We start from the raw sequence: 57,501 nt of genomic DNA, 5'->3' as shown, positions 1-57,501 counted from the left end.
CTTCACGCGGAACGTAGATCAGGTCGGGGGAGACGCAGAGCTGACCGCCGTTGGTGGACTTCGCAATAGCCAGTCGGTGTGCAGCTTCGGCGAAGTCTGCGCTCTTGCCCAGGACGCTCGGCGACTTTCCGCCCAGTTCGAGGGTGACCGGCACGAGGTTCTTCGCGGCGTTTGCCATCACCAGCTTGCCGATGGACGTGCTTCCAGTGAAGACCAGGTGGTCGAAGGGCAGTGACGTGAGATTGTCGGCCACATCGGGTCCGCCTGTGACGACGGCGATTTCGAGTGGATCGAGGGTGCGCGCCGCAGCGTCGGCCAGGACGGCAGCGGTGTGCGGCACGATTTCGGAGGGCTTCAGAACGGCACGGTTACCGGCACCGAGTGCGCAGGCGAGGGGGCTCAAGAGTGTGAAGAGGGGTGCGTTCCAGGTGCCGATGATGCCGATGGAACCCTTGGGCTGGTACGCGACGTAAGCCTTGGCGCCCAGCTGATCCTGGACGGCGCCGGTGGAGCGCGGAGAGCGAACCATCCAGTCTTCAAGGGAATCTCGGACGTGCTTGAGTGAAACCATCGATCCGAGAACGTCATTCATGACCGAGTAGGCCGGGAGGCGTCCACCGAAGTCTTCGTTCATGGCTTCGGTCAAGTCTTTGTGGTTCGCCACGAGCAGGTCGATCACCTGTTGAATGCGCCGGCGACGCTCTTCTGCAGTCGGCGCTCCCGCGGCGCGGGTGGCGTCCTGTTGCGCCTGCAGGATCTGCGCAAGGTCGGTGGTGATGATGGCGTCGGTGCTCATGGGCACTCCTCGTAGTGGCGAAGTATTAACTGAAAAGGTATCGACGCTTCGGTGCGAGCTGCCCGTTTCGTCTCGTTGACCGGGACGGATTCGATTGGTAGAGAGGACGCATGTCGAAGACGCAGATAAACGAGAGTGCGGTAGCTACATCAGTCGAAGAGTCGACGGGCATCGGATTTCTGACGCTCGATCAGCCGCAGCGGCGCAATCCGCTCTCGGCGCAGACCATGAGCGAGGTGACTGCGGGCCTTCGGGAACTCTCCGCCGATCCGCGAGTCCGCATCGTTGTCGTGCGGGCCGAGGGGCCCGTGTTTTCGGCCGGCCACGATCTCACGGAGATGATCGGCCGCACCCTCGATGACGAGCGCGCGATATTCGACGGCTGCACCGAGATGATGGAAACGGTCCAGCAGATTGCCCAGCCGGTGATCGCTGCGGTGCAGGGAGCGGCAATCGCGGCGGGATGCCAGTTGGCGGCGTCGTGTGACCTTGTCGTGGCGGCGTCGAATGCTGTCTTCGGTACTCCCGGAGTGAAAATCGGCTTGTTCTGTTCCACTCCGATGGTTGCCCTGAGCAGGGCTGTTGGCCGCAAACGGTCGATGCAAATGCTGCTGACGGGCCAAACCATCGATGCTGAGACGGCGGCTGATTGGGGTCTGGTGAACTTCGTGGTCGACCCGGCTGACCTCGACCGGGAAGTGCGCGACTTGGCTGCGAAGATCACGACCGCCAGCCCCCTGACGGTTCGGATCGGTAAGCAGGCGTTCTATCAGCAGATCGATCTGCCCCAGGCGCAGGCGTACGAAGCGATGGCCGAAACCATGGCCACAAACGCCGTGACCTGCGACGCTCAGGAAGGTATGCAGGCGTTTGTGGAGAAGCGGGCGCCGCAGTGGCAGAACAAATGAACTACACCCTTTCGGATTAGTTGGACGTCCGATAATCTATCGTTCATGAGCCTGGACCCGCGTACCAACACCATCGACGGAGTGCTTCGGCGCTCGGCAGCCAAGTACCCCGATCGGGTGGCCATTGTTTTCGAGGATCGCTCGCGCACCTATCGCGAACTCGACGAGGCGGTAACGCGGGTCGCGGCGCACCTCGTCGACCTCGGCTTGCAGCACGGCGATCGTGTGGCCGCGTACGGAACCAACTCCGACGCGTATGTCATCGGGTTCCTCGCGTGTTGCCGGGCAGGATTGGTCCATGTTCCGGTGAATTACGCGCTCAAGGGTGATGAACTGCGCTACCTGGTTGCGCAGTCCGGCGCTCGGGCCGTTCTGGTGGATCCGGCATTGCTGCCGACGTTGGACTCCGTGCGCGGCGATCTCGATATCGACCACGTTGTGCCGCTGCGTGACGACGCGAATTCAGTGGTCGCCGTCAGCACTGCCGGAGAAGTTCCACACTTCCCACCACGGGCCTCGTCAACGGATCTTGCGCAGTTGCTCTACACATCGGGAACGACGTCGAAGCCCAAGGGCGCGATGATGACTCACGCCGCTCTGGTCCACGAGTACGTGTCGTCGGTGATCGCGCTCGGGCTCGACAAGGCAGATAACCCCTTGATCTGCATGCCCATGTACCACTCTGCGGGAATGCACGTGTTCATGCTTCCGTACCTGTCCGTCGGTGCGACGGTCAACGTGATGGCGGCACCGGACATCCCGGAGATTCTGCGCCGCATCGAAGCCGACAAGATCGGCTCACTTTTCCTCGCTCCCACCGTCTGGGTGCCGCTCGCCAATCATTCCGATCTCGACACCCGGGATCTGTCGTCGCTGAAGAAAGCGCAGTACGGTGCGTCGATCATGCCGGTCACCGTGCTGAACCGTCTGCGCGAGCGCTACCCCGACATCGGTTTCTACAACTGCTTCGGACAATCCGAAATCGGCCCGCTGGCAGCAGTTCTGCAGCCGGACGAGCACGCGGATCGGCCGTCGTCGTGCGGTCGGGCAGTGTTCTTCGTGGAAACCCGTGTTGTCGACGCCGAGGGTAACGATGTTGCGGACGGTGTCTCTGGTGAGGTTCTCTACCGTTCACCGCAACTCTGCAATGGCTACTGGGAAAACCCGGAAGCAACCGCAGAAGCCTTCCGCGACGGCTGGTTCCATTCCGGCGACCTCGTGGTGCGTGACAGTGAAGGGTTCATCACCGTCGTCGACCGCATCAAAGACGTCATCAACACGGGCGGGATTCTCGTCGCATCCCGTGAAGTCGAAGACGCCGTCTACACGCATCCCGGTGTTGCCGAAGTTGCCGTCATCGGAACACCTGACGAGAAGTGGATCGAAGCGATCACCGCAATCGTTGTTCTCAAGGACGGTCAGGACGCCATGACGCCGGAGGCGTTGATCGCCTACGTGAAGGAAAAGATCGCTCCGTTCAAGGTGCCCAAGCACATTCGATTTGTGGAGGAACTTCCCCGGAATCAAAGTGGGAAGCTGTTGAAGCGGGAACTGCGCACAGTCGTAAGTCCCTGACCGCCTCCGTCAAAGAAGGTGTGGCCGTCTCTATCTCGTCCAACTCGGGCGTGATGATGTTGGTATGTCCTGATAGGCTCATGCGCAGCCGAGCGGGCCCGAACCGATGCCCCAACCGGGCGTGAAGACCTCCGGTAATTGAACCGGTTGGGGGACATGGGAATAGTCGGGCCCTAAAAGGCAGGTCGGAATCATCCGGCCTGCCTTGTGGCGATTCTCCCAGCACCGCGCGACGGGCACAGCCCCGGTCGCCTCCGGCTGACGCATCCCGACGGATAGGAACATTCCCATGTGCAGCAATCACATCGAGCCCACTACGTCCGAAGAAGCCGACGCACTTGTCGAGCGTCGAGGTCACGTACTTCTCATCACTATCAACCGACCGGCCGCGCGTAACGCGATCAATGCGGCGGTCAGCGCAATTGTCGGCGGAGCCCTCGTGGAAGCGGAGAACGATCCCGAGATCCGGGTTGTCGTGCTCACCGGGTCTGGTGACAAATCATTCTGTGCCGGAGCGGATCTCAAGGCTATCGCGCGCGGTGAGAGCGTTCATGCTCCCGGCAACGAGCACTGGGGATTTGCGGGATTCGTCAAGAATTTCATCAGCAAGCCGGTTATCGCCGCTGTGAACGGCGCTGCGCTGGGCGGTGGAACGGAGTTGGCGCTCACCGCCGACTTGATTGTGGCAGCCGAGAGTTCGACATTCGGGTTGCCGGAAGTCAAGCGGGGCTTGATCGCTGGTGCAGGTGGCATGTTCCGGTTGCCCGCGCAGATTCCCCACCGCCTGGCAATGGAGATGATGTTCACCGGCGATCCGATTTCGTCGGCGAAGGCGCTCGAATGTGGCCTGATCAACCAGATAGCTGCTGACGGTTCTGTCGTGGAGACCGCGCTTGCCTTGGCGCAACGTATCGCCGTGAACGCGCCACTTTCCGTGCAAGCGAGCAAGCGTGTTGCCTACGGTGTGGTCGGTGGCGAACGTGTCGACGAGGCGCAGATGTGGGAAATGTCGAACGCTGAATGGCACTCCGTACTGAGCAGCGAAGATGCCAAGGAAGGGCCCATTGCCTTCGCGGAGAAACGTTCTCCGGTCTGGAAGGCCTGCTGAACCCAGCAAGAAACACGAATGCCTTCGGAAGAGGTACACCTCTTTCGAAGGCACTCGTGTTTCTGTGGCTGCCCCGTCAGGCGAGCTTGTTCCACTGAATCGGGGAGTCGAGCACGTCCTTGAACTTGAACTCGGTGTACTTGGCGTGTGCCTGGATGTGGGCGTTCATCAGTTCTTGGGCGGCTTCCGAGTTGCGGGCGGCGATGGCGTCGTAGATGTCTTCGTGGATTCTGCAGCTGGCAAGTCGATGCGTCTCCGGGTACTCGATTCCCATGGCTGTTCCATCGAGGATGCCGAGGAGTGCGTTGATCAGATGAGCAAAGAGTTGATTTCCGGAGCCCCTGGCGACGATGTCGTGAAACCGCTCGATCTCGTCGTGGAAGATCTGCAGATCGTTCACATTCAGCCGCGCATTGTCGACGTTGTTTTTCAGCTCGGCGATTTCCGCGTCACTCATCCGGTCTGCGGCCAGCCGGGCCATCATCGGTTCGAGTGCGGTGCGAGCTTCGACGATGGCACGAAACGGTGCGTTCTCGAACTGAAGGAGCAGTGTGAGGGCAGTGGCCAGGACGCTGCTGTCGGGATGCTGCACTACCGGACCGCCGCCCGGACCCGGTTTCAGTGAGATCACGCCCTGTAGTTCGAGGAATCTCAGGGATTCGCGTAGTACGCCCCTGCCGACGCCGTACTGCTCGAGCATGAGGTGCTCAGGGGGGAGCCGGTCGCCGATTCTGTTCCCACCACGGGCGATGTCGGAGACGATGCGCTGGGCGACGAGTAGTGCGGTTTTCTTCGGACGTAGCGACGTCTGTGCCATTGCAAAAGCCTCTTTTGTTGAGTGCGGCCGGGCTCGTGCAAACGTCGCGAACCCCTATTGATGTATACCATTGTCATGATCCGCTTCACAACGGGTAAATCTCTTGTTATGGTTCGTATGAAAACGCTGTGCAGGGTGGTCGTGGGACCGCTCGAAGCGTGACTGTCGATAAATCAGTGACTACCGAGTGGGTGCAATGGGTATCGAAATGGCTCTGGATATGGCGACATCGGTGTATCCGGACAGGCTGGCGGTCGGGCGACGCAGCGACGGCATGACCTACCGGCAGCTCAGTGACGCAGCTGCAGGCGGTGTCACAGTGCTCCGGGAGCTGGGCGCACGTGACCTGGTCTTTGTCGGCGTCAACAGTGCGGCGCTGCCGCTGCTGGTCTTCTCGGCCGCGAGGGCGGGGGTGCGCTTTGCTCCGTTGAATTATCGCCTCGCCACCGATCAGCTGATCGAACTCATTGCGCAACTGGATGATCCGATTGTCGTGGCAGATGCGGCGTTCCGAGACAATCTCGCCGGTGCCGCTCCTATTGTGCTGACCACCGACGAGTTCACGGCTCGGGCCAGAGCAGCTCCGGCAACCGAGACGGTACCGGCGGCGGACGACGAGACGGCGATCGTTCTGTTCACCAGTGGTACAACGTCCGCCCCCAAAGGTGTGCTGCTACGGCACCAACATCTGTTGTCCTACCTGCTCAATACTGTCGAGTTCGGTTCTGCCGGTGAGGAACAGGCGACGCTGGTCAGTACCCCGCCGTATCACATCGCCGGCATGGGAGCGGTGCTCAGCAACGTCTATTCCGCGCGACGGATGGTTCACCTACCTGATTTCACGCCGCGGTCCTGGCTAGATCTGGTGCGCGAGGAATCGATCACCAGCGCTATGGTCGTGCCGACAATGCTGGCCCGCGTCGTGCAGCACCTCGACGGCGCCCCGGCTGAAACTCCGGCACTCGAATCACTGGCCTACGGCGGTGCGCGGATGCCGCAGCCGGTCCTTGAGAACGCGCTTGCAGCCTTCCCACAGACCGGCTTTGTCAACGCCTACGGTCTGACCGAAACCAGTTCCACCATCGCGGTTCTCGGCCCGGAGGACCATCGTGAGGCGCTGGCTGATCCGGCTTTGCGCAGCAGATTGGGTTCTGTCGGACGCATCGTGCCCGGTATGGAGGTCGAGATTCGCGACGAAGCCGATAACGTGTTGGGTGACGGCGAGACCGGTCTGCTGTGGGTGCGCGGTGCCCAGGTCAGCGGCGAATACATGGGCAAGGGCTCTGCACTCGACGGACAGGGATGGTTCCCGACTCGGGACCAAGCCCGTGTGGAGGGTGAGTTCCTCTATATCGGAGGCCGTGCCGACGACACCATCATCCGCGGCGGTGAGAACATTGCACCGGCTGAGATCGAAGACGTGCTGGTTCACCATCCGTCGGTTCAGGAAACCGCTGTCATCGGTATGCCCGATGACGAATGGGGCGAGCGGATCTGTGCGGTGATTGTCTTGAAGGGCAACGACACTCCCGATCCCGAGGCAATCCGTGACTGGTGCCGCGCTCGCCTGCGTGGATCGCGCACTCCCGACGAAGTCGTCTTCGTCGACGAGCTGCCCAAGACCGCGACCGGCAAGCTTGTCCGTCGTGATCTGGCAGCCCAGATCACGACTCCTCATCTCTGACACCCCGCCATACTCTCTTTCCATTCTGGAGGCTCCATGCGTAACGCCGTGATCGTCGATATCGTCCGTACCCCTTCGGGTCGCGGCAAGCCCGGTGGAGCGCTGTCCGGATTGCATCCGGTGGATCTGCTGGCCAGCACGCTGCGTTCGCTCGTCGTACGCAACGACTTCGATCCCGCACTGATCGACGATGTGATCGGTGGTTGTGTCAGCCAGGCATCGGAGCAGGCGGGCAATCTCACCCGTAACGCTGTCTTCGGCGCCGGGCTTCCGGAATCGGTGCCGGCAACCACCGTCACGCGGGCTTGCGGTTCCAGCCAGCAGGCTGTGCACTTCGCCGCTCAGGGCGTCATGTCCGGGGCTTACGACGTCGCAGTGGCGTGTGGCGTCGAGTCGATGAGTCGAATCCCGATGGGCACAGCCTCGATGGGCAAGGATCTGCAGGGAGGCGCGGTCACCGCCCGATACCCGGAAGGTTTTGTCAATCAGGGTATTTCGGCTGAACTGGTGGCCCGCAAGTGGGGCTTGACCCGTGACGATGTCGACCAATACGCACTGCTGTCGCATCAGCGTGCCGCTGCTGCCGCTGCTGCCGGCGACTATGCCAACGAGATTGTTGCCGTCGCGGTCGACGGAGTCCACCGCGACACCGATGAGACAGTCCGCCCCACCACCACGATGGAAAGTCTCGGCAAGCTCAACCCGTCGTTCCGTACCGACGAGGCGAATACCCGCTTCGGAGAACTCGATTGGATGATCACTCCGGGTAACTCCTCGCCGCTCACCGACGCGGCTGCAGCGACCCTGATCATGTCCGAAGAAAAGGCCGTGGAACTCGGTTTGACGCCACGCGCGCGGTTCGTGGATTTTGCGGTGGCCGGCGATGACCCGCTGTTCATGCTGACAGCGCCGATTCCGGCCACCACCAAGGTGCTGGCGCGCGCCGGCCTGTCCGTTGCCGACATCGACGCATTCGAGGTCAACGAGGCCTTCGCGTCGGTTCCGCTGGCCTGGGCCCGCGAACTCGATGTGGATCTGGCCAAGGTCAACCCCGTCGGCGGTGCCATTTCCCTCGGTCACGCGATTGGCGCCTCGGGAGTTCGGTTGCTCGCCACGATGGTGAACCATCTCGAGCGCAGCGGTGGTCGCTACGGACTTCAGACCATGTGTGAACACGGCGGTATGGCAAACGCTCTCGTCATCGAGCGGATCTGATCTGCACCCCGCGTTCGACCAATCTCGTCTACACAATTTGCAACGGTGAGGAATTCACATCATGAAGGTCAATGACAAGGTCGCTCTCGTCACGGGCGGCGCCTCGGGTTTGGGGCTCGCCACAGCACGAGCACTGCTGGATCAGGGTGCCAAGGTTGTCCTGCTCGACCTGCCGACCTCGAATGGTGCGGCGGTCGCTGAGGAACTGGGTGAGCGCGCTCGATTCGCGGCTGCCGACGTCACCGACGAGGTTGCCGTCGCGGCCGCTCTCGATATCGCGGATTCCTTCGGTGAGCTTCGGGTGGCGGTCAACTGCGCAGGCACCGGTCGTTCGTTGCGAGTTGTCGGACGTCAGGGTGTTTTCCCGATGGACGTCTTCACCCGCGTCGTCTCGATCAACCTGTTCGGAACGTTCAATGTGACACGCCTGGCAGCAGAACGTATGGTGCGCAACGATGTCGAGGGCGAAGAGCGCGGGGTCATCATCAATACTGCATCGGTCGCCGCATTCGACGGTCAGATCGGTCAGGCAGCCTACTCGGCGTCCAAGGCCGCCGTCGCAGGCATGACTCTCCCATTGGCGCGCGATCTGGCGTCGCACGCAATTCGCGTCGTCTCCATCGCTCCTGGTCTGTTCGACACGCCGTTGCTCGCCGGTTTGAGCGACGAGGCAAAAGCATCGTTGGGCGCGCAGGTGCCACACCCGAGTCGGTTGGGCGCACCTGACGAGTTCGGTTCGCTCGCCGCGCATATCGTGTCGAATCCGATGCTCAACGGTGAAGTCATTCGGTTGGATGGAGGCATTCGGATGGCGCCGCGGTGACCGCGGCCGGACCTGTGCTCAGTCGGGAATGGCGACTGGTGCGATACCTGCACGGTCAGCCGAACGACACTGACGTCGAGCTGGTTTCAGCGGAGGTCGGCGAGCCGGGTCCTGGTTTCGTTCGAGTCGAGAACGACGTCATGTCGGTGGAGCCGTACATGCGAGGCCGAATGGCGCAGCGATCGACGTACGCGGAACCGTACGCTCTTGGTGAGGCAATGCGGGCTCCCACCGTTGGGCGGGTAACCGCGTCGTCCTCGGATGCGATTGCGGTCGGAGCGATGGTGGTTCACGACTACGGTTGGAGAGAACAGTCGCTGGTGCCGGAAGGCGAGTGCACTGTTGTCGATGCCGGCAGCGGGATTTCCTCCCACCATCTCGGGCCGCTCGGGATTCCGGGCATGACGGCTTGGGTGGGTGCACGGCGGATCGCTCAGTTGAAGTCCGGTGATGTCGTCTTCGTTTCCTCTGCGGCGGGAGCTGTCGGATCGACGGTCGTGCAGATCGCAAAAGCTTTGGGCTGCACAGTGATCGGTAGTGCCGGATCTGCAGACAAGGCAGCGCTGGTTCGCGAACTCGGCGCCGACGCCGTGTTCGACTACCGCAGCGGGTCCGTCAGTGGTCTCTTGCGCGGTGCACTGGCCGATCTGGGTGCGCCTGGATTGGACGTCTACTTCGACAACGTGGGTGGGGATCACCTCGAAGCAGCGATTCGGGTGCTCAACGATCATGCACGCGTGACATTGTGCGGGATGATCAGCATTTACAATTCGGCGACTCCGCAGCCCGGCCCCAGTAATCTGATCAAGCTTGTATGGCGTCGTGCGCGGATGGAAGGATTCTTGCTGCGAGATCATCTTGATGCGCGGCCTGAATTCGAGGAAGAGATGCGCGACTGGCTCAGATCCGGTGCCGTTCGGCCGGTGGAGACCGCAGTGCCGGGCGGTATCGCCGGTGCGTGGGCCGGCTTCATGGGAATGCTCGACGGCGCCGGAACCGGTAAGACCGTCGTTCCACTGCGCTGACGCCATAGCAATCCAACCAAAGACAACTGCAGTAATCACAGTGCAAGATGGATCTTGCCAAGGAGAGGACCCTGACATGTCGGACCTTCAGCTCGAGGGCAAAGTTGCCGTGGTGACCGGTGGAAGCCGTGGACTGGGACGCGAAATGGTCCTGGGTTTTGCCGCAGCCGGGGCAGACGTGATGATCGTCAGCCGAAAGCTCGACAGCTGTGAGGAATTGGCGACGCAGGTTCGTGAGACCACCGGTCGCCGTGCGGTCGCTTTTTCGTGCCATATGGGTGACTGGGCGGCGCAGGACGGATTGGTGGAGCGCGCGTACGAAGAATTCGGCAAGGTCGACATCCTCGTCAACAATGCCGGCATGTCGCCGCTGTACTCGAGCCTCGACGAGATCTCGGAAGATCTGTACGACAAGGTGATGGCCGTGAACCTCAAGGGGCCGTTCCGATTGACCGCGCTGGTCGGAAAGCGGATGGCCGAAGGTGATGGCGGCTCGATCATCAACATCAGCAGTATTGCCGCTGAGCGCCCCACTCCAGGTGACCTGCCCTACGCTGCAGCGAAGAGTGGGTTGAACATTCTCACCAAGGGATTTGCACAAGCCTACGGGCCGAAGGTTCGTGTCAACGCGATCATGGCGGGCCCGTTCCTGACGGACATCAGCAAGGCGTGGGACATGGACCAGGTGGCTGAGCGCATGCAGGCATACCCGTTGCGCCGCCCCGGAAATCCTGACGAAATTGTCGGTGCTGCGCTGTACCTGGCCGGCGACGCGTCGAGTTACACCACCGGCGCATTGCTGCCGGTGGACGGCGGGCGTATCGCCAAGGCTTAGTTCGAAGCACCAGGTTCACGGTGCGTCGGCGCCGAAACCACACACTTCCACGAAAGGAATAGCGATGTCTTGGGGTTTTGAAACCGACCCGGAATACCAGAAGGTTCTGGATTGGGCCGAAGAGTTCGTTCGCGAAGAAGTAGAGCCGGTCGACAGGGTCATCACGCACGCCTGGGACATGTCGGATCCGCTGCGTAACAAGCTGATCAAGCCGCTGCAGCAGAAGGTTCGCGAAAAGGGCTTGTGGGCGACGCATCTCGGTGCGGAGCTCGGTGGGCAGGGCTACGGGCAGCTCAAGCTCGGTTTGCTCAACGAGATCATCGGTCGCACGCACAGTGGTCCCGTGGTCTTCGGTTGTCAGGCACCGGATTCGGGTAACACCGAGATCCTGGCGCACTACGGCACTCCGGAAATCAAGAAGCGCTATCTCGAGCCGCTTGTCTCCAACGAGATCGTGTCCTGCTACGCGATGACGGAGCCGCAGGGCGGCTCGAACCCGGTGGAGTTCGAGACCACCGCAGTTCTTGACGGTGACGAGTGGGTCATCAACGGAGAGAAGTGGTTCGGATCCAACGCACGATTTGCATCGTTCTACATCGTCATGGCGGTGACGGACCCGGAAGCGGAACCCCACCGGCGACTGTCGCAGTTCATCGTTCCGGCTGAAACCCCCGGACTCTCGATCGTCCGCAACACCGGCGTCTGGGGTCACGACTACGAGGTCGGCACGCACGCGTACACCCGCTGGGAGAATGTGCGAATTCCCAAGGACCACATCCTCGGTGGGGTTGGCCAGGGCTTCGAGGTAGCGCAGACGCGACTCGGCGGTGGCCGCATCCACCACGCGATGCGCACCGTCGGACTGGTGAAGGCCTCACTCGACATGATGCTCGAACGCGCGGTCTCTCGGACCACGCGCGGTAGTCGTCTGGGTGACAAGCAGTTGGTCCAGGAAATGATTGCGGACTCCTGGATCCAGATCGAGCAGTTCCGTTTGTTCGTGCTGCGTACGGCGTGGAAGATCGATCAGGAGAACGACTACCGCAAGGTGATCAAGGACATCGCCGCGGTCAAGGCTGCGATGCCGAAGGTGCTTCTCGACGTCACCTCGCGTGCCGTCCAGCTGCACGGTTCGCTTGGCGTCTCCAAGGAACTTCCGTTGGGCAAGTGGCTGATCGAGAGCTACCACATGGGGCTGGCCGACGGCGCTACCGAGATTCACAAGATCGCCGTGGCGCGGCAGTTGCTGCGTGGGGTCGAGCCGGCGGAGGGTCTGTTCCCGAGCTATCACATCCCGGCGCTCGAGGAGAAGGCTCGCGCGAAGTTCGATCTGACGGACAGCGCGTACGACGCTTAGTCTGAATAGCCCCGGGAGGTGTTCTCCGACAGTTATTGCCGGAGAACACCTCCCGAGTTCTTTGTTCAGCTTTCTCGACTGATGACAAATGCGGTGGAGCCGGCAAGGCCGTTCGAGACCGTCACGATCGAGCGCGAGGCCCCCGGCACCTGTCGCTCGCCGCCGCGGTCGGTGACCTGATATGCCGCCTCTGTCAGCTGTGTCATGCCGTGCAGTCGCCCTTCGGCGAGGCAGCCGCCGCCGGTGTTCACCGGCAGAGTGCCGTCAAGGCGGGCGTTTCCGTCGTCGATGAAGCGAAGAGCCTCGCCGGAAGGAACCAGCCCCAGACCCTCGAGCCACGTATGGGTGAAGACGCTGAAACCGTCGTAGAGCTGTGCCACATCGATGTCGGTAGCTGTCAACCCTGTTGATGCCCAGAGCCGTTCACCGGTCTGTGCGCACCCGGCGAGGATATCTTCCAGGTTCATCGGCACGCCGGTAGCGCCAACGTGCGTGCCGGCAGCGTAGCCACTCACCAGGGCCGGTGGATTCTTCAGATCTCGGGCCCGGTCTGCGCGGGTGAGAACCATCGCGACCGCTCCGTCAACCGGAATGTCGCAGTCCAGCATCGTGATCGGATCGGCGATCATGCGAGAGGACAGGTACTGCTCGTGTGTCAGTGTCTTGTCGCGGAAGAACGCGTGGGGGTTCTTGTGCGCGTTGGCACGATTGTCCACCGCGAAGTTCGCCAGACTCTCCCGTGACCCGCCCCGCAGATCGAGGAAACGGCGAAATACGGTTGATGCCCAAGCCGCCGGCATCGAGAATCCGTATGGCGCAAAATACTGATCGCGCCCGGACGCGTATGCGCTGGTGAAATTCGAGTAGCGGCCGACCGGCATGTGGAGTGCTCGATAGAGAATGACGTGCGAGCACGCACCTGCTGCCAGGGCGTTGACAGCGTCGATAGCGGCATGCGTGACCATCGGGGTGGTATTGCCCATCCACGTCAACTGGTCCTGGATATGCAGTGCCTGGCCGAGGAATCCTGGCGTTACGACGTCAATGCCGTCGACAGTGCCCTTGTCGCCGCCGTAGACGGGCATCGTCGGCGTGGTTGCCAGTCCGTCGATGTCCTTACGAGTCAGTCCGGCGTCGGCGATGGCAGTGTCGACCGCTTCGAGAGTCAACGATGCCAGTGTGCGAGGGGACCGGCGGGTGAGCTCGGTGTATCCGATTCCGGCGATGGCGACCTTGTCGCGTAGCTCCCACATCGGTCAGACTCCGATCGCGTCGACGTGTGCCGGACGGAACTGTGGCAGTTCGCAATCCGGGGTGAGGTTCTCGAATGTCACTTCCATCGGCATCCCGATTTTCACGGAGTCGATTGGCGTATCGAGAATATTGGCGATCATGAACAGTCGGTCTTGTTCTTCGAGCTCGATCACGCCGACGATGTACGGCAGCATGTTCGCGAATGCCGGAGCCGGGGCGTCGTGAATGACGGCGAAGGAGTACAGCGTTCCGCGCCCGGAAACATTCTGATAGCGCAGGTCTGTGTTGTCGCATCCCGGGCAGGTTCCGACAGGCGTGTGAATCAGCAGTTCACATGCCGGGCAGTGCTGGATTGCGAGGCGATGTTCACGCGCAGCAGCCCAGTATCCGGCTGAGTTCTCATCGGCTCGGGGGATCGGCTTGCCGGCGACGTGGCCGGCAGCTTCGGATTCGGTCATTGGTTGCTTCTCATTCTTCGGTGGTCTTGTCTCGGTCAGCTCGGAGCCCTAGTATCGACTCTAATCCAAATAATGATAATCATGAATAGTGTCGAGAATGCGGATGTGCCCCCTGTATGCAGCGCGCATCTTCCGCTTGCGATATTTACGGTTGCCGAAAGTCTATGATCATGATTATAGTGAAATAGGTTACAGTGGGTTCGGGTTGAGTCCGCGGGTGTTACGACAAGGAGTGCGAGATGAGTTCTGATTCCGAGGGAACGAAGGCCGGTAACGGCAACCGACTGCGCTGCAATGTCTGCGGGTCCGAGGCGATCGTGACGAAGGCCGGCGGCTCGGCGCTGAGCTGCTGCGCTCAGCCGGTCGAAATCACTTTCGGCGCATAGCAAACCGCCAATCACAGCATTCCGGTCTGCCGTAATGCGTCAGCAAGAAGGGGCATGTACATGAACGAGGTTGGTAAGCGCTACACATGCGCAACGTGCGAGACGCAGATCATCTGCGTCAAGAAGGGTGACGGGCAGTTCACCTGCCACGGAGTTCCAATGGAGCTCGTGACGGCTAAGCCGCTTCCATCGTCCGACTGAACCGATAAGGCTCTCAATCGGTTTCGCTCGAAAATAACAACATTTGGCCGGTCGCCGGCCGGCAGGTAAATGCTGCGCGTATCGCGCATGAGATAAGGAGACGGTGCAATGGTCGGTCCACTTGACGGACTTGTTGTCGTTGATGCGAGCTGGGGTATGCCGTCTGCTATCTCCAGCATGATGCTCGCCGACTACGGAGCGCGGGTCATCAAACTGGAGCGTCCCGGCGGTGGCCACGACGCTCATTCTGCGATGCGTAAGTCACTCGATCGTGGAAAGTGGAGCGTTCAGGCCGATCTGCGTACTGATGAGGGACGCCGCATCGCCGAGCAGTTGCTCTCCACTGCAGATGTTTTCATCGAGTCGTTCGGTACGGGACGTGCGAAGGACTTCGGGCTCGACTACGAGGCAGTTCACGCTCGTCATCCCGAATTGGTCTACGCCTCGGTTACCGGTTACGGCAACGAAGGACCGCTCGCCGCACGCCCCGGCTACGAAGCGCTCCTCAATGCGCGTTTGGGTCAGATGGCAGAGCAGGGTGGCCACCGATCCGGTCCGATCTTCATGGGCCACCCGACGGTGTCGTACGGCACCGCTTTCATCACCACGATCGGTATTCTCTCGGCGCTGCGTGCCCGAAAGCTCAACGGCACCGGCCAGAAGGTCGACACCTCCCTGCTCGACGGAATGCTGGCTATCTCGTCGATGAATTGGTGGTGGAACGAGAAGGACATTTCGTACCTGGCGCGCAGTGGTACGCAGACCGGATTCGGTAACAAGCGCCTGATCACCGATCCCTTCCAATGCGCCGACGGTAAATGGCTGACCCCGCACACCGGCGGTCCCGGGTCGTACAAGCGCATGATGGACCTCCTCGGTTTCGGTGACCAGACGCAGACCATCGACGGTCCCGAGATGTCGGTGCCGCTCAACGACATCGAACTCGACATCGCGCGCAACAAGGTTCCCGAGGCATTCAAGTCGCGTAACCGCGACGAGTGGCTCGAGATGTTCCATGCCGCCGACATTGCAGCGCTGCCGCTCTTGCATCCGGAAGAGACCTTCGAAGACGACCAGGTGAAGTTCGCCGAAATCGCGATCGACCTGCCAGACGATGACCACGGAACGATCCGGCAGATCGGACCGGTCATTCGTTTCGAGAAGTCGAAGCCAGCTGTGCCGACTGCTGCGCCGCGTCCCGGTGCGCACGACACCCGCATCGACGAAATCGAGCGCTCGCCGATCTGGGCACCCGCGCCTACTGAAGGCTCCGCTGTGACGGCGCCGCTTCAGGGCGTCAAGATTCTCGACTTCAGCTCCTACTTTGCCACCGGCTTCGGGGCGCGTCTGCTCTCTGATCTGGGCGCAGATGTCATCAAGATCGAGCCGCTCGTCGGTGATCAGATGCGTCCGCTCGGCGACCTTTTCGAAGGTGCAAACCGTGGAAAGCGCAATATCGCCTTGGACATGCGCACCAAGGAGGGCCAGGAAATTGCCCACCGGTTGGTCGCCGAAGCCGACGTCGTGCTGCAGAACTACCGTCCGGGTAAAGCCGAGAAGATCGGTCTCGGATACGAACAGCTCAAGACAATCAATCCGAACCTTCTGTACGCATACCTGCCCGGATTCGGCTCGGCTGGTCCGAAGTCGTCGCTGAAGTCCTTCGCGCCGTTGGTCTCCGGACTGGTCGGACTCAACTTCGAGGGCTCCGGCAAAGGCAATCCGCCGATTCGTCGGGTCATCGGTAACGAGGATCTCTACAACGGTTTCCTCGGAGCCGTCACGGTTCTGCTCGGACTGCACCACCGCCTCAACACCGGTGAAGCACAGTACGTGGAGAGTCCGCAGTTGCATTCCAGTCTGTTTGTGATCAGCGAACACTCGGCCGATCTCGACGGCCATGCGATCCCGGCACACGAACTCGATTCCGAGCAGAACGGCTGGTCCCCGCTCTACCGCCTGTACAAGACGTCGGACGGGTGGATCTGCATCGCTGTCTTCGGCGACGCGGCATTCGGTCGTCTGGCGGTTGCACTCAATGCGGTAGACCTCGTGACAGACGAGCGTTTTGCCACCAAAGCGGCCCGCGTCGAGAATGCTGATGCGCTCGCGGACATCTTGGGCACCGCATTTGCTGCACTCGACAGCGCCGGCGCATTCAAGTTGCTCGACGACAACAAGGTGCCTGCGGAGATCCCACTCGACTACCCGATCATGCCTGAATTGCTGTGGGAGGAATGGGCGCTCGACTCCTCGCGTGTCGTCGAGCATCACCACCCCGAGTACGGCTGGTCGCGCGAAGTCGGCATGGTGATCCATCTGTCCGATACGCCTGGCCGGTTCAAGGGTGGAAGCCCGCAGCTCGGTCAGCACTCAGCGGAGATCCTTGCCGAGCTGGGCTACAGCGCCGGTGAGGTCGACTCATTCATGGCAACTGTGTGCAAGCTGCCCACGGTCGCGGTAAAGGAATCCTGACCTATGGACATCACATACCCGGCGGAGGCCGAGCAGTACCGCTCGGCGATCCGGGCTCTGCTCGAATCGAACCTTCCGGAAGACTGGCGTGGCATCGGCTCGCTACCGGACGGCGAGCAGGTCGAGTTCTTGAAGGTGTGGCGAAAAGTACTCTCGCAAAACAACTTGCTTGCCGTCTCGTGGCCGAAGGAATTCGGCGGCGGCGGCCTGTCCGATCTCGAGCAGGTTGTCCTCAACGAGGAATTGATGCGACTCGGAGTGCCGGAAGGCACCGAGAACGACTCCCTCGGCTTGAAGCTGCTCGGAAATACGATCACAGTGCTGGGCACGGACGAGCAGAAGGACTACTTCCTTCCGCGCATGCTCTCCGGTGAGCACGTCTGGTGCCAGGGTTATTCGGAGCCGGAAGCCGGCTCCGACCTGGCAGGCATGCGAACTCGGGCAGTGCTCGACGGCGACGAATGGGTCATCAACGGCCAGAAGACGTGGACGTCGGCCGGCAGCCACGCCAACTGGATTTTTGCGATCGTTCGGACAGACCCGACTGCCGTCAAGCATCGGGGTCTGTCCTTCCTGCTGGTGCCGATGGATCAGCCGGGAGTCGAGGTCCGGCCCATCGTCAATGCCGCCGGCTACGTTGCCTTCAACGAGGTGTTCTTCACCGACGCGCGGACCGCGAAGGCCAACGTGCTCGGCGAAGTCAACGGTGGGTGGACCACTGCCAACATGCTGCTTGGATTCGAGCGGGGAGTGCGGGCAACCACCGACGCCGTTCGATTCGGGCGCGAGGTCGAGCGAATGATCGAATTGGCCCGTGAGCGTGGACTTTCCGACGACCCGCACATTCGCAGCGAGCTGGCGTGGTGCTGGTCTCGCGTGCAGACGATGAGGTTCCGCGGATATCGGGCGTTGACGAAGCTGCTCAGCGGCGGTGTCCCCGGCGTCGACGGATCTTTCAGCAAGGTGATCTGGAGCGAGTTCTTCCAGCGGTACACCGAACTGGGGATGGAGATCCTCGGACTGGAAGCACTGGCGCCGACGGGTCAGGGCAACGGCGGCATTCTGGTCACCCCACAACCTGGCACCGAGAACTCGTCGAACTGCTGGACCGATATCGCTCTGTATGCAAGGGCCGCAACGATTTACGGCGGCAGTTCACAGGTGCAGCGCAACATCATCGGTGAACAGCTACTCGGACTACCCAAGGAGCCCCGCCTCGACGGTGGTCCATTCCAGGACATCGGGCGACGCAAGAGCGCCTGATCGCAAACGCTTTCGCCGCTCGTGCGGCAGAACGGAAGAGCAATCGTGTACTTCGCATTCGACGAGGATCAGGAAGAGTTCCGCGCTTCGCTGCGCCGACTCCTTTCCGAACGTGCACCTATGGACAAGGTCCGCGATATCGCCACCGACGGCGATTACGACGTCGAAACCTGGCAGTTGTTGGCCTCCAACATGGGTGTGCCTGGCCTGCATATCGCCGAGCAGTTCGGCGGTGGCGGCTTCAGTTTCCTTGAAACCGCGATCGTGGCACAGGAATTGGGGCGCGCTCTGACCCCGGTTCCGATGATTACGACGACCGGCGCGATCGAGGCGATCCTGCGACTGGGAAATGACGCCCAGAAACAGGAACTTCTGCCGAAGCTGTTGGACGGCAGCGTTATCGGTTCACTTGCCCTTGTCGGCGCCAAGGACACTGAAGTGGACGGGTCGCCGGTGCGTGCAACGGGAGACGAACCGAAGCTGACAGGGCGACTCGACTACGTCGCGTTCGGCCACGTCGCAGATCTCCTGGTGGTTCCGGCAGTGACCCCGGACGGTAGTGCGGTGGCGCTGTATGTGGTGGAGGCGAATTCAGCCGGTGTGACTGTGACGAAACGGGACTCGCTTGATCTCACTCGCCCGGTCGCAACCGTCGAACTGAGCGATGCCCCGGCGCAGCTGCTCGGATCGGACGTCACATCGCTCGGGCGGGTGGTCGGTATCGTGCGCACGCTCCTCGCCAACGAAGCGCTCGGTGCTGCGGAAGCAGCGCTGAACATGGCAGTCGAGTATGCAAAGCAGCGCGTCCAGTTCAATCGCGTCATCGGTTCGTTCCAGGCGATCAAGCACAAATGTGCGGACATGGCGATCTCGGTTGACGCGGCTCAGGCCACGGTCATGTACGCGTCGATGTGTGCTGAGCACGGCAGTGACGAGTTCGTCCAGGCGGCGATCATGGCAAAGGGACAGGCCTCCGAGTGCCTGACATTGTGTGCGAGTACGAATATCCAGGTTCATGGTGGTATCGGCTTTACCTGGGAAGCGGATCCGCACCTGTTCTTCCGGCGAGCCAAGGCAGTCGAACCGATCTTCGGCAACAGCAATCATCATCGTGCCGAATTGGCCGACTTGGTTGGAATCTGATCTGACACAGTATTTTTCGTGTTCGTCTAGCGGCTGTTGGACCCCGGTGGGGTGAACGGCCGCTAGACGTGTCGACGGCGTTTTTCGACACTGAGTGGGCTTCTTGGTCTTCAGTTTTCGGGTTGATCCCAAATGATGATTACCTTTTATGAAAATGATCCGCATAGTTCTTGACTCTGAGGCAATCTAGGCGAATGATTACTCATTGGTCGTGACTCGAATCACGAAGAGCTTATAAGTTGGCCGGTGTCATCACCGCCGACAGGCAGTTTGGAGTATGGATCATGAGCGCATCGAGCGCGGGGCGTGAAAGTCGCCTTCTCTTGCTGATCGAGGTGCCAGCCGTCATTGCCACGTTCGTGATGATGGTGCACATCGCCGCCAATGCGTTGTTGCGTTCGCTCGGTGGCAACCCGATCAATCACACACTGGAGTTGACCCAGTACTGGTACGTCCCGATTATCGCGTTGCTCGGGTTCGTGGCAGCGCAGGCTCGCAACGAACACATCGTCGCAGACTTGATCTTCGACAAGTTGCCGGACGTGACGCGGCGATGGGTTCTGGGATTCGGTTACGTCGTCACGGCTGTGGTGATGGCCGGATTTGCTTGGTACGGATGGGAAGAAGCGCTGCACTCGGCCAAGATCGGCGACACCGCAGGTGTCAGCACCTTGATCTCGTGGCCTGTCGCATTCCTGGTTCCGTTGGTCTTTGCCAGTCTCACAGTGCAATTCGGATACGTTGCCTACCGAGCGGTCATGCATCCGAACACAGTTGAGGAATTGATTGCGGCAAAGGTCGCGGACGACGAGCGATTGCGCGAAGCGAAGCCGCCCCACACCCCTGATTCCGAGGTAGAAGCGTAATGAGCACTGTTTCCGAGGTCGAGAACGTGAAGACGCCATCCGGGGAGCCGGGTCGTACGCCGGAATCGTTTGTCGGGCCGAACAAGAAACTCGCCTACCGGTCGTGGATCACGTTCAGTCTGTTCGTCGCCGCCACAATCATTTCGAGCGTCGCAATCTTCTTGCCACTCAAGACGGAAGCGATCGGCATTGCAGCCATCGTCTGCATGGTGATGCTGATCTTCTTGCGTCTGCCCGTTGCCGTCGCCATGATCGTGCCGTCCATGGCAGCCATGTATTCGATGCGCGGTCCGAAAGTGGTCGAGACGATCTTTGCCACGGTGCCCTATGACGAGGTCGCCAGCTGGACACTGAGCGTGCTGCCGATGTTCATCCTGATGGGCCTGTTCCTGTGGAAGTCGGGGTTGACGGAAAGTCTTTACGGGGCCGGACGTCAGTGGCTCGGTTGGCTTCCCGGCGGACTCGCTGCGGGAACCAACCTCGCCGGCGCCGGGTTGGGTGCAGTCAGCGGATCCACCACCGGCACGGTGTATGCACTGGCACGCATCGGCGTTCCGGAGATGTTGAAGGCCGGGTACAGCAAGCACTTGGCGGTCGGCGCGGTTCTAGTTGCCAGCCTGCCCGGACAGTTGATCCCCCCGAGCATTCTCATGGTTCTGTACGCGGGCATCGCCGAGGTGCCGGTTGGCAAGCAACTGATGGCAGGCATCGGACCGGGTCTACTGGTGATGGTCATGTTCACGATCATGATCGTGGTCTTTGCCAAGTTCGGTAAGGGCGTCGATCCCAGTGCTGCTGATCCTTCGTCGATCGTCAAGACAAGTTGGCGTGGACGCTTCGACAGTTTGGTGAAGATCTGGCCAGTGCCGCTGATCGTCGTCATCATTACGTACGGCATGTTCTCCGGTCTCTTCACTGCGACGGAAGCGGGTGCCGTTGCGGCACTTGCATCACTTGTTGTCTTGCTGATCTGGAAGCGCAAGGGCGGGGCCTGGGCCGCGGTGTCGGAGGCTTCCCTCGGCGCAGTGGCTACCGTTGGCGCGATCTTCATGCTGCTGGTGGGTGTTGCCATCCTCTCGCGCATGATGACCTTGACCGGCATCAGCAACGGATTTGCCGACCTCGTCGCCGATATGAACCTCGGCCGGGTGCAGTTCCTTCTGATGATGATGGTGGTGTACCTCTTCCTCGGCGCCTTCATGGACTCTTTGGCAATGATGGTTTTGACCGTGCCGATCCTGATTCCGACGTTGGCTGCCCTGGATATCTCCATGCTCTGGTACGGCGCGTTTGTCGTCTTCATGTGCGAACTGGCCGTTATCAGCCCGCCAGTGGGAATCCTGTCGATGATCGTTCACTCACTGGTCAAGGACCCCAAGGTCAACCTCGGCACGCCGATTTCCCTCAAAGACGTGTTCGTTGCCGCCGGTTGGTTCCTGCCCATGGCAGTGATCGTGATCCTGATCTTGATCTTCTTCCCGGAGATCGCGACCTTCCTTCCTGATCGTGGTGCAGGTTAAAACGCTGTCGTGGTGGTGAATTCGACGGATGTAGTCAGGCGACGCCCCAGGCGGGGTGGAGTCGAGAAGATTGACGAATGGGAGTTTTTTCAATGACGACGACGGTGCGCAGGCTCGACGGTGAGATTGCATTTGTAACGGGTGGAGGTTCAGGGATCGGGGCCGCCTCGGCGCTACGCCTCGCTGCGGAAGGTGCGCGAGTCGCCGTGATCGACGTCCATCAGGATGCGGCCGAGCGTACGGTTGCCGACATCGTTTCCCGGGGTGGCACTGCCATGGCTTTCGGGGCCGACGTGCGCGACAGTGATGCCTTGAAGTCGATCGCGGATCAGGTGGTTGGGAAGTTCGGTGCCATCAGCATCGTCTTCACCGCTGCCGGTGTCAGCGGTGCTCGCGTCGACAGTCACGAATATCCGATCGCGGAGTGGCAGAACGTCCTCGACATCAATCTCAACGGCACGTTCTTTGCGATTACGGCGTGCCTGCCGTCGATGGTGCAGGCCGGCCGTGGATCGATCGTCACGTGCGGATCGACGTCGTCCTTTGTGGCCACTCAGGGTGGTTTGGCGCCTTATCGTGCGTCGAAGGGCGGCGTGAAGATGCTGACGCAAACGCTGGCTGTGGAGTACGCGCCCAAGGGGATTCGCGTGAACAGTGTGTGCCCGGGCGCGGTCAAGACCAATCTGACGGCGAATACCGCGGCGCTCGTGCCCACCTCAGGTCAGGTGAAGAACCCGTCGAAGCCGCTGTCCGTACCGCTCGGACGCTACGGAGAGCCGGAGGAGATTGCCTCGGTAGTGGCCTTCCTGGCTTCCTCGGATGCTTCGTACGTGACGGGTCAGGCAATTCTGGTCGACGGCGGAGTCACGGCCGAATAGAGACAGCGCACCAACGTAATTCGCTGCGGAGACGGGTGTCGGGTCCTTCATGGATTCGGCACCCTTAGCCGTGCCGTGAGCCGATCAGCCAGACTCGGTAAGGAGAATAATTATTCGCATGAATTCTTGACTTCCTGGCAATCTAGACGCATGATTGTCATGTAAGTGAGGCGCATCACGTCACGCCTTGCTGTCCGTGTGCGCCTGCGGCCACGCTGTAGTTGTAAAGAACCTCGGTAGTACAGGTCCGATTCGGACCGCGAAGAAGGAGCCCTGTGAGGATGTTCTCTGACAAGCCGAAGGCGCTGTTGCGTTTTGGTGCGCTGGCAGCTGCGGGGGCTATTGCTCTCACCGGTTGTGCTGAGACCGGCGGTGGCAATTCCGGGAATGGCCAAGGCCTGGCATACGGGGCCTCCAAGGAGGAGTACCAGGCTGCTTTTGCGGACATCGATCGGATCACTCTCCACACCCAGTCACCCGGTGCCGCGGGTTCAACCGCCGGTGCTTTCCTGGAGAACTATCTGAAGTCGGTCGAGGAATGGTCCGGCGGCAAGATCGAGTTCGACATCGCGTACTCGGATGCCATTGCGAAGGCCGCTCAGATCGACGACGCAGTGCGGGACGGACGTCTCGACATCGGTCAGGTTGTTGCCATCTACGAGCCCAAGGAATACCCCGCTACGGCAGCGCTGCTCGACACAAGTGTCTTGTCGGATCAGTCGGTCGTGACCGGTGCCTTGCAGTCCAACGCATGGGCACCTGAACTTGCCTTCAAGACGCCGGAGATCGTGGCGGAATTCGCAGACAGGGACATGAAACTGATGTTTCCGGCCTACAACGCCGGTGTGAATGCCTTGTTCTGCACGGAGGCGCGAACTACGTCTTCCGAAATCAAGGGTGCCAACATCTCCGTTGGTAATACGGCCGGGACGCAACAGGTGAAAGCGATCGGCGGCAACGCCACTTCGGTGGCATACACCGAACTGTACGAAGCACTTCAGCGTGGCGTGGTCGACTGCAGTATGTCGAGCCCCGCCGTGGGAATTCTGGGTGGATTCATCGAGGCCGCACATGAAGTCGTCATCGACCCAGATGCAGGCTTGGCCGTACCGACCGGAAACATGGTCATCAACCAGGAAGTCTGGAACAAACTGCCGTTGGTGGCGCGGCAGTTGCTCTGGGATCGTATGAAGACCTTCATCTCGGGCAGCATCGAAGACAAGATCTGGCCGATCACTGTTGAGGCAGTCGACGCAATTCGGGCTGCAGGCGGATCCGTGCAGGCATTCGACCCGGAGCTTCGCGCGAAGTTGCAGGAAACCAACAAGTCCATCGTGAATGATCTGGCGAAGAACTCCACCTTCGAGGACGGTGCACAGTTCGCAGCGAATGCCGAGGAACTGGCTGCCAAGTGGTCCAAGATCGTTGCCGATCTCGGGTACACCAACGAGTCCGACTACAACGGATTTGCCGACTGGTACGCGCCGGGCAAGATCGACATCGGGCCGTTTGTCGACAGGCTCTTCGAAGAGGTCTTCCTCCCGAATCGTCCGTCCTGATCGATCGTCTGGCATTGATATGAGGCCGCGGCTTGTGTACAGGAGTCGACGCGCTAGAGAGCGGAGTAACAGCATATGACGCAACGTGATTCGGGGCAGTCTCCCATTCATCTCGAGGACGCGATCGACATGCATTGCCATTTCGGTCCGGAGCCCCTCGTGGAAAAGCTCGCCAAGGTGCCGCACAGTGTGGATCCGATCGAGGCTGCTGCTGAAGCGGAAACCCTGGGTATGAAGGCAATCGTGTTGAAAGCCCACGAATTTCCTTCGACGACGGCCGCTTACCTCGCCAACAAGGCGGTTCCCGGGGTCCGCACGATTGCCGGTATCTGCTGCGATCATCCCGTTGGTGGCCTGAATTCACACGCTGTCGAAGTGGCACTGCGTAACGGCGCTCAGGTGGTGTGGCTTCCCACGATATCGGCGCAGCAGGATGCACCCGTCACGGTGGAGAAATTCTTCGGTGTCACCGAAGGGTTGCGCGTGGTGGACAACGACGGCCAGATACTTCCCGAGGTTCGAACCATCATGGACCTTGTGATCGAACATGGTGGAGTCCTTGCTACCGGACACATCTCGAAGGCGGAGCATTTTGCCGTCGCGCGTGAGTTCGGTACGCGTGGAAACCTGTTGGTCACGCACGCCATGCACGAGACCACCGGACCGCGATTGAGTGTTCCGGAGACACTGGAGTTGGCCGAACTCGGCGCATTCATCGAGTTGACCGCCCACACCTGCATGGGTGCCCCGTCTTCCTTCGGCAACGTGATCGACGCGATCAAGTTGATCGGGCCGGACCGGGCGGTTGTTTCCACCGATTACGGCTGGAGTTGCAATCTTCCGAAGCCTGGCGCAGGGCTGCAGAGTTATATCAATGCGCTCTGGGATGAAGGTGTGTCGGAAGACGACCTGCGTACCATGGCGTGCGACAACCCGGCTCGGTTGTTGAATCTCGCCGGCTAGAAGATCGTGTGAAAGGTCATGGCCGGTAGGGTGATCCGATTTTCCTCGCGCTTCACCGACCGTCCTGGAGAAATTTCGATCAATAGAGAAGAAAAGGATCAGTAATGGGTCGAGTATCAGGCAAAGTTGCATTCATCACCGGAGCGGCACGCGGACAGGGGCGTTCGCACGCGCTTCGCCTCGCTGCTGAAGGTGCCGACATCGTCGCGACTGACGCATGTGAAGACATCGATTCGCTCGAATACGCGATGGCAACCGAAGACGATCTGCGTGAAACCGAGCGACTGGTCAAGGAACTCGGCCGTCGAATCCTCATCCGCAAGGTCGATGTCCGGGACCAGGACGGCATGAACGCGGTTGCGAACGACGCGGTCGAAGCATTCGGCGGTATCGATATCGTCAGCGCCAACGCCGGCGTCTGTGGTTGCATTCCGACACTCGACCTGTCCACGGACGAGTGGCAGGACATGATCGACATCAACCTGACCGGTGTCTGGCGTACCGTCAAGGCAACTGCGCCGCACATGATCAAGGCAGGCAAGGGTGGTTCGATCGTCCTGACCTCCTCAGCTGTGACGTTCAAGGGTTCGGCAAATGTCGCGCACTACAACGCATCCAAGAGTGGTGTCGAGGGTTTGATGAAGACCCTGGCCAACGAATTCGGGCCGCACAAGATCCGGGTCAACACCGTCCATCCCGGCAACGTGGGAACAGCGATGCTGTTCAGCGACTCCACTCTGCGAGTATTCAACCCGGACAAGGAAAACCCGACCATCGAGGACCTGCGCGAGCGGGCTCGGGGCCGCAACCCTCTCGACACCGCATGGGTCGAGCCCGAAGACATCAGCCATGCCGTCCTGTTCCTGGCCTCTGACGAATCTCGATTTGTCACCGGCGTATCCCTGCCCGTCGACTGTGGCCTCCGGGTCAGTTAAGAGATCTCTGATGCAGAAGTTTACGAAGGACCGTCATCTGGGGCGACGCATCGTTGTCAGTGGCGGCGTCGGTGGCATCGGTGCCGCGGCGATTGCGCGCTTGGTGGAAGAGGGCGCAGCAATCGGCATCCTCGACACCGATGAAGCTGGGGCACAGGCGCTTGCGACCAAGATTACTGCCGCCGGTGGCGTTGCGATCGGCGTGCTCTGCGACGTGGGCGACGAAGCATCGGTCTCCGCAGCCACGGAGCAGGTTGCGCAGCATCTCGGCGGTATCGACGGTGCTGTGACGTGTGCCGGCATTGCACGCTCGTCACTTGCCGGCGAAATGGCGTTCGACGACTGGGATTCGGTTATCCGGGTCAACCTCACCGGTTCGTTCCTGGTACTGAAGTTTGCTCTTCCGCACATAGAGCGCGCCGGTGGTGGCAGCATCGTCACCATCGGGTCGGTGGCGTCGTTGATCTCGGCGAACAAGAACACCCCGAGCTACGACGCATCCAAGAGTGGCGTCGTAGGACTGACACGTTCCGTCGCTATCGGTTACGCAGACAAGGGAATTCGAGCGAATTGCCTGTGCCCCGGCGTCGTCGATACCGAGTTGGCCCGCAAGGCCCGCGAGACCAACGGAGTGACCAGCACCGCGCTGGCGCAAACGCCGCTGGCTCGCCGTGCCGAAACGGGCGAGATGGCGTCGGTCATTTCCTTCCTGCTCTCGGATGAGGCGTCGTACATCACCGGTTCCACGCTGGCCGCTGACGGCGGACTCACCGCGCAGTAATCTGTCATACGCAAAAGAGGCGGTGCCCCAAGGGTTCCGCCTCTTTTGTCGACCTTCGCCTCTTTCGTCGACTGTTCTCAGATTGCGCTGCGACCGCCGTCGACGGCGTAGATTGCGCCGGTGACCCAGTTCGCCTCGTCGCTTGCGAGGAACAGCGCAAGATTTGCGACGTCGTCCGGAACTCCGAGTCGTTGCAGCGGAAAACGTTTCGCCACTTCGGCATCCTTGATGGAGTGGTTGTTGTCGGCGGGAGCGTCGCCGCGCTCTTCCCGTGAGCGGTAGACCAGGGGAGTGGGGATGGTCCCCGGGCAAATTGCGTTCACGCGTACACCATTCGGCCCATACGTGGCTGCCATCTGCTTGGTCATCGCGATGACGCCGCCCTTGGCTGCGGTGTACGGGAAGATACCGTTGATCCCTACCAGTCCGCCCATGCTGGCTTGGTTGATGATGACACCTTCGCCGCGTTCGATCATGTGTGGCAGAGCGTATTTCGCCGAGAGCCACACGCCTTTGAGGTTGATGTCGATGACTTTGTCCCACAGATCCTCGGTGATGTCTGCGGCGTTACCCGTACCGGCAATGCCGGCATTGGCGAACAGGATGTCGATCCGGCCGAGTTGATCGATTGTGTCCGCGATCATCTTCTCGGAATCGGCAGCGGAGGACACGTCGGCCGCGAGAGCGATTGCCCGTGTTCCCTGGTCGGCGATTTCGCGAGCAACTTCTTGTGCTGCAGACAGATTCAGGTCGACACACGCAACTTCTGCGCCCTCCTGTGCGAAGCGCAGCGCGGTGGCTCGGCCGAGCCCCGAGCCTGCCCCGGTGATCAAGGCAGTCTTTCCGGCCAAACGTCCAGTGGTACTCATCGACGGTTCCTTTCAGGCGTGTTATAGATTGATGATAATCAATCTATACAATCCGTTGACACGTGCGGGCACTGTGAGGAGTATTGCGAGTATGACATCAGGTACTGCAGTCAGTCCGGAAGATTTCGTAGACATCCTGAGACAGACACGTGAGTTCATCCGCAAGGGCGTTGTTCCGCGTGAGCAGGAGATCGCGGACACCGACAGTATTCCCGAGGACATCCGCAAAAATGCTGCTGCGATGGGCCTTTTCGGATATGCCATACCTCAGGAATGGGGTGGACTGGGACTGGATCTGACGCAGGATGTCGAACTGGCAATGGAATTCGGCTACACCTCGCTGTCCCTGCGATCCATGTTCGGCACCAACAACGGCATCGCAGGCCAGGTGCTGGTCAATTTCGGCACGGACGAGCAGAAGCAACAGTGGCTCGAGGGCATTGCCTCCGGAGATGTCGTGGCCTCCTTTGCGCTCACAGAACCCGGAGCGGGTTCCAATCCGGCAGGTCTCCGAACCAAAGCGGTACGTGAGGGTGAGGATTGGGTCATTTCGGGTGAGAAACGATTCATCACGAACGCGCCACTCGCCGACCTGTTCGTCGTGTTCGCCCGCACGCGTCCGGCGGACGAGAACGGCACCGGTATTGCGGTGTTCCTGGTTCCAGCCGACACCGAGGGTGTGCAGGTCGCCCCGAAGGACCGCAAGATGGGTCAGGAAGGCGCCTGGACGGCGGACGTCCACTTCACCGACGTGCGAGTCCCGAACTCTGCTCTGGTAGGCGGCTCCGAGGATGTGGGCTACCGCGCGGCGATGACCTCGCTCGCCCGCGGTCGCGTGCACATTGCTGCGCTGTCTGTCGGTTCCGCGCAGCGTGCCCTCGACGAAGCGGTGTCCTATGCCGCGACGGCAATGCAGGGTGGCACCGCGATCGGTGACTTCCAATTGGTGCAGGCAATGATTGCCGACATCGCTACGGGTGTGATGGCCGGTCGTGCGATGGTTCGCGAGGTGGCCGCTCGCTACGTCTCCGGCGAAGACCGTCGGATCGGACCGTCGGCCGTGAAGCTCTTCTGCACCGAAATGGTCGGAAAGGCAGCTGATCTCGCTGTGCAGATCCACGGTGGCACCGGGTACATGCGCGAAGTGCCCGTGGAACGTATTTACCGCGATGTGCGACTGCTGCGCCTGTACGAGGGCACCAGCGAGGTCCAGCGACTCATCATCGGCGGGGGTCTGGTCAACCAGGCCAAGAAGGCCGCAGCCGGCGGGACGGGGCGCTGATCATGTCGGATTCCGCAGCTTCCGCAGGTTTGCCGCTCGACGGAATCACCGTCGTAAGCCTCGAGCAGGCCGTCGCGGCTCCGATCGCCAGTCGTCACCTCGCCGATCTGGGCGCGCGTGTGATCAAGGTCGAACGGATCGGGGAAGGTGACTTCGCGCGCAACTACGACGCCGCTGTGCATGGCCTGGCCTCGCATTTCGTATGGCTGAACCGCAACAAGGAATCGATCTGTGTCGACCTCAAATCAGAGCAGGGGCGCGCGGCGATTATCGATCTGATCGCGACGGCAGACGTCTTCATCCAGAACTTCGCACCCGGCGCCGCGGAACGTCTCGGACTCGGTGCGCAAGCGCTGCGCAGCAATCATCCGGAACTGATTGTCGTGAACATGACCGGCTACGGTACGGCGGGCCCGCTCAAGGATCGCAAGGCCTACGACATGCTCGTGCAGGCGGAGACCGGATTGTGTTCGATTACCGGAACACCTGAAACTGCAACCAAGACAGGTGTTCCCGCATCCGACATTGCGGCAGGACTGTACGCGTTGACGTCCGTTCAGGCCGCACTGTTCCGCCGCGAGCGCACTGGCGCGGGTGCCACGATCGACGTCGCGATGTTCGACGCGACAGTCGAGTGGCTGGGGCATCCGATGTACATGCAGATGTATCAGGACACGCAGATCAAACGAATGGGTCTGAGTCACGCCTCGATCGCGCCGTACGACGCGTATCCGACGCTCGACGGGCAGATCCTGATCGGCGTGCAGAACGATCGAGGGTGGAGGCAATTGGTCACCGAGGTGTTCGGTCGGCCCGATCTCGCCGACCACCCGCGGTTCGCCACGAATATCCTTCGGGTCCAGCACCGCGGTGAAGTTGATGCGCTGGTGGCCGAGCTGACCCGGGAGTTCAAGACAGCGGACTTGGATGACAAGTTGGCGCAGGCAGGCGTTCCCGCGGCGCAGCTCAACGACATGAAAGCGCTTCTGGCGCACCCGCAGCTCGAGGCCCGGGATCGATGGCGAGAGGTTGGCACCGAGGCCGGTCCCATTCGCGGAGTGCTTCCTCCGATGACCTTCGAAGACGTGGAGATGCGGATGGATGCCGTGCCGGCTCTCGGCCAGCAGACGGACGCCATTCTCGGCTCGTTGGGACGCTCTGCCGAGCAGATCGAGTCGATGCGCACGTCGGGCATCGTGCAATAGCTACAGGACCCATCGTGATCGATTGCCCGAAAAACATTACAGACGAATGGAGTTGGCATGGGATTGTTGAGCGGAAAGGTCGCCGTGGTTACCGGTGGCGCGCAGGGGATCGGACTCGAGATTGCCCGCACCTTTGTCGCCGAGGGAGCCAAGGTTGTCATCGGGGACATCAACTGTGAAGTCGGAGCAGGAGCGGTGGCAGAACTCGGCGGCGAGACTGTCGCGCGGTTCGCGTCCTGCGACGTACGAGACAGTGCGCAGGTCGAATCGATGATCGATCTGGCCGAATCGGCCTTCGGCCCACTTGACGTGCTCGTGAACAATGCCGGCATGACCCGCGACGCGACGATGCGGAAGATGACCGAGCAGGATTTCGACGACGTGATTGCCGTGCATCTCAAGGGAGCGTGGAACGGCACCCGGGCTGCGGCTGCACGTATGCGTGAGCGTGAGAGCGGCGCAATCATCAACATCTCGTCGATATCCGGAAAAGTGGGTTTGCTCGGTCAGACGAACTACTCCGCGGCCAAAGCCGGGATTGTCGGTCTGACAAAAGCGGCGGCAAAGGAAGTGGCGTTCAAGAACGTTCGTGTCAACGCCGTGCAGCCAGGCTTGGTCCGGACCGCCATGACCGAGGCAATGCCCGAGCGGATCTGGCAGCAGAAGTTGGATGAGATCCCGATGGCCCGCGCCGCGGAACCGAACGAAGTTGCGTCGGTGGTGCTGTTCTTGGCGAGCGACATGTCCAGCTACATGACGGGGGCCGTGCTCGAAGTGACCGGCGGACGCCATATGTGAATTCACTGGGTAGCGCAAGTCGAACGTGCTGATTTCCGACGTTGATCATCAATTACCTGGATTGCATTGTGATGCGGCCACCGGATGAGGTAAACATAGTCAGGAATTGCCATTCTCGAACTCCTGCTCGGGAAATCATGGCTGGTGGAGGTGTGTGGAGTGGTACGGGCAACGTTGCGTCCGCAGAAGACTGCGATGCTTGTCGCACAGCGGATCGTTGAAGATATCAACCGGCGCGGTAACAAGGTCGGTGATCGGCTGCCGCCTGAGCGAGTGATGCTCGAGGAGTACGAGGTAGGGCGAGGCACACTCCGGGAATCGTTGAGATTCCTGGAGTTACAAGGCGTGCTTGCGCTCAAACCGGGGCCTGGTGGTGGCCCGATCGTTCAGCAGCCGGACAGTACTGCCCTCGCGACGGCGATCACGCTCCTGCTTCAATTCGAAAGCGCCCCGTTCCGGACTGTGGTCGAGGCCCGAACCGCGCTCGAGCCGATGATGGCCAAGCTTGCGGCAGAACGGATCAGCGAAGAACAATTGGCAGAGCTCAAACACTGTGTCGAACATCAGCGCGCAAATCTCGACGACGAGCAGATCTTCGTGGAGATGAGCCGGGTGTTCCACGACACAATTGCCCAAGGCTCGGGAAACGTTCTCTTTGCCTACCTCATTCATGCTTTGCTCGACATGCTCGACGGAACGGTCATGGGCATGGAGTACCCGATGCGTAGCCGAGTCGCGACCTGCGACATTCACGAGAAGATCTATCTCGCGGTTGCAGACGGCGACCCCGCTGCGGCGTTGACGGCTATGGAAGAGCACATTGCCGGTATCTGGCGTTACGAGCTCAAGCATTACCCGGAGTTGCTCGATACTCCGATCGCATGGGGTGGAACCGACTGATGCGCTAACACGCAAAGTTTTTCGTACGTCGATATCTACGCACCGAGTGCCGGTTCGCCTGTGATGGGCGAACCGGCACTCGGCTTCGGTTGCTGTCTCGAGCTCAGTTGCGTAAACCGCGCCATGCTGTGGTTCCACCGTCGACGGGAAGGATGACCCCGGTGAGGAAGGATGCCGCGTCGGAAGCCAAGAAGGCCACGACCTTTGCGACCTCGTCGGATGTGCCGAAGCGGGGAATCAAGTGTGCCCCGGTCATCCGTTGCAGTTGAGCGTCGTAGTCTGGCGCTGACGCGAGGAACGCATCGCTCATCGGGGTAGCGATGGAACCAGGGCAGAAGGCATTGCATCGAATCTCGGGTGACAAGGCGATTGCGGTGGTACGAGTCAACTGAATGACAGCGGCCTTGCTCGACGGGTATGCGGTCGACACGTATCCGACCATGCCTGCGACCGATGCGGCATTGATCACCGAGGGGCCGCGACCGGATGTGCGCAGGTGAGGTGCTGCGAACTTGGTTGCCAGCCAGATGGACTTGACGTTGATGGAAAACACCTTGTCCCACACGTCTTCCGGGAGATCCTCGAAGCTGGTGTCTGTCGTGAAGGCACCTTCCATGACGCCCGCGTTGTTGATCAAGGTGTCGAGACCGCCGCCACCGGCAACGGCCTGCTCGATCATCGCCCGGATCTCGTCGGAATTCGCGAGGTCTACAGCAATAGCTTGTGCGCCGATGCCGAGTTTTCGGATCTCGGCTGCAGCTTCCTGTGCCCCCTCGACATTGCGGTCGGCGACACTGACATATTCGGCGCCCTGCCGCGCTGCCTCCAGGGCGATCTCGCGGCCCATACCCTGTGCGGCCCCGGTGACCAGAATGCGCTTTCCGTCCAACATGGTTTTTCTCCTTCAGATTGCGTAGAGCGAGGATGCTGCAAGATTCGTGACAGGTGAAGCTAGGTTCTGCGGCCGGCTTCGAGCACGGTGACGGACTGGTCGTATTTGCCAGTGGCAAAGGGGGATTGGCCGATCGCGCCCGTCATTCCAGCGTCCACCGGCAGCGTGACGCCGGTGACGAATGCCGCGGCGTCGCTGGCCAGATACAACACGGCTGCTGCAACGTCTGCGGGGAGTAACGGCCGACTCATCAGAGCAGTGTCGTTCATCGTCTCGAGTGCCTGATCGAGGTGATCGGGTCCGCCAGCCACGAGGCTGGCCGTCATCGGTGAGACGACGGCACCCGGCACGACGGTATTGACCCGGATATTGAACGGCCGGAGCTCCGCGGCTACGGAATTGGAAATCCCGATGACAGCGGCCTTGGTGGCGCTGTACACGTGCGGTCCGACCCCGCCCAGCATTCCGGCCGGACTCGAGGTGGAGATGATGACCCCACGCCGTCGCGGCTTCATGACGCGCGCCGCGTGCTTCATGCCGGAAATGACACTTCGGAGATTGATCGCGATCGTCCGGTCGGCGTCGTCGATGCATGTGCTGTCGATCGGGCCGAGAGTTCCCATCACGCCGGCATTGTTGAACATGATGTCGAGCTGACCGAACCGCGATACAGCGGCATCTACAGCGGCAGCGACGTCGGACTCCGCGGAGACGTCCGTTTCGAGAAAGATTGCCTTGTTGCCGAGTTCGGCGGCCAGTAGTTGTCCAGGCGCTACCTGGATGTCGGCTATGACCACCGACGCACCCTCCGCATGCAGCTCGCGCACCGCGGCCTCGCCGATACCGCTCGCACCTCCGGTGACCACTGCTACTCGGCCGATAAAGCGGTCGCCCATCGTGTTCCTCTCGCCGCCGTGGCCGTCGCGCGTGTGATCGAGAAATTGCGTCGTAGTCGATGCGTCGACAGACCAGGATTTATTTGATAACTATTAACATAATCTAGGGCGCGGGTGCCACGCCGGACAAACCAAGAGATTGGATGACGTGATGACGGAAAACGACATGGTGGCCCGGTTGAACGATGTGGAGGCTCGGCTGCGCCGACTCGAAGACTGCGCTGCGGCAACAGGATTGATGCACCGATATGCGGCTGCATTGGACAATCCGGTGCCGGAACTCGTCGCCGGCCTGTTCACTGCGGATGGCGTCCTGCGTACCGGTCGCGGAGAACACAAGGGGCGCGGTGCGATTGCCGATTTCTATCGCAGCGTGCCCATGTTCGATCCCACGGAGAAGCGGCACTTCATCGCGCTACCGAAGGTGGCCTGGATCGGCGACGGCGTGGTCGAGATCGAGGCGTACTTCACGTACATCGGAAGAGGCGATGATGCGTCCACGCTTGGATGGGGGCTCTATCGCGACACGATTGTGGTGGACGCGGGAGCGGCGCTGTTCGGATCGAAGGAGATCGACGTACATTTCGGCGGCGATCTGAACCAGGGGTGGCCGCGCCGACCCGCACGGTAACCGGTGCGACGCTGCGCCCGCTTCCGGTGGTTTCCGCACGGGCGCAGCACTTCTACGCGTCTTACGGAACGCGGGGGTCCGCTCGGCGGGTCGGCGGGGCGTTCTTCCAGTCCGGAAGCCCGAGCTCGGGCGTTCCGATCGGGGAGGCGCCGCCGGAGAGTACGGTCCACTGTGCGTGGTTGAGCTGGTGAATGGTGAAGCAGGCATCGAGGGCAGTCGAGAAGCCCATCGCGTCGACCGATTGATTGACGGATTCCTTGACCAGTAGTGCGGCCATCGTGGGTACCTTGGCGATGCGGCGAGCGAATTCTTCTGTACGCTCGGAAATTACGTCGGCACTGAAGATCTTGGTGACCATACCGAGGGCCAGTGCATCCTCCGCATTGATCGAATCGCCGGTCAGTAGAAGCTCTTTTGCCTTGCGCGGACCGAATTCCCAGGGGTGGCCGAAGTATTCGACCCCGCACATGCCCAATCGAGTTGCCACGACATCGGCGAACTCGGTGCCTTCCGCAGCGACGATGAAGTCGCAGGACCACGCAAGCATCAGGGCAGCCGAGAACACGTTGCCGTGAACCTGTGCAATGGTGATCTTGCGGAGGTTGCGCCAGCGGCGGGTGTTCTCGTAGTAGTAGTGCCATTCCTGGTGCAGTCGCGGCTCCAGGCCTTCCTTGGTGGCACCGTTGCACTGAAAGCTGAAGTGCTGGTCCGGCCCCGGATTGCGTTCGGCATTGGCTTCCGAGGATCCGAGATCGTGACCGGAGGAAAATGCCGGGCCTTCGCCGCTGAGAATGACCACCCGGACGGTGTCGTCGGCTTCGGCGCGCGAGAAAGCCTCACCGAGTTCGACCAGCAGGCCACGGTTTTGGGCATTTCGCGTGCGCGGGCGGTCGAGGGAGATCCGTGCAATGGTTCCGTCGTCGATCGTCTTGTACGTGATGAACTTGTAGTCGCTCATGTGAGGTCCTTTCGGGTGTGCTCGGGAATGTCGGGTCAGGCGCTCAGCGGACGGTGTGCGACAAGACGATGCTCAAACCCTGCTCGATCAGAGATTCTGCGGTCCGGTGCAGTCGCTCGCCCACGTCCGCGGCGGCCTTGCCCGCGCAGGAGCGGGCGTACGTGCCTTCGAGGAGAATGCCCAGGCGGTAGCAGGCCAACGCTTGGTACCAGTCGACATTGCTCAGGTCGCGAGCGCTTCCCTGCGAATATTGCGCGATCAGTTCGTCGCGTGTGGGTAGTCCGGGGAGGGACTTGGCCAGCCCGACCGTACGACGTTCGGTTTCGTTGGGCCACGTTGCAAGGAGGTGTCCGAGGTCGAGGAGAGGGTCGCCGATCGTCGCCAGTTCCCAGTCGATGATCGCTGCGACTTTCGGGGCGTCGAGTCGGAACATGACGTTGCCGAAATGGAAGTCACCGTGGATAAGTCCGGGTTGCCAGTCGGTCGGAACGTTGCTTTGGAGCCAGGCGCCGAGCCTGTCGATGTCGGGCAAAGCAGCAGATCCCGGCCATCCCTCGAGTTCGGCATACGAATCGAGCTGCTTGCGCCACTTGGGCACCTGGCGTTCGAGCCATCCGTCGGCGCGGCCGAGGGACGACACACCCGCCGTATCGGGATCAACTCGACCCAGTGCGGCCAGGGCATCGATCATCGACAAGCCCAGGGCGTGTTGATGATCGAGCGAATTCACGAGATCGTCCGGCACCTCTGAAGTAGCCGTGAAGCCGGTAACAGCCTCCATGATGAAGAACTGGCACCCGAGGACATCGTGGTCGTCGCACGATGCGATCAGACGCGGATGCGGGACGTCGCTGTTTGCCAGCCCGGCCAACACGACTGCTTCACGTCGCATTGTCTCGTCGCTGTTCGTGCGCTTGTGCAGTGGTGGTCGACGGAATACGAGATCCTGCCCGCCGCGAGAGAATCGAATGAGGATGTTCTGCGTGCCGCCGGCAAGTTCGACAACGTCGGTCACGGGACCTGTCCCGATTCCGTTCTCGTCCATCCAGGTAGTCAGACGGTCCATGTCCACCACGCTCGGGTTGTCCACCCAGCTCACCTCTGTTCGGTCATCGAATTGCCGCAGGGCGGCACGTGTCGTCGAGTATTCGTAACACTACACATAGATACTAACCATTGTCATGATTTACTTCACATTTCAGGTGGTGTCACTCCGTCGACCTGCGGCTTGCCAATGTCGAGTGTGAAGTGGCACCATCGGCAGATTCAATGTGACTATTATCATCAATAGCGTAGGGTGACGTTCCGGAGGTGGACTGGTGAGTGGCAAAACGAACGTCGCTGTTGTCGGTGTGGGTGAATCGGAGTTCGGCCGGGGGCTGAACTGTTCGGTGGACGCACTGGTTATCGAAGCTAGTCGCGCGGCCATGTGCGACGCGGGATTGACGGCGCGCGATATCGACGGAGTCATACCGGCGGGCTCGGCATTCAATGCCGACGAGATTGCAACCGCATTGGGCGTAGATCGAAAATTCACCGCGTCGCCCGGCATTCCCGCTGGCGCGGGACCTCTCGCGGCCGTCGCGCTGGCCCGAACCGTCATTGAGGCAGGACAAGCCGAGACCGTTCTCGTCTACTACGGCTACATGGGATCGAAACCCGGTGGCCCGTACGGCTATCACGCACGCGATCCGATCAAGGCCAGCTTGGAAATGCCGTTCGGTTGGTACGGTCAGCCCACGTACTTTGCGGCATGGGCGCAGCGATACTGCCACGAGTACGGAGTTGCACCAGAGGATCTCGGATCGATTGCTCGTTCCAACCGGTCGTGGGCGCAGATCACGCCGGGGGCGCAGAAGCGCACGCCGATGTCGCAGGACGACTATCTGGCCAGTCCGATGGTCGCATCGCCTCTCCGTGTCGCTGACTGCTGTCTGATTACGGACGGTGCGGGGGCAGTCATCGTCACGGCGCTCGAGCGAGCCCGCGATCTGCCCAACCCGCCGGCCCTGATCGCCGGCGTGGGAGTTACGTCGGTGGAGTCGACCATGACCAGTTTCTTCACGCAGAAGGCGGACATGCTCTCGTTCGGCTCCGCTCGCTCCGGGCCGATCGCCTTCGCGGACGCGGGTCTATCGGTGTCGGATATCGACGTAGCCGAGATATACGACTGCTTCAGTATTTCGCAGGCGATTCAGATCGAGGATCTCGGATTCTGTAGCCGTGGTGAGGGGTTCGCCTTTACTGCCGAAGGAAATACTGCACCAGGCGGGGCGATGCCGGTCAATACGAACGGCGGGCACATGTCGTACGCCTACATTCCAGGCATCGTGCATGTGATCGAAGCGGTCAGACAACTTCGCGGGTCCCGAGGACAAGCACAGGTCGCCGGGGCGGAGACAGCACTGGTTGCCGCGCTCGGCGGTCCGGAGCACGCGACGCTCATCTTCGCGAAGGATCACTGACATGACTGAGATCTCTGTGCATGACGCGGTAGTCGGTATTCCCAATTTTCCTCCGCCCCAAGATGTTCCCGAACTGAACGGCTTTTGGAATGCGGTCGAGCGAGGCTGCATCGCTCTTCCGGCCTGCCCGACGTGCGGTGCGTGGCAGTGGTACCCCTTGGCTGGTCGACCATGCGGTCATCCTGGTGAACTCGAATGGCGCGACCTGAGTGGTCACGGCACGATCTTTACTTTCACGCGGGTCGAACGCTCATTTTTGCCTACGGGTAGCAACCCGCCGTATACCGTCGCCCTTGTCGAACTGGACGAGGCTCCGGGAGTTCGGCTGGTCACCGTCCTGGTCGGCCCCGGCAGTGTGGACCCCGTCATCGGATCTCGGGTCACTCTCTCGCCCACTGAGTTCGAGACTCACACCCTGCCGACATTCTCCTTGGATTCTCGCTGATTCATCCCAAGACCTTTTCGAACATCACCAGAAAGTGCGGGTAAATTGTATGAGACTTTCACTGCGCTACGACATGCGCGCTCCCTCGATCGGGGCGCCCGCCGCCGAGCTGTACAAGGCGGCGATTGACCAATGTGACTGGGCGGACAAGCTCGGCTTCGAGACTGTGTTTCTTGCCGAGCACCACGGCGCCGAGGACGGCTACTGCGCCTCACCGCTGATTCAGGGCTCAGCCATCGCTGCTCGCACCGAACGGATGAAGATTCACTTCTCCGCACTCGTTGCAGTGCTGCACAATCCGTTGCGGTTGGCGGAGGATCTGGCGACCCTTGACATCATCAGTGCTGGGCGAATCGAGATGACGATGGGAATCGGGTACCGGGACAGCGAGTACGCGATGTTCGAGATCCCTCGCGCACGACGAGTAAAGATCCTCGAGGAAACGATCGGAATCCTCGAGAAGGCATGGACGGGAGAGCCCTTCGAATATCGCGGCATGACCGTCCGTGTGCGTCCGACTCCGGTCCAGACTCCCCGTCCACCGATCTACATCGGTGGTTCCGCTGAGGCATCCGCGCGACGCGCTGCCAAGCTGGGAGACAACTACATGCCTGCCGGCGACAAGGACGGCTTGTACGCAATCTACAACGAGGAACGCCGCAAGCTGGGGTTACCGATTCCGCCGCGGCCGCCGAACCCCGGCCCACTGTTCCTTTTCGTCACCGATGATCCGGACCGGGATTGGCCGATTCTGGCCCCGCACCTTCTGTACACGACGAACTCGAATGCACAGTGGGCCAAGGAACGTGGCGTCGGCACGACCACCTACCCGTTTGTCGAGAGCATTGGCGAACTGAAGAAGCAGAAGCACTTTGTCGTGGTAACACCGGAGCAATGCATCGATCTGTGCGTCCAGCGTGGTCTCGATTCGGAATTGATGTTCCAGCCGTTGATGGGTGGGTTGGCGCCCGAGCACGGCTGGCGAAGCCTGGAACTCTTCGAGTCCAAGGTGCTGCCGACGCTGGAAGAGTTGGGCTACAGAAAGCCCTCGCAGCGCGCGAGCTGACCCACGTCCCTTTCTGCTCTTGACACAACCGCCCCTATCAATGATGATAATCATTACAGTGGCGCACGTCACGAACTGGCCAAGTGGATCGAGACGCCCGCCGTCCCTTCCTTGCTGCTCTCTCAGTGAATCCTTCTGTGATCGAAAAGATTTCAGCGGGGAAGCAGTGGTGCCTCGAGTAGAAGCGACGGCGTGCATCGGATCGATACAGAGTGAGGACCTCGATGAACAAAGTCCAGGGTTGCCCCGTCAGTCACAACCGATACGCCGAGAACTCCGAAATCTACGGACATTACGCACTTCTCGATGCGGAGCGTGATGCTGCCAGGTTCCATTTCAACGACACGAACCAAAATGGATTCTGGATGCTTACTCGGTACCAGGACGTGCTGGAGGGCTTTCAGAAGCACCAGGAGTGGACAACCGAGTCGCGTTCGGCGCTCTACCCGGATACGACGCTGCGCCTGTTGCCCCAGGACCTCAACGGCGACGAGCACACCAAGTTGAGAAAGGTCATCAATCCGTTCTTTGCGCCGGCCGCCGTCAAGCGGATGGAAGAACTTGCCCATGCGCGCGCCGTCGAACTGATCGAAGAGCTTCGGCCGCAGGGGAAGTGTAACTTCGTCGCGGAGTTCGCGATTCGATATCCGACGGATATCTTTCTGACGCTGTTGGGCCTTCCGGTCAGCGACGGTGAGTTCTTTGTCCCGTGGAGCGAAGACATGCTCAATGCCATGTTGGCGGGCTACGGACCGGAGGTCGACGAACCCAAGAACAAGATCCTGGCATATTTCGACGAGGCAGTGAACGAGCGTCGCAATAACCCGCGCGATTCCAAGGAAGACCTACTCACCCGGTTGGTCCAAGCGCAGATCGACGACGACGAGATCACTCACGACGACATCCTTCTGATCTGCATGTCTCTGATGCTCGCCGGACTCGACACGACGCGGTCGGCGTTGGGGTACATTTACGCACACCTGGCCGAAAATTCCGAGGATCGCGCACTGATGGTCGAGGACCCGACGCTCTGTCGTAGTGCGGTCGAAGAGTTTATTCGCATGTACCCGTTGGTGATTCAGGCTGGCCGTAGAGTCCAGGTCGACACCGAGTTTCACGGTCTCGAATTGTCGGAGCGGGATGTCGTCTGGTTAGGTGTTGGTTCCGCCAACCGTGATCCGGAGAAGTTTCCCGACCCGGACAAGTTCATCTTGGGTCGGCAAGGACTCAATCAGCACCTGGCCTTCGGGGCAGGGCCCCATCGTTGCATCGGAATGCACCTTGCCAGATTGGAATTGGCGGTTGTGCTCGAAGAGTGGCACAAGCTGATCCCCGAATACAGGTTGGCGGAGGGCGCCGAGTTGACCGAGCGTGGTGCCCAACTGACCTTGACCGCACTACCTTTGGAATGGGACGTCTGACATGTACTTGACCATCGACAAAAGTAAGTGCATGGGACACGGGCGTTGCTACGCCGAGGTTCCGACGTTGTTGTCGGACGACGAGGAAGGCTTTGTGGCAGAGGGTGGTACGACCTTCGAGGTCCCAGGCAATTTGCATGACGACGCGGTGGCCGCTGTGAATGCTTGTCCAGAGTTGGCAATTGCGCTCGTTCCCGAGCGGGCCCAGTAGCCCTCATACGTCCGGTGGACACCATGATCCGGTTGGAATTGCGTTCGGCGCCAACCGGATCACCTCCGTCTGGGGAAGGTGTGGGTCGAGATGTGGCTCGATCGGAAATTCCTGATCAGGTATTGACGTCACCCGATTCATGACTATGATTAATCACATAAGTGGGCCAGCGCTATGCGGTGATTCACATCTACTCGGAGGTTGAAGAATGCGTGCTCATCTGGCACGAATGTCGGGCGTCGCTCTGATCGGATTGTCGTTGGTTGCATGCGGGAGCAGTGGCGGCGAAACCGGCGACACTACCGACGGTTCGCTCGCGAAGATCAATGTTTCCGTCACGCCGGGCACTGTGTGGGGTATCCCGATCGCAGTGGCGAAGTCGGAGGGTTTCTTCGACGCAGCCGGCGTCGACGTGACCGTCTCGCCCTCACCGTCGGGAATGGGCCACAATCAGCTGTTGGCAAGTGGTGTAGAGGACTTCGGTCCCTCCTCGCCGAGTCAAGCGCTTGCGGCAATTCAGCAGGGCCAGGATGCCGTCATATCCTGCGGCGGCAATTCGCAGACTCCGACGGCTATCGTCGCTCCGATCGGCAGTGGACTCCCGACGGCGGCTTCCGGTGCCACCAGCGCTGATGTCCTCGGGGCGCTCAAGGGTAAGACTCTCGGTATGCCCGCTGCTGCGGGTACCGGCACGTCAAACCTCATGGTGCAGACGCTTGCCGGTGTGGGTTTGAACGAAGGTGACTACACCCTCGTCAATATCGGTTCCGGCACTACGGCTCAGGCCGCACTGATTTCCAAGCAGGTGGATGCTGCCATGGCGGCAACTCCGACGGCCGAGACCGTCGTCGGCAACGGCGATGCGATCGAACTGACGTATCTGTCCGACGACATGGAGAACTACCAGATGATCGGTGGTGTGTGGCAGAGCCGGCGCTCGTGGGTCGAACAGAACCCGAAGGCGGAGAGTGGATTCTGCGCGGCCATGGCGGATGCGTACGAGTTCCTACAGGATCCGGCAAACAAGGATGCGGTGAACGACTACGTCATCGAAGCGGTCGGCACCAACACCTCCGCATCGGCAGTCGACCAGATCCGGGAGAACTTCTCGGTATTGACCGCTGAGCTTCCCGAAGCGGAGATGCAGAAGACCATCGACGGTCTCACGTCACTCGGCGTGCTCGAGGCCGAGCCGAAAGTTACCTTCGAACAAGCAGTGCTGGTAAGCAAGTAAACCTTCGATACTCTCTTGCGAAACAACAACATTCGCCGTGAGGAGAGATCGAGCGTCAAACGTCAATGCGTGTGAGTGCACACGTCCGTCGAGCGTCGGCGGATTCGGAACCCGAAGTGGATCGAGAATGAGATGACAGATCTGTACAGCAGGCCAGCTGGTGCCACCGCGGCCGAGGGCAAGCACGCCAAGTCCCCGCGCGAGTCCATTCTCAGCTTCGAGAATGTGTCGCAGGTTTACGGAGGCTCAGGCGGTACGGCCGAGTTCGTTGCATTGGACAACGTCAGCTTCGAGGTTCCGGCAGGGCAGTTCATCGCGATTGTGGGAGCCAGCGGTTGCGGCAAAACCACTCTGCTGAACATGGCGGCGGGGTTGGCGCAGCCCACTGGTGGAAAGGTATTCCTCTCGGGGAGTACACCCAAGTCTCCCAATTTTGATCTCGGATACATGTTCGCTCGGGATTCGCTCCTGCCTTGGCGCACCGCACGCAAGAACGTGTCACTTCCGTTGGAAGCCCGCAATGTTCCTGCGGCACAGCGTAAAGAGCGTGCGGACGAGATGCTTGCGATGGTGGGTCTGGCAGGCAAGGAGAAGCAGTTTCCGTCCCAGCTGTCGCAGGGCATGCGTCAGCGCGTGGCGATTGCGCGGACAATGGCATCCGATCCCACGATGTTGCTGATGGACGAACCGTTTGCGGCACTTGATGCGCGGACGCGGCTGCACATGCAGGGCGAGTTCCTGCGTATCTGGGAAAACGATCTCGACGAAAACGGCGACACCAAGCGAACCGTTTTCCTTGTCACTCATGACCTGCAGGAAGCGACAGTGCTTGCTGACCGTGTCATCGTGATGCTTCCGAGTCCTGGGCGCATCGCCACGGATCTTCTTATCGATCTTCCGCGCCCGCGAGCGCATCTGATCGACGAAATTATCTTCACCGAGCGGTTCCGTGAGTTGCAGCATGAACTCTTCACTCAACTCGAAGGCGCGGTCGGGCGTAGTGAAACACCCACAGGCTAACGGGCGACTCACAGCCCGCATCGGCGAGACAGATCGGAAAAGCGAATGAGCACACAGTTGGAAACCACAGTGACTGCGGTACCTGCAACGCGTAGTCCTGCTGCGCCGGTGGCCAAGTCGAAACGGTCCTGGAGGCCGTCGAATTTCACGGCCGGTATTCTTGCCACCCAACTCGTCATTGTCATCGGCTTCCTGGTGCTGTGGGAAGTCGCAGTCAACAAAGGTTGGGCGAACGCGCTGTTCGTCAGTCAGCCGAGCGCGGTGTGGGGCGCATTGATCGACTACGTGACATCGAAACAGATGCGCGTCTCGGCGGGTGCGACTCTGACAGCAGTCGTCCAGTCGTTTGTCATCGGTTCCGTATCCGGAATCGTTGTCGGTTGCCTGATCGGGACCAACGAATTTCTGGATCGCGTGTTCAGTCCGTTCCTCGTGCCGCTCAACGCAGTTCCACGAATTGCATTGGCGCCGCTTTTTGTTGCCTGGTTCGGTCTGACCAACACCTCCAAAGTTGTGATGGGTGTGTCGATCGTGTTCTTCCTGCTCGTGGAGAACTCGCGGTCTGCGGTGAAAGGTGTCGACCGTGACCAGATGACCATGGCCAAAGTCGTCGGATTGAATCGACAGAAGCTGATGACCAAAGTTATTCTGCCTTCGGCGGTTCCGACTATTTTTGCCGGATTGCGGCTCGCGATCACCTACGCGATTCTGGGCGTGATCGCGAGTGAGATGATCGCTGCGAAGAACGGGTTGGGCCAAGACATCGTCCGGTACAGCAGTGAGTTCCAGATCGACTACGTCTTTGCGGTGTTGATCGTGCTGGTGACCATTGCGACGGTTGCCAGTGTCGGTTCGAGCAAGTTGGAGCGTTGGTTGCTTCGTTGGCAGGACTGAGCGCCAAGACAATGTCCAGGGCCGGTTCCCCCACTTCTTCGGGGGAGCCGGCCCTTGTCATACCTCGTTCGAAGCTGCTGAATTATGTTGAACCACTTGCTTATTCAGAAATCATGCTTATGATTAATGTCATACCTGGGCCACCTGTTCAGGTAACTGAAATTTGGAGGTTGGCGATGCGTGCAGGTTTTGTTCGTATGTCCACTGCAGCGTTGTTGGGTCTGTCCTTGGTTGCCTGTGGATCGAGCAGCGGCGACACCGGGGATACGACGGACGGTTCAGCGGCAAAGGTCAATGTGTCGATTACACCCGGAGGAATCTGGGGAATTCCGTTGGCGGCAGCGGAGCAGGAAGGCTACTTTGCCGACGCAAAACTCGACGTGACCGTCAGCCCGGCTCCGTCCGGAATGGGACACAACCAGCTCCTGGCGAGCGGCGTCGAGGATTTTGGTCCTTCTTCGCCGAGTCAGGCACTCGCCGCCGTGCAACAGGGACAGGACGCCGTAACGTCATGTGGCGGTTCGGGTCCGGTACCAACCTCGATCATTGCGCCGAAGGGCTCGAGCTTGCCTTCCTCGGCAACCGGGGCGAGCGCCGAGGACGTCCTGAAGTCGCTTCGGGGCAAGACATTAGGTATGCCCGCGGCCGCGGGCACCGGAACATCGAACCTGATGGTGCAGACACTGGCCTCCTTCGGGTTGAACGACGGCGACTACACGTTGGTCAACATCGGTTCCGGCAGTACCGCCCAGGCAGCACTTATTGCCGGCCAGGTTGACGCGGCGATGGCCGTAACGCCGACGTCGGAGACGCTGGTAGCCAAGGGTGATGCGATCGAGCTGGCAGAGCTGTCAGGTGAACTCCCCAACTACCAACTCCTGGGCGCATTCTGGCAGAGTCGACGCACGTGGGTCGAGGCGAACCCGCAGACGTCGGCATCTTTCTGTGCGGCGATGGACAAGGCATACGACTACATGAACGATCCGGCAAATGCCGAAGCAGTGAACAAGCTGATCGTCGAGGCTGTGGGCAAGGACGTTCCGGCCGACGCGGTCGATCGGATTCGTGAAAACTTCTCGGTGCTGGACGCGGCCATCTCTCCGGGGGATTTCCAGCGAACGGTGGACGCCCTCACGGCGGTCAATGTGCTCCAGCCGGCACCCGAGGTGACCTACGATCAGGCAATTCTCATCAAGTAGGGCCGACTGCAGGTCTGCCCTCAGTAAACCCGTCTACCAGCTATGACGGTGGCGAGTACTGACGGCAGCTGCGAGCGGGAGATCAGAACCAGATCGCCCGCTGCGCCGACTTCTACCCGGCGCGGTGGGCCGCCTGGATCCCCAGGACGGCCGAGATAGGCGTCCAGTGCGGTGTTGTAGTCGATTGTCTCCGCATCGCCCAGAACAGTGCCCGCGGGTGTCAACCGCGCCTGTGACGCTGCGATAACTGCCCACGGGTCGAGTGGTCCGTACGGTGCGTCGCTCGAAAACGCCACCGGAACAGATGCATCCAGCAAGGATCGGCAACGGTACAAATCCTGGTGGTCGATGGCAGCAACATGTTCGAGGTAGTCGTCACCGCGATCGGCAATGAACCCCGGCTGGGTTACGACAGCCAAACCGAGGCGGTTGATCTCGGAAATGGATTCGATCGGAATCAACGCCCCGTGTTCGATCCGATCACCAGGGATCGTGCCGATTTCGCCTAGTACGGAGAGCAAGATCAGCAGAGCTTCGCGGCTGACACTGTGTGCTGCAATCGCTCGCCCGATGGAGTGTGCGGACTCGATAACGGCGGCAAGCTGTTCGAGATCGGGAAGTCCGGAATCGGCAAGCACGATCTTGTACGGGCCGACGGTTGGTTCCGTCGACGGTAGTGAGACACCCAGTGGCACGCCGAGGAGATGAACCCGTTGTGGCAATTCTCCCGAAGACATTGCTGCGCAGATGGATTCGATGCTCTCCGGAGCGAGGTCCGGCGTTGCATCAGTTACCGCAGTGACGCCGAGTCGCGACAGTTCGGTCGCCACATCGCGTAACGGCGGTGGGGCATTTCCCGGAATCCGTGCTCGGAGCCAGGAATCTGCGCGCCACACTCGGCCGGTTGGTTTTCCGGCTGCATCGCGTTCGATACCGGGATGGTCAGCCGGTTCCAATCCGGCTGCAACGACGCCCGCTGTGTTGAGCACCCACATTGCGCCACTGCGATGTTGGATACGAACAGGTCGTGAGGCGTGAAGATGATCGAGGGCATCGCGATCGAGATCGCCCGCTACCGATTCGAAGTATCCGACACCTCGCACCCAGCCGTCGGAACCTGGTGAAACCTGTAGTGCGGCAGCTAGTTCTCCGGAGTTTCGGACCGCCGGCGGGCCACATTCCACGGAACTGCGTCGGGCAGCCAGCGCATGTAGGTGGATGTGGTGATCACACAGGCCGGGAATGATCTGATTGCCGTCGGCATCGAGGACGTCCTCGCCGTGGCGAGTCAGTCCGCGGCCGATCTCGGTGATCACGCCGCTCGTGATGCGAATGTCGAGGCTGTGACGGCCACCGACGGAACAATTGGTGATCAGCAGATGGTTCACGGGGCGACGATTCCGAGGCCGCGGAGAACGGCGTGTGTGTCAGAGCCGGAGGTGGACGCACTGCCGACGTACTGGCGTTTCTCCGGAATAGCCACAATGCACGATGGGGGCAACGGAGCATCGGTTCCGTGGGTGAGCGTCGACGCGACGAGGTCGGCCATCGAGAGGTCCCAGAGGTATCCTGCGCCGGTGGGCGTCTCCGACATGGCGAGGGCGGCTGCCATGAGTCCGCTCAGGGGATCGGCTATCGCGTCGCCGACAAATACGGGCGTACCTGAATTATCTTGTGCAACAAGACCACTTGATGCTGCGATGTCGTCACCAAATCCGATGCGAGCGGAGTTTCTTCCTGCCGCAGTGATGGAGATCCAGGTGGTACCGGATGCGGCCGCAGCTTCTGCGTCGAGCCCGAAGCCCGCGAGTGCGCGTGGCCGCGACGCCTCGATAACGATGTCTGCGCGTTCCACGAGCTGCGCCAGCGCCGACCTGTCGGGAGCGGCACTCGGATCGAGGACGACGGACTCGTGCCCGGCATGCAGTAGTTCGTAGAACTCGCTGTTACCGCGCCGTGCTCCGTCCGGCCTTGTCGGGGTCTCCACCTTGACGACCCGCGCGCCCGCGGCTCCGAGTAGGTGTGAGCACAGAGGACCCGCCCACAGTGCACTGAAGTCGACAACAAGCAGATCCTTGACCGATCGCCGGGTAGTGGGCGCGGGAACTGACGCAGTTGGGCGTGCGACCGGGGCAGCCGCCAACCCGAGTAGGGCTGCGCGCTCGGCCAACTCGGCTCCGGGGTGTTCGGCTAACCAGGCACTTACCGCCGGCCAGGGATCATCATCGATCTCCGCGGAGATCAGCGCACCGAGCAGAATCGGGTCGTCCGGTCGGGCACACGACACGGCTGCCCAGCCGTCCTGTGTAGGGAGGAGGCGGCAACTGCCTCCGAGAGAGATTGAACCGCTGCGGGTGAATCCGGTGAATGCCGCGCGTTCGGAAAGAAAGCGGGCTCCGTCTTCGTTGCCGTTGATGAATTCACCGAGGTGCCGTGCCAGGGTGGCGGCGTTTCCCGGGGGAATTCGGGGAGATTCGTCGGGCGAGCCGGTGAGTGGCACTATCCCGCTGCCGAGCCAGTCGAGGACGCGGCGGTCCTCATCCGCGTCGTCGGGCCAGGCAAACATTCTCCGATGTTACACTCCGAAAAGTATTACCGGAAAAGGTATCCCGCGTGCAGAACTGCCGTCGGGTGCAGGAAGCCGAGCAATGATTCGGCGCTCGAGAAGGATGAAGATGGTCAACCAGATGCACGCGCTGTCGCCGCAGGACATTCTCGACGGCAGGATCGATCTTCCACTTCTTGCAGACGGTGGCGCACTTGATAATCCAGTGGTCGTGGTCGACCTGGACGAGGAGTTCTCAGAGGACGAAGCCCGTGCGGTGTCGGCAAAAGTCCTCAGGTCCGACCGTGTTGTTCTCGGGCGGTACACGGGCCGTACACCGGATGCCGCAACAAGAACACTGGCGCGGTCGCTCGACTCGACGGTGTCGACGGTATTGACCGAGAACGTCCGAGAGTTTGTGGGTGTCGAAGATCCCGACGCTGAACTGGCATCTGTCTTCGACCGCTTCCAAGAAAATCCTTATGCATCAGTTGTTGCATCGCAGGTTCTGCGGTTGGGTGAAAACCTGTCGATCCCAGCAGCGCTTGACGTGGAATCCCTGGCCTACTCGACGCTGTTGGGCACTCCGGACTTCAAGCGGTGGCTCACTGGTCGAGGACCACGGCCGCTGCCGCCCCCAGCTCCGCAGGAACCGGTGCTGATCGAGCGTCGAGATGCGTTGTTACACATCACGCTCAACCGCCCGGAACGTCGGAACGCTTACGGGGCGCAGGTGCGTGACGGGCTGGTCGCAGCATTACAGGTCGCCGTGATGGACCCCGGCATCGAGAAGGTGCTGCTCGACGGCGCTGGGCCGTCGTTCTCCGCGGGAGGTGATCTCGACGAGTTCGGCACCACTCCGGATCTGGCGATCGCGCATCTGATTCGAACCCGATCGGGAGCCGCGCGGCTGATGGCGCGCCTGTCCGATCGAATCGAGGTACAGGTTCACGGAAGTTGCGTGGGAGCGGGCATCGAGGTGCCGGCCTTTGCCGCCGATGTGTGTGCGCACCCGGATACGGTGTTCCGCCTGCCTGAGATCTCGATGGGCTTGATTCCGGGAGCGGGTGGCACTGTGTCCATCCCGCGCCGGATCGGGCGTTGGCGCTCCTACCACCTGTTTCTCTCCGGTGCTGCGATCAATACGGAGCGTGCGCTCGACTGGGGCCTGATCGATTCGATAGCGCCGATATAGGCATCGCCTTACCTTCGGTTCGTTTTCAAGTCTTTGACTCATAATGCTCGACCGGATTGACTTCGGAAGACGCATTAACGTGGAACGAGCAAGGTGAGTGGTGGGTATGCAGGTCGACGCGGACGACTTCGCCGATATCTTGGCGACGGCAAGGGAATTCATCCGGAAGGAAGTTGTCCCTCGTGAGCAGGAGATAGCCGATACCGATGCAATTCCGGAGGACATCCGGAAGAAGGCCGCCGATATCGGACTGTTCGGTTACGCCATTCCCCAGGAATGGGGTGGTCTGGGCCTCGACCTCACGCAAGACGTCGAACTCGCGATGGAGTTCGGGTACACGTCGCTTGCTCTGCGCTCGATGTTCGGCACCAACAACGGCATCGCCGGACAGGTACTCGTCGGCTTCGGCACCGATGAGCAGAAGGCGGAATGGCTCGAACGCATCGCGTCGGGTGAGGTAGTCGCGTCCTTCGCACTGACCGAACCGGGCGCGGGATCCAACCCCGCCGGCCTGCGGACCAAGGCAGTCCGCGCCGGGAGCGACTGGGTGATCAACGGCAACAAGCGGTTCATCACCAATGCCCCGACAGCGCAACTGTTTGTCGTGTTCGCACGCACGCGTCCGGCCGACTCCGACGGTCCCGGTATCGCTGTCTTCCTGGTCCCGGCCGATACCGAAGGTGTCACGGTGGGGCCGAAGGACAAGAAGATGGGTCAGGAAGGTGCCTGGACCTCCGAGGTCAGCTTCGACAACGTGCGCGTCCCTGCATCGGCCCTGGTCGGGGGCGACGAAGACACCGGATATCGCGCTGCCATGACTTCCTTGGCACGTGGACGCGTTCATATTGCCGCATTGTCGGTGGGAGCAGCCCAGCGAGCCCTCGACGAATCTGTCGCCTTTGCCACTGTCACGGAACAGGGTGGGACTGTGATCGGTGACTTCCAATTGGTCCAAGCGATGCTCGCAGATCAACAAGTAGGTGTGATGGCCGGTCGGGCAATGGTCCGTGAGGTTGCGGCGCGCTACGTCAGCGGCGAGGACCGTCGACTCGGACCGTCTGCGGCAAAGCTCTACTGCACCGAGATGGTCGGAAACGTAGCTGACCTCGCTGTCCAGATCCACGGTGGCAGCGGGTACATGCGGGGCGTTCCTGTCGAACGGATCTATCGGGAAGTGCGGTTGCTGCGCTTGTACGAGGGAACCAGTGAAATTCAGCGGTTGATACTCGGCGGCGGTCTTGTGTCGCAAGCGAAGAAGCAAGCGAAGTAATACAGCACGTACTTTCTTCAACTGACGAATGGAGTGGACATGGGACTGTTGGACGGCAAGGTGACAGTAGTGACCGGCGGCGCACAGGGTATCGGGTTCGAAATTGCCCGAACCTTTATCAAAGAAGGCGCCACCGTGGTGATCGGCGATATCAACGAGACTGTCGGCGTCGCTGCCGCAGCTGAGCTCGGTGGCGACTCCGTGGCGCGGTTCATCTCGTGCGACGTTCGCCATTCCGACCAGGTCGAGGCAATGCTCGATCTAGCTGAAAGCGCTTTCGGCCCAGTCGATGTCATGGTCAACAATGCCGGCATGACACGTGACGCGACAATGCGGAACATGACGGAGCAGGACTTCGACGACGTGATTGCCGTCCACCTCAAGGGTGCCTGGAACGGAACTCGCGCAGCCGCGGCCCGCATGCGTGAGCGTGAGACGGGATCGATCGTGAACATCTCGTCGATCTCAGGCAAGGTCGGCATGTTGGGTCAGACCAACTACTCGGCCGCCAAAGCCGGAATCGTCGGTCTCACGAAGGCTGCTGCCAAAGAGGTTGCGTTCAAGAATGTTCGGGTCAATGCCGTCCAGCCCGGACTGATTCGCACTGCGATGACCGAAGCGATGCCGGAGCGCGTCTGGAACAGCAAGCTGGCCGAAATTCCGATGGGTCGTGCCGCGGAACCGTCCGAGGTTGCGTCCGTGGTGGTGTTCCTCGCGAGTGATATGTCGAGCTACCTGACCGGTACCGTCCTGGAAATTACGGGCGGGCGCCACATCTGAGGCGCGTGCTTCAATTCAGGAATGGACTCTGACATGGGACAGTCGCATTCGGATCTCCCACTCGACGGGATTACCGTGGTGGCGTTGGAACAGGCCGTTGCGGCGCCGCTCGCCAGTCGGCATCTCGCGGACATGGGTGCTCGCGTGATCAAGATCGAGCGGGTGGGTGAGGGCGACTTCGCTCGTCACTACGACGACGCGGTGCGCGGTCAGGGCTCGCACTTCGTGTGGCTCAATCGTTCCAAGGAATCGATTGCCGTCGACGTCAAGTCGGAGTCCGGCCGTCGAGTCGTGCTCGATCTCATCGCGGAAGCCGACGTCTTCTTGCAGAACCTCGCCCCGGATGCTGCAGATCGACTGGGCTTCGGTGCGGACACGCTCCGAGCAGAGTTCCCTCGGCTCATCGTGATCAACATGTCGGGATACGGCAGCGCCGGACCACGTCGTGAGCGCAAGGCGTACGACATGTTGGTGCAGGCCGAGACCGGAATGATCTCGGTGACCGGAACACCCGAGACGGCTACGAAAACGGGTGTTCCGGTTTCCGACATCGCAGCCGGGATGTACGCGCTGACATCGATACTGGGTGCCTTGTTCCGTCGGGAGAGAACTGGCAAAGGCGCAACGGTCGACGTGTCGATGTTCGACGCGACCGTCGAGTGGCTCGGCCACCCGATGTACATGAAAATGTATGCGGACAAGCAGATTCCGCGAGTCGGGCTCGGGCATGCGGCCATCGTTCCGTACGATTCGTTCCCGACGTCGGATGGTGAGATCCTCATCGGAGTCCAGAATGAGCGCGGATGGCGGACGCTCATGGTTGACGTCTTCGGGCGGGAAGATCTGGTGGATCATCCGCGATATGCCACCAATATCGTCCGGGTCGAGAATCGAGCCGAGGTGGATGAGATGGTCGGATCACTCTCGCGGCTGTATTCGACCGCAGAACTGGATAAGCGTCTGGCCGCTGCCGGTGTGCCCGCAGCAGCGTCGAACGACATGGGCGGATTGCTGAAACACCCTCAGCTGGACGAGCGTTCGCGGTGGCGATCCGTGGGAACAGAAGTTGGGCCCATCGACGCTGTGCTACCCCCGATGACCTTCTCCGACGTGGAAATGAAGATGGGTGATGTGCCCTCCCTTGGTCAGCACACCGAGTCGATTCTGACGGAGTTGGGGCGCACGGCCGATCAGATCGCCGACCTTCACCGAGACGGATCGATCGGATAGCGCCCCAACGTTTTATCGTCGTAGGTTTTCGAAGACCGCGGCGATGCCCTGGCCGCCGCCGATGCACATGGATTCGATTCCGTAGCGGCCCTGGCGACGGTCGAGTTCACGCAGCAGGTTCGCGAGGATTCGTCCGCCGGTAGCGCCGACGGGGTGGCCCAGTGAGATGCCGGAACCGTTGACGTTGAACCGTTCGAGGAGATCCGTCTCGCTCAGACCCCAGGCGCGGGCGCACGCGAGGACCTGAGCGGCGAATGCCTCGTTGACTTCGATCAAATCGATGTCGGAGAGTTGTAGATCGACCCGTGAGAGCGCTTTTGCCACCGCAGAAACGGGGCCGATGCCCATGCGGTTCGGTTCGACGCCGGTGACGCCCCAGCTGACCAGCTTCGCGAAGGGGCGCAATCCAAGTCGTTCGGCATTGGCGGGCGTGGTGACGATGGCCGCCGCGCCGCCGTCGTTCTGCCCGCAGGCATTTCCGGCGGTAACGGTCGCGTCCGGGTCGACGCGGCTACGCAGCGGGCGCAGTGCGGCGAGGTCGGACAGTTGCACATCTCGACGCGGATGCTCGTCCTGGGTAACAACTTTCGCGTCGCCGCGGCGGGATGGGACGGTGACAGGAATGATCTCCTCGTCGAAGTATCCCTTTTCCTGTGCGTTCACGGCACGCTCGTGCGAGCGAAGCGCGTAGCGGTCTTGTTCGTCGCGTGAGATCGCATATTCGCGTCGCAGGTTTTCGGCCGTTTCGATCATGCCGCCTTCGACCGGGAAATTGACGCCTCCCGAGTTAGTGCGGGGTTTGGCCAGGCGGTCGTGGAACTCGACCGAGGGTTTCTTCGTACCCCAACGAATGTCGTTGGAATAGAATTCGACGCCGCTCATGCTTTCGGCACCGCCGGCGATCACAAGATCACTCATGCCGGTCTGAACCTGCATGGCCGCGTAGATGATTGCCTGCAGACCGGATCCGCAACGGCGGTCGAGTTGAATGCCGGGAACCGAGATATCCAGTCCGGCATCGAGTGCTGCGATGCGCCCGATGGCAGCGGCCTCGCCGTTTGCGTAACCCTGACCGAAGACGACGTCGTCGATATCGGCGGACTGGAGTCCGGTCCGCTCGATCAGTCCCCGCATCACGGTGGCCGCAAGCGTGGTTACCGGAACGTCTTTGAAGACCCCGCCGAATCCGCCTACTGGCGTACGAACGGGTTCACAGATGACTGCGTCATACATGGAATGCGCCTGTCGGGAGAGTGTGGACGAGGAATGTGCGTTTAGAGAAATACGAACGCGTGCCCTCGAATATTCAGCATGCGCGCAGTGGTTGTCAACAGCGGTAGAAGTGCTGCTCGGACATAGTTTTTCCCTAACCATTCGTATGGTTGTCGAACTTTGACACCCCTGAGTTTCGGGGATTGAATGGTCGGAGGATCTCCCTCGATGAACAGGTGGAACAGTGACGCGTTTGGCGCAGACTGCAGGATTGACCGAGACGCAGAACGACATCATCGGTGCTGTGCGTGAATTCGTCGATCGTGTGGTGATTCCCGCCGCGCAAGAACTCGAGCACACCGACACGTATCCCACGGACATCGTCAAGCAGATGAAAGACATGGGTCTGTTCGGTCTGACGATCGACGAGGAGTTCGGTGGCATCGGAGAATCCCTCCTGACGTACGCACTGTGCGTCGAGGAATTGGCTCGCGGCTGGATGAGCGTGTCCGGTGTCATCAACACCCATTTCATAGTGGCACACATGATTTCGGCGCACGGGACACCGGAGCAGAAAGCGAACTACCTGCCGAGGCTGGCTACCGGGGAGCTCACCGGTGCTTTCTCGATGTCGGAGCCGGCTCTGGGTTCCGACGTTGCCGCCATCTCGACCAAGGCGAAACGCACCGAATCCGGCGACTACGTGGTGAACGGGCAGAAGATGTGGCTGACGAACGGTGGTTCGTCCACTCTGGTGGCTGTGCTCGTGAAGACGGACGAAGGCGCGGAGAAGGCGCACAACAATCTGACGACGTTGCTGATCGAGAAGCCTGCGGGGTTCGGTGAAGTTCTTCCCGGCCTGACCATCCCCGGCAAGATCGAGAAGATGGGCTACAAGGGAATCGACACGACCGAGATGGTCTTCGACGGTTTCGAGATCAGCGCGGACGCGGTTCTCGGTGGCAAGCCCGGCGTCGGGTTCCGGCACATGATGGATGGTGTCGAGGTCGGCCGGGTGAATGTGGCGGCGCGTGCGTGCGGTATCGCGCAGCGTGCTTTCGAACTTGCGGTGACGTATGCAAAGCAGCGTGAGACATTCGGTAAGCCGATTGCCGAGCATCAGGCCATCGCGTTCCGTATCGCGGAGATGGGTACCAAAGTCGAAGCGGCCCATCTGATGATGGTGAATGCGGCTCGGCTCAAGGACTCGGGCGAACGAAACGACGTTGCTGCCGGTATGGCGAAGTACCTGGCCAGTGAGTTCTGTGCCGAAGTCACCCAGGACAGTTTCCGTATTCACGGCGGTTACGGGTACTCCAAGGAGTACGAGATCGAGCGCTTGATGCGTGAGGCGCCCTTCCTGCTGATCGGTGAGGGCACCAGCGATATCCAGAAGCAGATCATCAGCAAGGGACTGTTGCGCTCGTATAACTGAACCGCGTAGTGGCGTGCGTCGTAAAATCGACGGGTGGACCTACGTCAGATCGAGTATTTTCTCGCCGTTGCAGGCGGGGAGTCCTTGGCGACGGCGGCGCAGTCCATGTCGGTGACCAAGCCGTCGTTGTCGCAAGGTATTCGCGGTCTCGAACGTGAACTGGGCGTCGAACTCTTCCACCGCGTCGGTCGGGGTCTGGTCTTGACGTCGGCCGGACGCGCACTGATCGGGCCCGCTCGGCAAATGATGCGAAGTAGCGCAGCTGCGTCCACTGCTGCGATCGGGGTGGATATCGAACCGAAGGGCCGCCTGGACATCTGCTCTGCCGCTCAGGGACTGGAGGGGCCGGTGGCGCGGATCGTGGCCGATTTCCGTCGACGCTGCCCGGGAATCACGGTGCGTGTCAGCGAGCTCCCACGCGGCGATACCGCCGAACAGGTATTGGCTGACGGGGTGTGCGAGCTGGTTTTCAGTTATTGGCCACCGGAGATGTCTGAACTGTCGACACACGTCATCGGAGTGAACGACTACTGGCTTGCTCTTCCCCCGCAGGCGCCGCTCTCGGTCTGGCCACGTGGAATTAAACCTGCTGTGGGAGAGCCTGTCTCGTTGACCGCGCTTCCTGATCTTCCCGTGGTCGGGGTGCTGAAGCACTCACAGGCCCGGATCGTCATCGAGTCTTCCTTGCATGCTGCCGGTGCCAGAACACGGATGTCGACGGAACTTGCGCAGCGGGAAACCGTCGGGGAATTTGTCCTCGCCGGTTTGGGTATGGCGTTCATGGAACGTTCGCTTGCCGAACGTGCAGCTGCGTCGGGGGCCGAGATTTTCCCGTTGAATCCAGTGATCTCGCTGACCTACGGCATCGAGTTCGATCCGGAGAGATTGTCGCCGTTGGGAAAGTTGTTTGTCGAAGGACTATGAGCGGTAGGGAGATTCGAAACCAGCGCCGCCGCAGCCGGTGACAACGGACCGTCACGAAAGACGATGCGTGTCCGTCGGATGACTGGTGGGTCCAGCGATCGAACGCTCGCCGCGGGGGAGTCCTGCTCGGCGATGGAGCGGGGCAGTAGTGCGGCGCCGACACCGTGGCCGACCATCTCACGAACGGCCAGGCGATCGGGGACCTCGGCGACGACGTTGACGAGTACCCAGTCGCCTCCGACCGGGTAGCTGCGACGGCTTGTCCGTGTTTCGACGATCATGGGCAGGGCCCCGATCGACGTGCGGGGCACCGGATCGGGAAGGTCGGCTGCAAGTGCCGGTGGGATCGACAGAACCATCTCCTGAGCGCTGGTCTCGATCTCGAGAAGGCCGTCCGACGGTCCGTCCGCGAGATCGCGTTCGAGAAAACCGAGTTCGCACCTGCCCGACCGGACCAAGGCCAGCACCTCGTGGGCGCTGGGCGCTGCGGTTGTGGAGAAGGTGATACCCGGAGCGGTGCGGTGAAGCTGACCAGCCAGATCAGCGACCGAATCGACCGCAAGGTCGGATTGAACAGCGATGGTGAGTTCACCCGATTGCAGTGCGATTACCGCAGCGACTGCGGTCTCGGCCTTGGCGACGTCACGCAGTAGTGTCCGAGCAGCGTCGGCGACGGCTGCTCCGGCAGCGGTGGGGATCAAGCCTCGTGCAGTGCGCTCGAACAGTGTGGAACCGAGAGTCCGTTCGAGATTGCGCACCGCCTGTGACAGCGACGGCTGGGAGATGTGCAGTGCGTTCGCGGCGGCGGTGACACCGCCGTGATCGACAACGGCAACGAGGTACTGCGCGCTGCGAATGTCCATCCCGGGTGCCTGCATCTGACGAATTCTCCCAGATGATGCCGTCTCGACTGTGCTGACATCCTTCGACCTGCCGATATAGGTCTGAGCTATGGCTCGGTGCGCCTACTCGTCTTTGTGGCGCGGGCCATAGCGATGGTCGACTGTTCCAGTACCGCCGAATCTCAGGAGCATGATGTGAGCGAGCTTCACCTGCCCAACCGGATACGTCACTCGGCGTTGGCGCGACCATCCGACCCCGCGATCACGTGCGGCGACCGGACATTGACGTGTGCCGATCTCGATGCCGAGACCAATGCGTTGGCGAGTGCACTTGTGGGGGTTTCCAATGGCGGTGCTCGTGTCGGAGCACTACTGCGAATGGGCCTCGAAGGCGCGGAAACTTTCATCGCGTGTGCAAAGGCGGGCGCGGTCTTCATTCCGTTGAACTGGCGGCTCAGTCCGCGGGAGCTCGTGGACGTCGCCGAGGACGCAGAACTCGACGTCTTGATCGTCGACGACGAGTTCGCAGTAGGGGCCGCCGCGATCTCCGCAGTGTTGCCGGAGGTGACGGTTGTTACCGTGGGAGATGAAGGGGGCGTGACAGATTCGCGAACCTGGGCAGAGTTCGTGGCGTCCGGGACGGGTATCGACCCCGGACTGGGGCACGATCCGGACACCGCGGTTCTGCAGCTGTACACTTCCGGGACCACCGGCCGCCCCAAAGGCGTCGTGGCCACACACCGGAATTTGTACAACGAACCCGTGGGGTTCGAGGTGTACGAATTCGGTTCGAATGCAGTGGCTCTGGACGCACTTCCCCTCTTTCACATCGCTGGTGCCGGCTGGATGAGTACGTG

Annotated in this window: 54 protein-coding genes (2 of these 54 running past the window's edge); 41 read left to right on the top strand and 13 right to left on the bottom strand. The window is 60.9% G+C overall.

The features are described from left to right. Positions 1-796 carry the 5' portion of an aldehyde dehydrogenase family protein gene (locus CJ178_RS17245; RefSeq protein ID WP_095887193.1) on the bottom strand. 635 nt of this gene lie to the left of the window's left edge, so only the first 796 of its 1,431 coding nucleotides appear in the window; its start codon is at positions 794-796; its stop codon lies beyond the left edge, outside the window. 110 nt (positions 797-906) lie between these two features. Between CJ178_RS17245 and CJ178_RS17240 the strand changes: the two genes are divergently transcribed. From CJ178_RS17240 to CJ178_RS17230, 3 genes are all read left to right on the top strand, one after another. Then, complete coding sequence (locus CJ178_RS17240; protein ID WP_095887192.1) at positions 907-1,704, top strand: enoyl-CoA hydratase; 798 nt, start codon at positions 907-909, stop codon at positions 1,702-1,704. A gap of 45 nt (positions 1,705-1,749) precedes the next feature. Then, a complete protein-coding gene (locus CJ178_RS17235; protein WP_095887191.1) occupies positions 1,750-3,279 on the top strand; it encodes an acyl-CoA synthetase in 1,530 nt (509 codons plus the stop codon). A gap of 289 nt (positions 3,280-3,568) precedes the next feature. Next, a complete protein-coding gene (locus tag CJ178_RS17230; RefSeq protein ID WP_051730400.1) occupies positions 3,569-4,387 on the top strand; it encodes a crotonase/enoyl-CoA hydratase family protein in 819 nt (272 codons plus the stop codon). A 76-nt stretch (positions 4,388-4,463) separates the two neighbouring features. On the opposite strand, the gene CJ178_RS17225 is transcribed toward CJ178_RS17230, so the two are convergent. Then, positions 4,464-5,204, bottom strand: coding sequence for a FadR/GntR family transcriptional regulator (locus CJ178_RS17225; RefSeq protein ID WP_095887190.1), 741 nt, complete (start codon positions 5,202-5,204; stop codon positions 4,464-4,466). Positions 5,205-5,400: 196 nt separating this feature from the next. On the opposite strand from CJ178_RS17225, the gene CJ178_RS17220 reads away from it, so the two are divergent. The 6 genes from CJ178_RS17220 to CJ178_RS17195 all read left to right on the top strand — a co-directional run bounded on the left by CJ178_RS17220 (position 5,401) and on the right by CJ178_RS17195 (position 12,143). Continuing rightward, positions 5,401-6,888, top strand: a complete 1,488-nt coding sequence (locus CJ178_RS17220) for a class I adenylate-forming enzyme family protein (protein ID WP_033233377.1) — start codon at positions 5,401-5,403, stop codon at positions 6,886-6,888. A gap of 36 nt (positions 6,889-6,924) precedes the next feature. Further along, positions 6,925-8,103: a thiolase family protein gene (locus tag CJ178_RS17215; protein ID WP_095887189.1), complete on the top strand. Its 1,179-nt coding sequence runs from the start codon at positions 6,925-6,927 to the stop codon at positions 8,101-8,103. A gap of 61 nt (positions 8,104-8,164) precedes the next feature. Continuing rightward, on the top strand, positions 8,165-8,926 hold the full coding sequence (locus CJ178_RS17210; RefSeq protein ID WP_033233373.1) for a 3-hydroxyacyl-CoA dehydrogenase: 762 nt from the start codon (positions 8,165-8,167) through the stop codon (positions 8,924-8,926). Next, positions 8,923-9,951, top strand: coding sequence for an NADP-dependent oxidoreductase (locus tag CJ178_RS17205; RefSeq protein WP_033233371.1), 1,029 nt, complete (start codon positions 8,923-8,925; stop codon positions 9,949-9,951). Before CJ178_RS17210 ends, CJ178_RS17205 begins: the two co-directional genes overlap by 4 nt. Positions 9,952-10,027: 76 nt before the next feature. After that, complete coding sequence (locus tag CJ178_RS17200; RefSeq protein WP_033233369.1) at positions 10,028-10,786, top strand: SDR family NAD(P)-dependent oxidoreductase; 759 nt, start codon at positions 10,028-10,030, stop codon at positions 10,784-10,786. A gap of 64 nt (positions 10,787-10,850) precedes the next feature. After that, on the top strand, positions 10,851-12,143 hold the full coding sequence (locus CJ178_RS17195; protein ID WP_033233366.1) for an acyl-CoA dehydrogenase family protein: 1,293 nt from the start codon (positions 10,851-10,853) through the stop codon (positions 12,141-12,143). A 65-nt stretch (positions 12,144-12,208) separates the two neighbouring features. On the opposite strand, the gene CJ178_RS17190 is transcribed toward CJ178_RS17195, so the two are convergent. Beyond that, entirely contained in the window at positions 12,209-13,396 is a 1,188-nt protein-coding gene (locus tag CJ178_RS17190) for a thiolase C-terminal domain-containing protein (protein ID WP_033233361.1), read from the bottom strand. A gap of 3 nt (positions 13,397-13,399) precedes the next feature. Further along, positions 13,400-13,855: a Zn-ribbon domain-containing OB-fold protein gene (locus CJ178_RS17185; protein ID WP_095887188.1), complete on the bottom strand. Its 456-nt coding sequence runs from the start codon at positions 13,853-13,855 to the stop codon at positions 13,400-13,402. A 239-nt stretch (positions 13,856-14,094) separates the two neighbouring features. Between CJ178_RS17185 and CJ178_RS17180 the strand changes: the two genes are divergently transcribed. From CJ178_RS17180 to CJ178_RS17130, 11 genes are all read left to right on the top strand, one after another. Next, complete coding sequence (locus CJ178_RS17180) at positions 14,095-14,241, top strand: hypothetical protein (RefSeq protein ID WP_080711669.1); 147 nt, start codon at positions 14,095-14,097, stop codon at positions 14,239-14,241. Positions 14,242-14,550: 309 nt separating this feature from the next. Next, the gene (locus tag CJ178_RS17175; protein ID WP_095887187.1) at positions 14,551-16,917 is read left to right on the top strand and encodes a CaiB/BaiF CoA transferase family protein; all 2,367 of its coding nucleotides are present in this window, start codon (positions 14,551-14,553) and stop codon (positions 16,915-16,917) included. Between the two features lie 3 nt (positions 16,918-16,920). After that, on the top strand, positions 16,921-18,180 hold the full coding sequence (locus tag CJ178_RS17170; RefSeq protein WP_033233359.1) for an acyl-CoA dehydrogenase family protein: 1,260 nt from the start codon (positions 16,921-16,923) through the stop codon (positions 18,178-18,180). Positions 18,181-18,225: 45 nt separating this feature from the next. Continuing rightward, positions 18,226-19,323, top strand: coding sequence for an acyl-CoA dehydrogenase family protein (locus CJ178_RS17165; RefSeq protein WP_033233357.1), 1,098 nt, complete (start codon positions 18,226-18,228; stop codon positions 19,321-19,323). Positions 19,324-19,607: 284 nt separating this feature from the next. Continuing rightward, positions 19,608-20,189, top strand: coding sequence for a TRAP transporter small permease (locus tag CJ178_RS17160; protein WP_095888020.1), 582 nt, complete (start codon positions 19,608-19,610; stop codon positions 20,187-20,189). Beyond that, complete coding sequence (locus CJ178_RS17155; protein ID WP_095887186.1) at positions 20,189-21,709, top strand: TRAP transporter large permease; 1,521 nt, start codon at positions 20,189-20,191, stop codon at positions 21,707-21,709. Before CJ178_RS17160 ends, CJ178_RS17155 begins: the two co-directional genes overlap by 1 nt. Positions 21,710-21,801: 92 nt before the next feature. Then, on the top strand, positions 21,802-22,587 hold the full coding sequence (locus CJ178_RS17150) for an SDR family NAD(P)-dependent oxidoreductase (protein ID WP_179300767.1): 786 nt from the start codon (positions 21,802-21,804) through the stop codon (positions 22,585-22,587). A gap of 281 nt (positions 22,588-22,868) precedes the next feature. Next, positions 22,869-24,146: a TRAP transporter substrate-binding protein DctP gene (gene dctP, locus CJ178_RS17145; RefSeq protein ID WP_051730397.1), complete on the top strand. Its 1,278-nt coding sequence runs from the start codon at positions 22,869-22,871 to the stop codon at positions 24,144-24,146. A gap of 75 nt (positions 24,147-24,221) precedes the next feature. Then, on the top strand, positions 24,222-25,109 hold the full coding sequence (locus tag CJ178_RS17140) for a DUF6282 family protein (RefSeq protein ID WP_095887184.1): 888 nt from the start codon (positions 24,222-24,224) through the stop codon (positions 25,107-25,109). A 104-nt stretch (positions 25,110-25,213) separates the two neighbouring features. Beyond that, the gene (locus CJ178_RS17135; protein ID WP_033233346.1) at positions 25,214-26,044 is read left to right on the top strand and encodes a mycofactocin-coupled SDR family oxidoreductase; all 831 of its coding nucleotides are present in this window, start codon (positions 25,214-25,216) and stop codon (positions 26,042-26,044) included. A gap of 10 nt (positions 26,045-26,054) precedes the next feature. After that, positions 26,055-26,825, top strand: a complete 771-nt coding sequence (locus tag CJ178_RS17130; protein WP_033233344.1) for an SDR family NAD(P)-dependent oxidoreductase — start codon at positions 26,055-26,057, stop codon at positions 26,823-26,825. A 77-nt stretch (positions 26,826-26,902) separates the two neighbouring features. Here CJ178_RS17130 and CJ178_RS17125 read toward each other — a convergent pair whose 3' ends face one another. Then, a complete protein-coding gene (locus CJ178_RS17125; protein ID WP_033233342.1) occupies positions 26,903-27,694 on the bottom strand; it encodes an SDR family NAD(P)-dependent oxidoreductase in 792 nt (263 codons plus the stop codon). A gap of 91 nt (positions 27,695-27,785) precedes the next feature. Here CJ178_RS17125 and CJ178_RS17120 point away from each other — a divergent pair, with 91 nt between their 5' ends. The 4 genes from CJ178_RS17120 to CJ178_RS17105 all read left to right on the top strand — a co-directional run bounded on the left by CJ178_RS17120 (position 27,786) and on the right by CJ178_RS17105 (position 31,879). Next, positions 27,786-28,976 carry an acyl-CoA dehydrogenase family protein gene (locus CJ178_RS17120; RefSeq protein WP_095888019.1) on the top strand — a complete coding sequence of 397 codons (1,191 nt, stop codon included), beginning with the start codon at positions 27,786-27,788 and terminating at the stop codon, positions 28,974-28,976. 2 nt (positions 28,977-28,978) lie between these two features. Further along, a complete protein-coding gene (locus tag CJ178_RS17115; RefSeq protein ID WP_033233338.1) occupies positions 28,979-30,181 on the top strand; it encodes a CaiB/BaiF CoA transferase family protein in 1,203 nt (400 codons plus the stop codon). A 57-nt stretch (positions 30,182-30,238) separates the two neighbouring features. Further along, a complete protein-coding gene (gene fabG, locus CJ178_RS17110) occupies positions 30,239-30,979 on the top strand; it encodes a 3-oxoacyl-ACP reductase FabG (protein WP_095887183.1) in 741 nt (246 codons plus the stop codon). Positions 30,980-31,138: 159 nt separating this feature from the next. After that, positions 31,139-31,879, top strand: a complete 741-nt coding sequence (locus CJ178_RS17105) for a FadR/GntR family transcriptional regulator (RefSeq protein ID WP_230590078.1) — start codon at positions 31,139-31,141, stop codon at positions 31,877-31,879. Between the two features lie 103 nt (positions 31,880-31,982). On the opposite strand, the gene CJ178_RS17100 is transcribed toward CJ178_RS17105, so the two are convergent. Together CJ178_RS17100 and CJ178_RS17095 are read right to left on the bottom strand one after the other, a co-directional pair. Next, a complete protein-coding gene (locus tag CJ178_RS17100; protein ID WP_033233331.1) occupies positions 31,983-32,771 on the bottom strand; it encodes an SDR family NAD(P)-dependent oxidoreductase in 789 nt (262 codons plus the stop codon). A 59-nt stretch (positions 32,772-32,830) separates the two neighbouring features. Further along, positions 32,831-33,667: a glucose 1-dehydrogenase gene (locus CJ178_RS17095; protein ID WP_095887182.1), complete on the bottom strand. Its 837-nt coding sequence runs from the start codon at positions 33,665-33,667 to the stop codon at positions 32,831-32,833. A gap of 151 nt (positions 33,668-33,818) precedes the next feature. Between CJ178_RS17095 and CJ178_RS17090 the strand changes: the two genes are divergently transcribed. Next, positions 33,819-34,298, top strand: a complete 480-nt coding sequence (locus tag CJ178_RS17090; RefSeq protein WP_218833733.1) for a nuclear transport factor 2 family protein — start codon at positions 33,819-33,821, stop codon at positions 34,296-34,298. 61 nt (positions 34,299-34,359) lie between these two features. Here CJ178_RS17090 and CJ178_RS17085 read toward each other — a convergent pair whose 3' ends face one another. Then, positions 34,360-35,256, bottom strand: coding sequence for an enoyl-CoA hydratase (locus CJ178_RS17085; protein ID WP_033233327.1), 897 nt, complete (start codon positions 35,254-35,256; stop codon positions 34,360-34,362). Between the two features lie 43 nt (positions 35,257-35,299). Continuing rightward, a complete protein-coding gene (locus tag CJ178_RS17080; RefSeq protein ID WP_257013244.1) occupies positions 35,300-36,346 on the bottom strand; it encodes a phosphotransferase family protein in 1,047 nt (348 codons plus the stop codon). A 229-nt stretch (positions 36,347-36,575) separates the two neighbouring features. On the opposite strand from CJ178_RS17080, the gene CJ178_RS17075 reads away from it, so the two are divergent. From CJ178_RS17075 to CJ178_RS17035, 9 genes are all read left to right on the top strand, one after another. Continuing rightward, positions 36,576-37,721, top strand: a complete 1,146-nt coding sequence (locus CJ178_RS17075) for a thiolase family protein (RefSeq protein WP_051730396.1) — start codon at positions 36,576-36,578, stop codon at positions 37,719-37,721. Position 37,722: 1 nt separating this feature from the next. Beyond that, positions 37,723-38,166: a Zn-ribbon domain-containing OB-fold protein gene (locus CJ178_RS17070; RefSeq protein ID WP_033233325.1), complete on the top strand. Its 444-nt coding sequence runs from the start codon at positions 37,723-37,725 to the stop codon at positions 38,164-38,166. Between the two features lie 49 nt (positions 38,167-38,215). After that, positions 38,216-39,232, top strand: coding sequence for an LLM class flavin-dependent oxidoreductase (locus CJ178_RS17065; protein WP_033233324.1), 1,017 nt, complete (start codon positions 38,216-38,218; stop codon positions 39,230-39,232). Positions 39,233-39,456: 224 nt separating this feature from the next. Next, on the top strand, positions 39,457-40,653 hold the full coding sequence (locus CJ178_RS17060) for a cytochrome P450 (protein WP_095887181.1): 1,197 nt from the start codon (positions 39,457-39,459) through the stop codon (positions 40,651-40,653). Position 40,654: 1 nt separating this feature from the next. Further along, the gene (locus tag CJ178_RS17055; protein WP_033233321.1) at positions 40,655-40,864 is read left to right on the top strand and encodes a ferredoxin; all 210 of its coding nucleotides are present in this window, start codon (positions 40,655-40,657) and stop codon (positions 40,862-40,864) included. A gap of 208 nt (positions 40,865-41,072) precedes the next feature. Continuing rightward, positions 41,073-42,098: an ABC transporter substrate-binding protein gene (locus CJ178_RS17050; protein ID WP_095887180.1), complete on the top strand. Its 1,026-nt coding sequence runs from the start codon at positions 41,073-41,075 to the stop codon at positions 42,096-42,098. Positions 42,099-42,230: 132 nt separating this feature from the next. Further along, positions 42,231-43,118, top strand: a complete 888-nt coding sequence (locus CJ178_RS17045; RefSeq protein WP_095888016.1) for an ABC transporter ATP-binding protein — start codon at positions 42,231-42,233, stop codon at positions 43,116-43,118. 45 nt (positions 43,119-43,163) lie between these two features. Further along, positions 43,164-44,012, top strand: coding sequence for an ABC transporter permease (locus tag CJ178_RS17040; protein WP_051730395.1), 849 nt, complete (start codon positions 43,164-43,166; stop codon positions 44,010-44,012). Between the two features lie 176 nt (positions 44,013-44,188). Next, a complete protein-coding gene (locus CJ178_RS17035) occupies positions 44,189-45,211 on the top strand; it encodes an ABC transporter substrate-binding protein (protein WP_179300766.1) in 1,023 nt (340 codons plus the stop codon). 20 nt (positions 45,212-45,231) lie between these two features. Here the strand turns inward: CJ178_RS17035 and CJ178_RS17030 are convergent, their stop codons facing one another. Together CJ178_RS17030 and CJ178_RS17025 are read right to left on the bottom strand one after the other, a co-directional pair. Continuing rightward, positions 45,232-46,599 (bottom strand): amidohydrolase family protein, encoded by a 1,368-nt coding sequence (locus tag CJ178_RS17030; RefSeq protein WP_095887178.1) that lies wholly within the window; start codon positions 46,597-46,599, stop codon positions 45,232-45,234. After that, the gene (locus tag CJ178_RS17025; RefSeq protein ID WP_095887177.1) at positions 46,596-47,777 is read right to left on the bottom strand and encodes a CoA transferase; all 1,182 of its coding nucleotides are present in this window, start codon (positions 47,775-47,777) and stop codon (positions 46,596-46,598) included. The genes CJ178_RS17030 and CJ178_RS17025 overlap by 4 nt, the downstream gene beginning before the upstream one ends. 109 nt (positions 47,778-47,886) lie before the next feature. Between CJ178_RS17025 and CJ178_RS17020 the strand changes: the two genes are divergently transcribed. From CJ178_RS17020 to CJ178_RS17005, 4 genes are all read left to right on the top strand, one after another. Then, positions 47,887-48,951 carry an enoyl-CoA hydratase/isomerase family protein gene (locus CJ178_RS17020; protein WP_033233817.1) on the top strand — a complete coding sequence of 355 codons (1,065 nt, stop codon included), beginning with the start codon at positions 47,887-47,889 and terminating at the stop codon, positions 48,949-48,951. A 106-nt stretch (positions 48,952-49,057) separates the two neighbouring features. Beyond that, complete coding sequence (locus CJ178_RS17015) at positions 49,058-50,221, top strand: acyl-CoA dehydrogenase family protein (RefSeq protein ID WP_045066720.1); 1,164 nt, start codon at positions 49,058-49,060, stop codon at positions 50,219-50,221. A gap of 39 nt (positions 50,222-50,260) precedes the next feature. Continuing rightward, a complete protein-coding gene (gene fabG, locus CJ178_RS17010) occupies positions 50,261-51,001 on the top strand; it encodes a 3-oxoacyl-ACP reductase FabG (RefSeq protein WP_033233311.1) in 741 nt (246 codons plus the stop codon). Between the two features lie 21 nt (positions 51,002-51,022). Beyond that, a complete protein-coding gene (locus tag CJ178_RS17005; protein ID WP_373557456.1) occupies positions 51,023-52,231 on the top strand; it encodes a CaiB/BaiF CoA transferase family protein in 1,209 nt (402 codons plus the stop codon). A 12-nt stretch (positions 52,232-52,243) separates the two neighbouring features. Here the strand turns inward: CJ178_RS17005 and CJ178_RS17000 are convergent, their stop codons facing one another. Then, entirely contained in the window at positions 52,244-53,464 is a 1,221-nt protein-coding gene (locus CJ178_RS17000; RefSeq protein ID WP_095887175.1) for an acetyl-CoA C-acetyltransferase, read from the bottom strand. A 223-nt stretch (positions 53,465-53,687) separates the two neighbouring features. Between CJ178_RS17000 and CJ178_RS16995 the strand changes: the two genes are divergently transcribed. Together CJ178_RS16995 and CJ178_RS16990 are read left to right on the top strand one after the other, a co-directional pair. Beyond that, entirely contained in the window at positions 53,688-54,878 is a 1,191-nt protein-coding gene (locus CJ178_RS16995; RefSeq protein WP_095887174.1) for an acyl-CoA dehydrogenase family protein, read from the top strand. Positions 54,879-54,911: 33 nt separating this feature from the next. Then, complete coding sequence (locus tag CJ178_RS16990) at positions 54,912-55,802, top strand: LysR family transcriptional regulator (RefSeq protein ID WP_095887173.1); 891 nt, start codon at positions 54,912-54,914, stop codon at positions 55,800-55,802. Here CJ178_RS16990 and CJ178_RS16985 read toward each other — a convergent pair. Beyond that, complete coding sequence (locus CJ178_RS16985; protein WP_095887172.1) at positions 55,736-56,680, bottom strand: LysR family transcriptional regulator; 945 nt, start codon at positions 56,678-56,680, stop codon at positions 55,736-55,738. The genes CJ178_RS16990 and CJ178_RS16985 overlap by 67 nt on opposite strands. A gap of 159 nt (positions 56,681-56,839) precedes the next feature. Here CJ178_RS16985 and CJ178_RS16980 point away from each other — a divergent pair, with 159 nt between their 5' ends. Further along, positions 56,840-57,501, top strand: partial view of an AMP-binding protein gene (locus tag CJ178_RS16980; protein ID WP_095888015.1) — the start only. Its footprint extends 898 nt past the window's final position; 662 of the gene's 1,560 nt are visible here — the first part of the coding sequence; it begins with the start codon at positions 56,840-56,842; its stop codon lies off the right edge, out of view.

This window comes from Rhodococcus sp. ACPA4 (assembly GCF_002300185.1).
GTDB lineage: Bacteria > Actinomycetota > Actinomycetes > Mycobacteriales > Mycobacteriaceae > Rhodococcus_F > Rhodococcus_F globerula.
The sequence above is the reverse complement of the archived record's forward strand: the minus strand, read 5'-3'. Positions and strand labels throughout refer to the sequence as shown.

Bases quoted from the DNA above. Each gene is read 5' to 3' on its own strand.
- CJ178_RS17170 (WP_033233359.1), top strand. From the start codon at position 16,921: ATGGACATCACATACCCGGCGGAGGCCGAGCAGTACCGCTCGGCGATC.
- CJ178_RS17195 (WP_033233366.1), top strand. From the start codon at position 10,851: ATGTCTTGGGGTTTTGAAACCGACCCGGAATACCAGAAGGTTCTGGAT.
- CJ178_RS17150 (WP_179300767.1), top strand. From the start codon at position 21,802: ATGACGACGACGGTGCGCAGGCTCGACGGTGAGATTGCATTTGTAACG.
- CJ178_RS17230 (WP_051730400.1), top strand. From the start codon at position 3,569: ATGTGCAGCAATCACATCGAGCCCACTACGTCCGAAGAAGCCGACGCA.
- fabG (WP_033233311.1), top strand. From the start codon at position 50,261: ATGGGACTGTTGGACGGCAAGGTGACAGTAGTGACCGGCGGCGCACAG.
- CJ178_RS17220 (WP_033233377.1), top strand. From the start codon at position 5,401: ATGGGTATCGAAATGGCTCTGGATATGGCGACATCGGTGTATCCGGAC.
- CJ178_RS17000 (WP_095887175.1), bottom strand. From the start codon at position 53,464: ATGTATGACGCAGTCATCTGTGAACCCGTTCGTACGCCAGTAGGCGGA.
- CJ178_RS17190 (WP_033233361.1), bottom strand. From the start codon at position 13,396: ATGTGGGAGCTACGCGACAAGGTCGCCATCGCCGGAATCGGATACACC.
- CJ178_RS17070 (WP_033233325.1), top strand. From the start codon at position 37,723: ATGACTGAGATCTCTGTGCATGACGCGGTAGTCGGTATTCCCAATTTT.
- CJ178_RS17055 (WP_033233321.1), top strand. From the start codon at position 40,655: ATGTACTTGACCATCGACAAAAGTAAGTGCATGGGACACGGGCGTTGC.
- CJ178_RS17130 (WP_033233344.1), top strand. From the start codon at position 26,055: ATGCAGAAGTTTACGAAGGACCGTCATCTGGGGCGACGCATCGTTGTC.
- CJ178_RS16985 (WP_095887172.1), bottom strand. From the start codon at position 56,680: ATGCAGGCACCCGGGATGGACATTCGCAGCGCGCAGTACCTCGTTGCC.
- fabG (WP_095887183.1), top strand. From the start codon at position 30,239: ATGGGATTGTTGAGCGGAAAGGTCGCCGTGGTTACCGGTGGCGCGCAG.
- CJ178_RS17060 (WP_095887181.1), top strand. From the start codon at position 39,457: ATGAACAAAGTCCAGGGTTGCCCCGTCAGTCACAACCGATACGCCGAG.
- CJ178_RS17215 (WP_095887189.1), top strand. From the start codon at position 6,925: ATGCGTAACGCCGTGATCGTCGATATCGTCCGTACCCCTTCGGGTCGC.
- CJ178_RS17005 (WP_373557456.1), top strand. From the start codon at position 51,023: ATGGACTCTGACATGGGACAGTCGCATTCGGATCTCCCACTCGACGGG.
- CJ178_RS17015 (WP_045066720.1), top strand. From the start codon at position 49,058: ATGCAGGTCGACGCGGACGACTTCGCCGATATCTTGGCGACGGCAAGG.
- CJ178_RS17200 (WP_033233369.1), top strand. From the start codon at position 10,028: ATGTCGGACCTTCAGCTCGAGGGCAAAGTTGCCGTGGTGACCGGTGGA.
- CJ178_RS17235 (WP_095887191.1), top strand. From the start codon at position 1,750: ATGAGCCTGGACCCGCGTACCAACACCATCGACGGAGTGCTTCGGCGC.
- CJ178_RS17025 (WP_095887177.1), bottom strand. From the start codon at position 47,777: ATGTTTGCCTGGCCCGACGACGCGGATGAGGACCGCCGCGTCCTCGAC.
- CJ178_RS17125 (WP_033233342.1), bottom strand. From the start codon at position 27,694: ATGAGTACCACTGGACGTTTGGCCGGAAAGACTGCCTTGATCACCGGG.
- dctP (WP_051730397.1), top strand. From the start codon at position 22,869: ATGTTCTCTGACAAGCCGAAGGCGCTGTTGCGTTTTGGTGCGCTGGCA.
- CJ178_RS17100 (WP_033233331.1), bottom strand. From the start codon at position 32,771: ATGTTGGACGGAAAGCGCATTCTGGTCACCGGGGCCGCACAGGGTATG.
- CJ178_RS17115 (WP_033233338.1), top strand. From the start codon at position 28,979: ATGTCGGATTCCGCAGCTTCCGCAGGTTTGCCGCTCGACGGAATCACC.
- CJ178_RS17045 (WP_095888016.1), top strand. From the start codon at position 42,231: ATGACAGATCTGTACAGCAGGCCAGCTGGTGCCACCGCGGCCGAGGGC.
- CJ178_RS17140 (WP_095887184.1), top strand. From the start codon at position 24,222: ATGACGCAACGTGATTCGGGGCAGTCTCCCATTCATCTCGAGGACGCG.
- CJ178_RS17225 (WP_095887190.1), bottom strand. From the start codon at position 5,204: ATGGCACAGACGTCGCTACGTCCGAAGAAAACCGCACTACTCGTCGCC.
- CJ178_RS17085 (WP_033233327.1), bottom strand. From the start codon at position 35,256: ATGAGCGACTACAAGTTCATCACGTACAAGACGATCGACGACGGAACC.
- CJ178_RS17035 (WP_179300766.1), top strand. From the start codon at position 44,189: ATGCGTGCAGGTTTTGTTCGTATGTCCACTGCAGCGTTGTTGGGTCTG.
- CJ178_RS17095 (WP_095887182.1), bottom strand. From the start codon at position 33,667: ATGGGCGACCGCTTTATCGGCCGAGTAGCAGTGGTCACCGGAGGTGCG.
- CJ178_RS17020 (WP_033233817.1), top strand. From the start codon at position 47,887: ATGGTCAACCAGATGCACGCGCTGTCGCCGCAGGACATTCTCGACGGC.
- CJ178_RS17185 (WP_095887188.1), bottom strand. From the start codon at position 13,855: ATGACCGAATCCGAAGCTGCCGGCCACGTCGCCGGCAAGCCGATCCCC.
- CJ178_RS17160 (WP_095888020.1), top strand. From the start codon at position 19,608: ATGAGCGCATCGAGCGCGGGGCGTGAAAGTCGCCTTCTCTTGCTGATC.
- CJ178_RS17135 (WP_033233346.1), top strand. From the start codon at position 25,214: ATGGGTCGAGTATCAGGCAAAGTTGCATTCATCACCGGAGCGGCACGC.
- CJ178_RS17155 (WP_095887186.1), top strand. From the start codon at position 20,189: ATGAGCACTGTTTCCGAGGTCGAGAACGTGAAGACGCCATCCGGGGAG.
- CJ178_RS17040 (WP_051730395.1), top strand. From the start codon at position 43,164: ATGAGCACACAGTTGGAAACCACAGTGACTGCGGTACCTGCAACGCGT.
- CJ178_RS17175 (WP_095887187.1), top strand. From the start codon at position 14,551: ATGGTCGGTCCACTTGACGGACTTGTTGTCGTTGATGCGAGCTGGGGT.
- CJ178_RS17120 (WP_095888019.1), top strand. From the start codon at position 27,786: ATGACATCAGGTACTGCAGTCAGTCCGGAAGATTTCGTAGACATCCTG.
- CJ178_RS17065 (WP_033233324.1), top strand. From the start codon at position 38,216: ATGAGACTTTCACTGCGCTACGACATGCGCGCTCCCTCGATCGGGGCG.
- CJ178_RS17180 (WP_080711669.1), top strand. From the start codon at position 14,095: ATGAGTTCTGATTCCGAGGGAACGAAGGCCGGTAACGGCAACCGACTG.
- CJ178_RS17050 (WP_095887180.1), top strand. From the start codon at position 41,073: ATGCGTGCTCATCTGGCACGAATGTCGGGCGTCGCTCTGATCGGATTG.
- CJ178_RS17240 (WP_095887192.1), top strand. From the start codon at position 907: ATGTCGAAGACGCAGATAAACGAGAGTGCGGTAGCTACATCAGTCGAA.
- CJ178_RS17210 (WP_033233373.1), top strand. From the start codon at position 8,165: ATGAAGGTCAATGACAAGGTCGCTCTCGTCACGGGCGGCGCCTCGGGT.
- CJ178_RS17090 (WP_218833733.1), top strand. From the start codon at position 33,819: ATGACGGAAAACGACATGGTGGCCCGGTTGAACGATGTGGAGGCTCGG.